Annotated in this window: 58 protein-coding genes (1 of these 58 only partly in view); 50 read left to right on the top strand and 8 right to left on the bottom strand. The window is 64.4% G+C overall.

Going from position 1 to position 55,971, the window contains the following annotated elements:
* The first annotated feature begins 25 nt into the window (after window positions 1–25).
* The 12 genes from LDJ84_RS21565 (at window position 26) to LDJ84_RS21510 (ending at window position 12,598) form a co-directional block, all read left to right on the top strand.
* Entirely contained in the window at window positions 26–877 is an 852-nt protein-coding gene (locus LDJ84_RS21565) for a LysR family transcriptional regulator (protein ID WP_024764912.1), read from the top strand.
* A gap of 220 nt (window positions 878–1,097) precedes the next feature.
* Window positions 1,098–1,505 (top strand): flagellar basal body rod protein FlgB, encoded by a 408-nt coding sequence (gene flgB, locus LDJ84_RS21560; protein WP_024764913.1) that lies wholly within the window; start codon window positions 1,098–1,100, stop codon window positions 1,503–1,505.
* Between the two features lie 2 nt (window positions 1,506–1,507).
* Entirely contained in the window at window positions 1,508–1,954 is a 447-nt protein-coding gene (gene flgC, locus LDJ84_RS21555) for a flagellar basal body rod protein FlgC (protein ID WP_024764914.1), read from the top strand.
* 16 nt (window positions 1,955–1,970) lie between these two features.
* Window positions 1,971–2,669, top strand: a complete 699-nt coding sequence (flgD, locus tag LDJ84_RS21550) for a flagellar hook assembly protein FlgD (RefSeq protein WP_037007206.1) — start codon at window positions 1,971–1,973, stop codon at window positions 2,667–2,669.
* A gap of 27 nt (window positions 2,670–2,696) precedes the next feature.
* The gene (gene flgE, locus LDJ84_RS21545) at window positions 2,697–4,004 is read left to right on the top strand and encodes a flagellar hook protein FlgE (RefSeq protein WP_024764916.1); all 1,308 of its coding nucleotides are present in this window, start codon (window positions 2,697–2,699) and stop codon (window positions 4,002–4,004) included.
* A 221-nt stretch (window positions 4,005–4,225) separates the two neighbouring features.
* Window positions 4,226–4,969 carry a flagellar basal-body rod protein FlgF gene (gene flgF, locus LDJ84_RS21540; RefSeq protein ID WP_226045391.1) on the top strand — a complete coding sequence of 248 codons (744 nt, stop codon included), beginning with the start codon at window positions 4,226–4,228 and terminating at the stop codon, window positions 4,967–4,969.
* Between the two features lie 56 nt (window positions 4,970–5,025).
* Entirely contained in the window at window positions 5,026–5,811 is a 786-nt protein-coding gene (gene flgG / locus LDJ84_RS21535) for a flagellar basal-body rod protein FlgG (RefSeq protein ID WP_024764918.1), read from the top strand.
* 41 nt (window positions 5,812–5,852) lie between these two features.
* A complete protein-coding gene (gene flgH / locus LDJ84_RS21530; protein ID WP_037014602.1) occupies window positions 5,853–6,545 on the top strand; it encodes a flagellar basal body L-ring protein FlgH in 693 nt (230 codons plus the stop codon).
* 101 nt (window positions 6,546–6,646) lie between these two features.
* Window positions 6,647–7,702: a flagellar basal body P-ring protein FlgI gene (locus LDJ84_RS21525; protein WP_235376402.1), complete on the top strand. Its 1,056-nt coding sequence runs from the start codon at window positions 6,647–6,649 to the stop codon at window positions 7,700–7,702.
* 10 nt (window positions 7,703–7,712) lie between these two features.
* Window positions 7,713–8,960 carry a flagellar assembly peptidoglycan hydrolase FlgJ gene (gene flgJ / locus LDJ84_RS21520; RefSeq protein WP_169889538.1) on the top strand — a complete coding sequence of 416 codons (1,248 nt, stop codon included), beginning with the start codon at window positions 7,713–7,715 and terminating at the stop codon, window positions 8,958–8,960.
* A 34-nt stretch (window positions 8,961–8,994) separates the two neighbouring features.
* Complete coding sequence (gene flgK / locus LDJ84_RS21515; RefSeq protein ID WP_037014600.1) at window positions 8,995–10,992, top strand: flagellar hook-associated protein FlgK; 1,998 nt, start codon at window positions 8,995–8,997, stop codon at window positions 10,990–10,992.
* Window positions 10,993–11,002: 10 nt separating this feature from the next.
* The gene (locus tag LDJ84_RS21510) at window positions 11,003–12,598 is read left to right on the top strand and encodes a flagellar hook-associated protein 3 (RefSeq protein ID WP_205346109.1); all 1,596 of its coding nucleotides are present in this window, start codon (window positions 11,003–11,005) and stop codon (window positions 12,596–12,598) included.
* Between the two features lie 72 nt (window positions 12,599–12,670).
* Here LDJ84_RS21510 and LDJ84_RS21505 read toward each other — a convergent pair whose 3' ends face one another.
* Entirely contained in the window at window positions 12,671–14,476 is a 1,806-nt protein-coding gene (locus LDJ84_RS21505) for an FkbM family methyltransferase (protein WP_065086329.1), read from the bottom strand.
* Between the two features lie 82 nt (window positions 14,477–14,558).
* Window positions 14,559–16,190: a tetratricopeptide repeat protein gene (locus tag LDJ84_RS21500; RefSeq protein WP_065086328.1), complete on the bottom strand. Its 1,632-nt coding sequence runs from the start codon at window positions 16,188–16,190 to the stop codon at window positions 14,559–14,561.
* Between the two features lie 224 nt (window positions 16,191–16,414).
* Between LDJ84_RS21500 and LDJ84_RS21495 the strand changes: the two genes are divergently transcribed.
* From LDJ84_RS21495 to LDJ84_RS21370, 26 genes are all read left to right on the top strand, one after another.
* Window positions 16,415–17,575, top strand: coding sequence for a flagellin (locus LDJ84_RS21495; RefSeq protein WP_065086327.1), 1,161 nt, complete (start codon window positions 16,415–16,417; stop codon window positions 17,573–17,575).
* A 78-nt stretch (window positions 17,576–17,653) separates the two neighbouring features.
* Window positions 17,654–17,992: a flagellar protein FlaG gene (locus tag LDJ84_RS21490; RefSeq protein ID WP_065086326.1), complete on the top strand. Its 339-nt coding sequence runs from the start codon at window positions 17,654–17,656 to the stop codon at window positions 17,990–17,992.
* Between the two features lie 101 nt (window positions 17,993–18,093).
* Window positions 18,094–19,500: a flagellar filament capping protein FliD gene (gene fliD, locus LDJ84_RS21485; protein WP_065086325.1), complete on the top strand. Its 1,407-nt coding sequence runs from the start codon at window positions 18,094–18,096 to the stop codon at window positions 19,498–19,500.
* Between the two features lie 137 nt (window positions 19,501–19,637).
* Window positions 19,638–20,018, top strand: coding sequence for a flagellar export chaperone FliS (fliS, locus tag LDJ84_RS21480; RefSeq protein ID WP_065086324.1), 381 nt, complete (start codon window positions 19,638–19,640; stop codon window positions 20,016–20,018).
* Between the two features lie 26 nt (window positions 20,019–20,044).
* Window positions 20,045–20,341, top strand: coding sequence for a flagellar protein FliT (gene fliT, locus LDJ84_RS21475; protein ID WP_024764931.1), 297 nt, complete (start codon window positions 20,045–20,047; stop codon window positions 20,339–20,341).
* Window positions 20,342–20,610: 269 nt separating this feature from the next.
* The gene (locus LDJ84_RS21470; protein ID WP_065086323.1) at window positions 20,611–22,086 is read left to right on the top strand and encodes a sigma-54 dependent transcriptional regulator; all 1,476 of its coding nucleotides are present in this window, start codon (window positions 20,611–20,613) and stop codon (window positions 22,084–22,086) included.
* Between the two features lie 122 nt (window positions 22,087–22,208).
* Window positions 22,209–23,429 carry a sensor histidine kinase gene (locus LDJ84_RS21465; RefSeq protein WP_226045390.1) on the top strand — a complete coding sequence of 407 codons (1,221 nt, stop codon included), beginning with the start codon at window positions 22,209–22,211 and terminating at the stop codon, window positions 23,427–23,429.
* A 5-nt stretch (window positions 23,430–23,434) separates the two neighbouring features.
* A complete protein-coding gene (gene fleR / locus LDJ84_RS21460; protein ID WP_226045389.1) occupies window positions 23,435–24,850 on the top strand; it encodes a sigma-54-dependent response regulator transcription factor FleR in 1,416 nt (471 codons plus the stop codon).
* Between the two features lie 155 nt (window positions 24,851–25,005).
* Window positions 25,006–25,344: an endonuclease domain-containing protein gene (locus LDJ84_RS21455; protein ID WP_226045388.1), complete on the top strand. Its 339-nt coding sequence runs from the start codon at window positions 25,006–25,008 to the stop codon at window positions 25,342–25,344.
* A gap of 342 nt (window positions 25,345–25,686) precedes the next feature.
* Window positions 25,687–26,019 carry a flagellar hook-basal body complex protein FliE gene (gene fliE / locus LDJ84_RS21450; RefSeq protein WP_024764936.1) on the top strand — a complete coding sequence of 111 codons (333 nt, stop codon included), beginning with the start codon at window positions 25,687–25,689 and terminating at the stop codon, window positions 26,017–26,019.
* 19 nt (window positions 26,020–26,038) lie between these two features.
* Window positions 26,039–27,829: a flagellar basal-body MS-ring/collar protein FliF gene (fliF, locus tag LDJ84_RS21445; RefSeq protein WP_065086319.1), complete on the top strand. Its 1,791-nt coding sequence runs from the start codon at window positions 26,039–26,041 to the stop codon at window positions 27,827–27,829.
* Window positions 27,822–28,838, top strand: coding sequence for a flagellar motor switch protein FliG (gene fliG / locus LDJ84_RS21440; protein ID WP_017520274.1), 1,017 nt, complete (start codon window positions 27,822–27,824; stop codon window positions 28,836–28,838). Before fliF ends, fliG begins: the two co-directional genes overlap by 8 nt.
* Before the next feature lies 1 nt (window position 28,839).
* On the top strand, window positions 28,840–29,628 hold the full coding sequence (fliH, locus tag LDJ84_RS21435; protein WP_024764938.1) for a flagellar assembly protein FliH: 789 nt from the start codon (window positions 28,840–28,842) through the stop codon (window positions 29,626–29,628).
* Window positions 29,618–30,973, top strand: coding sequence for a flagellar protein export ATPase FliI (gene fliI / locus LDJ84_RS21430; RefSeq protein WP_024764939.1), 1,356 nt, complete (start codon window positions 29,618–29,620; stop codon window positions 30,971–30,973). The genes fliH and fliI overlap by 11 nt, the downstream gene beginning before the upstream one ends.
* A 136-nt stretch (window positions 30,974–31,109) precedes the next feature.
* Window positions 31,110–31,553 carry a flagellar export protein FliJ gene (gene fliJ, locus LDJ84_RS21425; protein WP_024764940.1) on the top strand — a complete coding sequence of 148 codons (444 nt, stop codon included), beginning with the start codon at window positions 31,110–31,112 and terminating at the stop codon, window positions 31,551–31,553.
* 192 nt (window positions 31,554–31,745) lie between these two features.
* Window positions 31,746–33,083 (top strand): outer membrane beta-barrel protein, encoded by a 1,338-nt coding sequence (locus LDJ84_RS21420; RefSeq protein ID WP_226045387.1) that lies wholly within the window; start codon window positions 31,746–31,748, stop codon window positions 33,081–33,083.
* 272 nt (window positions 33,084–33,355) lie between these two features.
* Window positions 33,356–34,294 (top strand): LysR family transcriptional regulator, encoded by a 939-nt coding sequence (locus tag LDJ84_RS21415; protein ID WP_226045386.1) that lies wholly within the window; start codon window positions 33,356–33,358, stop codon window positions 34,292–34,294.
* A 134-nt stretch (window positions 34,295–34,428) separates the two neighbouring features.
* Window positions 34,429–34,923 carry a hypothetical protein gene (locus LDJ84_RS21410; RefSeq protein ID WP_024764943.1) on the top strand — a complete coding sequence of 165 codons (495 nt, stop codon included), beginning with the start codon at window positions 34,429–34,431 and terminating at the stop codon, window positions 34,921–34,923.
* Between the two features lie 41 nt (window positions 34,924–34,964).
* On the top strand, window positions 34,965–35,984 hold the full coding sequence (locus LDJ84_RS21405; RefSeq protein WP_084357446.1) for a hydroxyquinol 1,2-dioxygenase: 1,020 nt from the start codon (window positions 34,965–34,967) through the stop codon (window positions 35,982–35,984).
* 99 nt (window positions 35,985–36,083) lie between these two features.
* Complete coding sequence (locus LDJ84_RS21400) at window positions 36,084–37,547, top strand: aldehyde dehydrogenase family protein (RefSeq protein WP_226045385.1); 1,464 nt, start codon at window positions 36,084–36,086, stop codon at window positions 37,545–37,547.
* Between the two features lie 8 nt (window positions 37,548–37,555).
* Window positions 37,556–38,623, top strand: coding sequence for a maleylacetate reductase (locus LDJ84_RS21395; RefSeq protein ID WP_226045384.1), 1,068 nt, complete (start codon window positions 37,556–37,558; stop codon window positions 38,621–38,623).
* Between the two features lie 39 nt (window positions 38,624–38,662).
* On the top strand, window positions 38,663–39,535 hold the full coding sequence (locus LDJ84_RS21390; protein WP_226045383.1) for a dioxygenase: 873 nt from the start codon (window positions 38,663–38,665) through the stop codon (window positions 39,533–39,535).
* On the top strand, window positions 39,532–39,846 hold the full coding sequence (locus LDJ84_RS21385; protein ID WP_024764948.1) for a YciI family protein: 315 nt from the start codon (window positions 39,532–39,534) through the stop codon (window positions 39,844–39,846). The genes LDJ84_RS21390 and LDJ84_RS21385 overlap by 4 nt, the downstream gene beginning before the upstream one ends.
* Entirely contained in the window at window positions 39,843–40,178 is a 336-nt protein-coding gene (locus LDJ84_RS21380; protein WP_024764949.1) for a Rieske (2Fe-2S) protein, read from the top strand. Before LDJ84_RS21385 ends, LDJ84_RS21380 begins: the two co-directional genes overlap by 4 nt.
* 46 nt (window positions 40,179–40,224) lie before the next feature.
* Window positions 40,225–41,061, top strand: a complete 837-nt coding sequence (locus LDJ84_RS21375; protein WP_084357445.1) for an aminoglycoside phosphotransferase family protein — start codon at window positions 40,225–40,227, stop codon at window positions 41,059–41,061.
* The gene (locus tag LDJ84_RS21370; RefSeq protein WP_196912671.1) at window positions 41,049–41,702 is read left to right on the top strand and encodes a DUF1345 domain-containing protein; all 654 of its coding nucleotides are present in this window, start codon (window positions 41,049–41,051) and stop codon (window positions 41,700–41,702) included. The genes LDJ84_RS21375 and LDJ84_RS21370 overlap by 13 nt, the downstream gene beginning before the upstream one ends.
* Here LDJ84_RS21370 and LDJ84_RS21365 read toward each other — a convergent pair.
* From LDJ84_RS21365 to LDJ84_RS21355, 3 genes are all read right to left on the bottom strand, one after another.
* Complete coding sequence (locus LDJ84_RS21365) at window positions 41,699–42,319, bottom strand: LysE family translocator (protein ID WP_226045382.1); 621 nt, start codon at window positions 42,317–42,319, stop codon at window positions 41,699–41,701. The genes LDJ84_RS21370 and LDJ84_RS21365 overlap by 4 nt on opposite strands.
* 49 nt (window positions 42,320–42,368) lie before the next feature.
* Entirely contained in the window at window positions 42,369–43,172 is an 804-nt protein-coding gene (locus LDJ84_RS21360) for an AraC family transcriptional regulator (protein WP_226045381.1), read from the bottom strand.
* Window positions 43,173–43,477: 305 nt separating this feature from the next.
* Window positions 43,478–44,194 carry a TorF family putative porin gene (locus tag LDJ84_RS21355; protein ID WP_024764953.1) on the bottom strand — a complete coding sequence of 239 codons (717 nt, stop codon included), beginning with the start codon at window positions 44,192–44,194 and terminating at the stop codon, window positions 43,478–43,480.
* Window positions 44,195–44,443: 249 nt separating this feature from the next.
* On the opposite strand from LDJ84_RS21355, the gene LDJ84_RS21350 reads away from it, so the two are divergent.
* The 12 genes from LDJ84_RS21350 (at window position 44,444) to flhB (ending at window position 54,089) form a co-directional block, all read left to right on the top strand.
* On the top strand, window positions 44,444–44,749 hold the full coding sequence (locus LDJ84_RS21350) for an STAS domain-containing protein (protein WP_024764954.1): 306 nt from the start codon (window positions 44,444–44,446) through the stop codon (window positions 44,747–44,749).
* Between the two features lie 28 nt (window positions 44,750–44,777).
* Entirely contained in the window at window positions 44,778–46,475 is a 1,698-nt protein-coding gene (locus LDJ84_RS21345) for a SpoIIE family protein phosphatase (protein ID WP_065086100.1), read from the top strand.
* Window positions 46,476–46,531: 56 nt separating this feature from the next.
* Window positions 46,532–46,873, top strand: coding sequence for an Hpt domain-containing protein (locus tag LDJ84_RS21340; RefSeq protein WP_065086099.1), 342 nt, complete (start codon window positions 46,532–46,534; stop codon window positions 46,871–46,873).
* 65 nt (window positions 46,874–46,938) lie between these two features.
* Entirely contained in the window at window positions 46,939–48,246 is a 1,308-nt protein-coding gene (locus LDJ84_RS21335; RefSeq protein WP_065086098.1) for a flagellar hook-length control protein FliK, read from the top strand.
* A 368-nt stretch (window positions 48,247–48,614) separates the two neighbouring features.
* Window positions 48,615–49,133 (top strand): flagellar basal body-associated protein FliL, encoded by a 519-nt coding sequence (fliL, locus tag LDJ84_RS21330; RefSeq protein ID WP_024764958.1) that lies wholly within the window; start codon window positions 48,615–48,617, stop codon window positions 49,131–49,133.
* 9 nt (window positions 49,134–49,142) lie between these two features.
* Window positions 49,143–50,114 (top strand): flagellar motor switch protein FliM, encoded by a 972-nt coding sequence (fliM, locus tag LDJ84_RS21325; protein WP_024764959.1) that lies wholly within the window; start codon window positions 49,143–49,145, stop codon window positions 50,112–50,114.
* Window positions 50,115–50,136: 22 nt separating this feature from the next.
* Window positions 50,137–50,604 (top strand): flagellar motor switch protein FliN, encoded by a 468-nt coding sequence (gene fliN / locus LDJ84_RS21320; RefSeq protein WP_024764960.1) that lies wholly within the window; start codon window positions 50,137–50,139, stop codon window positions 50,602–50,604.
* Window position 50,605: 1 nt separating this feature from the next.
* Window positions 50,606–51,085 carry a flagellar biosynthetic protein FliO gene (fliO, locus tag LDJ84_RS21315; RefSeq protein WP_226045380.1) on the top strand — a complete coding sequence of 160 codons (480 nt, stop codon included), beginning with the start codon at window positions 50,606–50,608 and terminating at the stop codon, window positions 51,083–51,085.
* Window positions 51,086–51,105: 20 nt separating this feature from the next.
* Window positions 51,106–51,873: a flagellar type III secretion system pore protein FliP gene (gene fliP / locus LDJ84_RS21310; RefSeq protein ID WP_413247467.1), complete on the top strand. Its 768-nt coding sequence runs from the start codon at window positions 51,106–51,108 to the stop codon at window positions 51,871–51,873.
* A 34-nt stretch (window positions 51,874–51,907) separates the two neighbouring features.
* Window positions 51,908–52,177, top strand: a complete 270-nt coding sequence (gene fliQ, locus LDJ84_RS21305; RefSeq protein WP_024764963.1) for a flagellar biosynthesis protein FliQ — start codon at window positions 51,908–51,910, stop codon at window positions 52,175–52,177.
* The gene (gene fliR / locus LDJ84_RS21300) at window positions 52,177–52,953 is read left to right on the top strand and encodes a flagellar biosynthetic protein FliR (protein ID WP_024764964.1); all 777 of its coding nucleotides are present in this window, start codon (window positions 52,177–52,179) and stop codon (window positions 52,951–52,953) included. Before fliQ ends, fliR begins: the two co-directional genes overlap by 1 nt.
* On the top strand, window positions 52,953–54,089 hold the full coding sequence (gene flhB, locus LDJ84_RS21295; RefSeq protein WP_024764965.1) for a flagellar biosynthesis protein FlhB: 1,137 nt from the start codon (window positions 52,953–52,955) through the stop codon (window positions 54,087–54,089). Before fliR ends, flhB begins: the two co-directional genes overlap by 1 nt.
* 57 nt (window positions 54,090–54,146) lie before the next feature.
* Here the strand turns inward: flhB and hpaI are convergent, their stop codons facing one another.
* The 3 genes in view from hpaI to LDJ84_RS21280 are tightly spaced (at most 11 nt apart) and all read right to left on the bottom strand, a layout consistent with a single transcriptional unit that may run on beyond the window.
* Window positions 54,147–54,950 (bottom strand): 4-hydroxy-2-oxoheptanedioate aldolase, encoded by an 804-nt coding sequence (hpaI, locus tag LDJ84_RS21290; protein WP_226045379.1) that lies wholly within the window; start codon window positions 54,948–54,950, stop codon window positions 54,147–54,149.
* A gap of 10 nt (window positions 54,951–54,960) precedes the next feature.
* The gene (gene hpaH, locus LDJ84_RS21285; RefSeq protein WP_065086096.1) at window positions 54,961–55,764 is read right to left on the bottom strand and encodes a 2-oxo-hept-4-ene-1,7-dioate hydratase; all 804 of its coding nucleotides are present in this window, start codon (window positions 55,762–55,764) and stop codon (window positions 54,961–54,963) included.
* Window positions 55,765–55,775: 11 nt separating this feature from the next.
* Window positions 55,776–55,971, bottom strand: partial view of an MFS transporter gene (locus LDJ84_RS21280; protein WP_065086095.1) — the 3' portion only. 1,112 nt of this gene lie beyond the right edge of the window; only the last 196 of its 1,308 coding nucleotides appear in the window; its start codon lies beyond the right edge, outside the window; its stop codon occupies window positions 55,776–55,778.

Below are 55,971 nucleotides of genomic sequence, written 5' to 3'. Positions count from 1 at the left end.
AATTTTTCGAAGAGGTGGGTCGCCGATGCTCAGCGCTGAACTGAAGGCGTTCCACCGCGTTGCCAAGCTGGGCAGCATTACCCAGGCGGCGAAAAAGCTCGGCCTCAGCCAGCCAACGGTGACTACCCAGATCCGCCACCTGGAAAGCCAGTACGCGGTGGAGCTGTTCTATCGCGGCGGCCGGCGCCTGACCCTGAGCGACGAGGGCGCGCGCCTGCTGCCGATGGTCGAGGCGCTGCTGCAGCAGGAAGCCGACATCGAGTTCTACCTGCGCAACTGCGGGCAGATGCAGGGCGCCCTGCGTATCGGCGCCACCTCTCCTTATTATGTGCTCGGGCTGATAAAGGACTTCCGCGAGCGCTTCCCGCAGATAGAAGTGTCGGTGGAGATCGGCAACTCCCAGCAGGTGCTCGAATCGCTCATCGAATGCCGGGTCGACCTGGCCGCCTCTTCGCAACAGGTGGATGATGCGCGCCTGACCCGCGTGGTGCTGGGCAGCGATCCGCTGGTGCTGGCTGTGCACCGCAGCCATCCGCTGGCGGCCATGCAGTCGGTGAACCTCGGCGAACTGCGCCAGCATTGCCTGCTGATGCGCGAGGCGGGTTCGACCACTCGCCAACTGACCGAGGCAATGTTGCAGCAGGCCGGAGTGGTACCCGCCTCGGTGCTGGAAATCGGCAGCCGTGAATCGATTCGCGAGGCGGTGATCCGCAACCTGGGCGTGAGCATCATTGCCCGCCAGGAAGTACCGGATAACCCCCAGCTGTGTGTACTGGAGATCAAGGGCGCGAGCCTGATCGACGAGTACCTGTATTGCCTGAAGGATCGGCGGCAGGCACGGTTGCCGAGCGCGTTCCTGGCGTTGGCGCAAGCGTAGGAACCTTTCGCTGGAGTGAGCCGGCTTGTTGCCGCGGGATGCGTCGAGCGGCAACGGCGGGAGGCGGGCGGCAAGGAAATCGGTTGCCGCTTTGCCGCCTTTTGCCGCTCCTTGCCGCCCTTGCTGGCTACTCAAGCCATTGAATATCAAGGAAATAGATGTTTGGCACGCACCTTGCTGAAGTGTTGGCAAGCCCACACCGGCAAACAGGTTCGCGACCATGAGCATCAGCTTCGACAAAGCCCTCGGCATCCACCAGCAAGCACTGAGCTTCCGCTCCCAGCGCGCTGAAGTGCTGGCCAACAACCTGGCCAACGCCGACACGCCCAACTACAAGGCGCGTGACCTGGACTTCGCCTCGGTGCTCGCGGCGCAGTCCGACAAGCTGAAGAACGGCACCTTCAGCACCGCCCTGACCAACGCTCGTCACATCGAGGCAGATGGCCTGGCCATGGGTGACGAATCGCTGAAGTACCGCATTCCGAACCAGCCCTCGATCGACCAGAACACCGTGGATGCGCAGATCGAGCAGGCCAACTATGCGGAGAACTCCGTGCAGTTCCAGGCCTCCTTCACCTTCCTCAACAGCAAGTTCAAAGGGCTGATGAACGCCCTGCGCGGAGAGTAATCATGTCCCTCGCCAGTGTCTTCAACATCGCCGGTACCGGCATGAGTGCCCAGACTACCCGTCTGAACACCACCGCTTCGAACCTTGCCAACGCCGAGAGCGTGTCCTCGAGCATCGACCAGACCTACCGTGCCCGCCATCCGGTGTTCTCGGCGATGCTCAACCAGGCGCAGGGCGGCAGCGACCAGGGTTCGCTGTTCGGCGAGACCGACCAGGCGGGTTCGGGCGTGCAGGTGCTGGGCGTGGTCGAGGACCAGAGCCCGCTGGTGCCGCGCTACGAGCCGAACCACCCGGCTGCCGACAAGGACGGTTACGTCTACTACCCGAATGTGAACGTGGTGCAGGAAATGGCCGACATGATCTCCGCCAGCCGTTCCTTCCAGAGCAACGCGGAAATGATGAATACCGCCAAGCAGATGATGCAGAAGGTCCTGACCCTGGGTCAGTAAGCGCAGAGGACGCCCCATGAGCATCAATACCGACAACAGCACGAGCTCGATCCTGTCTTCGCTGAACGCAGGCTCCAAGAACTCGTCGTCCACCACCGAGACCGGCACCAGTGCGCTGGGCAAGGACTCGTTCCTGCAACTGCTGGTCACCCAGCTGAACAACCAGAACCCGCTGGACCCGCAGGACAACACCGAGTTCGTCTCCCAGCTGGCGCAGTTCAGCAGCCTGGAGAGCATGCAGAACCTCGACACCACCCTGGGGACCTTCTACTCCTCGTTCCAGTCCTCGCAGGCCCTGCAGGCCTCGTCGCTGGTCGGCCGCTCGGTGATCGTCAATTCCAGCAAGGTGCAGGTCGACGACCCGTCCGCTGGCGTCAAGGGTTCGCTGGTGATGCCGTCCAAAGGCGATGGCGTGACGCTGAAAATCTATGACGACTCCGGTGATCTGGTGCGTACCGTCGACATGGGCAGCCAGAAGGCCGGCAACATCGACTTCACCTGGGATGGCAAGGACGACGGTGGCGAGCTGGTGGGTGCCGGTACCTACACCGTCAAGGCCACCGCGACCCTGGACGGCACCAGCACCGCCCTGACCACTTACCTGCCGGCCACGGTCAACAGCGTCACGCTGGGCCAGAACGGTGGGGAAATGACCCTGAACCTGGCGGGCATCGGCGCCGTTTCCGCCTCCAGCATTCAGACCATCGGAAAATAACGCCGCGTTTCGGCACAGGAGCAACACATGTCTTTCAACACCGCCCTGAGTGGACTCAACGCCGCGTCGATGGACCTGAACGTCACCGGCAACAACATCGCCAACGTCGGCACCACCGGCTTCAAGTCGTCGCGTACCGAGTTCGCCGACCTCTATGCCTCCTCGATGCTCGGCACCGGCCGCATCGCCGTGGGTAACGGGGTGGTCACCCAGTCCGTCTCGCAGCAGTTCACCCAGGGCAACCTGAGCACCACCGGGCGCAGCCTGGACCTGGCGGTGAGCGGCAACGGCTTCTTCATGACCAGCGACAACGGCAGCCGCGTCTATACCCGCAACGGTACCTTCAACACCGACGCCAGCGGTTATATCGTCGATGGCTCGGGCAACCGCCTGCAGGGCTACGGCGTCAACGCCAACGGCAACATCGTCAATGGCGTGATCACCGACCTGAAGGTCGATACCGCCAACCAGCCGCCGAGCCCGACTTCGAAGATCACCTCGACCCTGAGCCTGAACTCCAACGCCACCACGCCCAAGACCACGCCGTTCGATGCCACCGACTCGGACAGCTACAACTGGTCGACCTCCGTGGACATCTACGACTCCCAGGGCAACTCGCACACCATGACGAACTACTTCGTCAAGGACGCCGCCAACAACTGGAGCATGTACACCCTGGTCGACGGCCGTAACCCGCAGACGCCGACCAGCACTACGCCGCTGAGCAGCGACATCACCTTCAATAGCGCCGGCCAACTGACGGGCATCACCTCCACCGGCATGACCGTCAACGCCGACAAGACCATGACCCTGACGGGCTGGACGCCGGCAGCTGTCACCGACTCCACCACCAGCCCGGTGACCTGGGGCGCCAACGGCGCGGCGGGGGCGACCGGCGGCATCAGCATCGACCTGACCAAGACCACCCAGACCAACGGCTCCTTCGCCGTGACCGCGGTGACCCAGGACGGCTACGCCACCGGCCAGATGTCCGGCCTGTCGTTCGCCGAGGACGGCCAGATGTACGCCACCTACACCAACGGCCAGTCCAAGGTGATCGGCCAGGTGATTCTGGCCAACTTTGCCAACACTCAGGGTCTGACCCCGGTCGGCAATACCGGCTGGAAGCAGTCGCTGGCCTCGGGCGAGGCAGTGATCGGCACGCCGACCTCCGGCACCCTCGGCTCGGTGGGCTCGGGCACGCTGGAGGAATCCAACGTCGACCTGACGGCGCAGCTGGTGAACCTGATCGTCGCCCAGCGCAACTACCAGGCGAACGCCAAGACCGTACAGACCGAGAGCACCATTTCCGACACCATCATCAACCTGCGTTGATGAGGTCTGCCGGCAACAACGCTCTCCGTCGGCAAATCGTCCTTTGCCGCAGGCGGCAGTCCTTCGCCGCCTGACGCTCATCGAGGCTCCTTCGGGAGCCTTTGTTTTTTGATAAATCCTTCTCTGTCAGCGTCTTGCGCTTGTTTTCAGCGTTCTGGCACAACCCTTGCTGAAGTCCCTCCAGCACCGCCGGGAATCCGACCCGGCACTGGAGGAATGCCTTGGACAGAATGCTGTATGTCGCCATGAGCGGAGCGAGCCAGAACACCCTGGCCATGCAGGCTCACGCCAACAACCTGGCGAACATTTCCACGAGCGGTTTTCGTCGCGACTTCGAACAGGCGCGCGCGATGCCGGTCTTCGGTGACAGCTTTCCGGCGCGCGTCTACGCCATGAGCGAGCGCCCGGCCACCGACTTCACCGCCGGCGCCCTGCAGGAAACCGGCCGTGACCTCGATGTCGCCGCCAAGGGCGACGCCTGGATCGCCGTGCAGGCGCCCGACGGCGGCGAAGCCTACGTGCGCACCGGCAGCCTGGAAATCGACGCCCTCGGCCAGCTGCGCACCGGCAATGGCATGCCGGTGATCGGCAATGGCGGGCCGATTGCCGTGCCGCCGGAAGAGAAGATCGAGATAGGCGACGACGGCACCATCACCGTCCGTGGTCTGGGCAACCAGCCCAATGCGCTGGCCACCGTCGACCGCATCAAGCTGGTCACGCCCGATCCCAAGCAGTTGGAGAAGGGCGCCGATGGCCTGATCCGCCTGAAGGCCGGGCAGCCCGCGCCGCAGGCCGATGCCAACGCCAGCCTGCAGTCCGGCGTGCTGGAAGCCAGCAACGTCAACGCCGTCGAAGAGATGACCTCGATCCTGGCGCTGTCCCGCCAGTTCGAGCTGCACGTGAAGATGATGCGCACCGCCGAGAATGACTCCCAGGCCATGGCGCGTGTTTTGCAATTCAGCTGATAACACCTGATTACCCGTTCGAGGCGCCATGAATCCGGCGCCCGAGGAGAGAAAACATGCTTCCGGCACTTTGGGTCAGCAAGACCGGTCTGTCCGCCCAGGACATGAACCTGACGACCATCTCGAACAACCTGGCGAACGTGTCCACCACGGGCTTCAAGCGTGACCGCGCGGAGTTCCAGGACCTGCTCTACCAGATCAAGCGGCAGCCCGGCGCCAACACTACCCAGGACAACCAGCTGCCCTCGGGCCTGCAACTGGGTACCGGTGTGCGCATCGTCGGCACCCAGAAGAACTTCACCGCCGGCAGCCTGCAGACCACCGACAACCCGCTGGACATGGCCATCAACGGCCGTGGCTTCCTGCAGGTGCTGACCCCGGACGGCACCGTCGCCTACACCCGTGACGGCAGCTTCCACCTGAACTCCGACGGGCAGATCGTCACCTCCAACGGCAACGCCCTGGAGCCGGCCATCGTCGTCCCGGCGGAAACCCAGACCTTCACCGTCGGCAACGACGGCACCGTCTCGGTCACCGTCGCCGGCAACGCCACGCCGCAGATCATCGGCAACATCCAGACCGCCGACTTCATCAACCCGGCGGGCCTGCAGGCCACCGGCAACAACCTGTTCCTGGAGACCGCCGCCAGCGGCGCGCCGCAGGTTGGCACTCCCGGCCTGAACGGCCTGGGCACCGTGCTGCAGAACACCCTGGAGAACTCCAACGTCAGCGTGGTGGAGGAGATGGTGAACATGATCACCACCCAGCGCGCCTACGAGATGAACTCCAAGGTGATCTCCACCGCGGACCAGATGCTCTCGTTCGTGACGCAAAACCTGTAAGTCCTGATCCCGTAGTCGCTCTCCCCGAGAGGTAGCTGTAGATGAACCGTTCCCACCTCCTTCCGCTGCTGGCCATCGCCGCGTTGGCAGGGTGCGTGAGCCCGCCGCCCAAGCCGGACGACCCCTATTACGCGCCGGTGCTGCCGCGCACGCCCGCGCCGGCTGCGCAGAACAACGGGTCGATCTACCAGGCCGGGTTCGAGAACAACCTCTACGGCGACCGCAAGGCCTTCCGCGTGGGTGACATCATCACCATCACCCTCAACGAGAAGACCCAGGCGAGCAAGAAGGCCAGTTCGGACATCTCCAAGGACAGCAAGAACAAGCTCGGCCTGACTTCGATGTTCGGCAGCAGCCTGACCACCAACAACCCGGTGGGCAGCGGTGACCTGAGCCTCTCCGCCGAGTATTCGGGCAACCGCGAGAGCAAGGGCGACAGCCAGGCCGGGCAGAGCAACAGCCTGACCGGCTCGATCACCGTTACCGTCGCCGACGTCATGCCCAACGGCATCATCGCCGTGCGCGGCGAAAAGTGGATGACCCTGAACACCGGCAACGAGCTGGTGCGCATCGCCGGCCTGGTCCGCGCCGACGACATCGCCACCGACAACACCGTACCGTCCACCCGCGTGGCCGACGCGCGCATCACCTACTCGGGCACCGGTGCGTTCGCCGATGCGAGCCAGCCGGGCTGGTTCGATCGATTCTTCCTCAGCCCGCTGTTCCCGTTCTGAGGATGATGAGCATGGCCTTCTCTGGAAAAACGCTGGTGGCGATTGCGGGCCGAGTCCGCTCCTACGTCCTGGTGGCGTTCTGTGCGTTGCTGGCGGTGCCGATGGCACAGGCCGAGCGGCTGAAAGACATCGCCACCATCCAGGGCGTGCGCAACAACCAGCTGATCGGCTACGGCCTGGTCGTCGGCCTCAATGGCACGGGCGACCAGACCACCCAGACGCCCTTCACCCTGCAGACCTTCAACAACATGCTGGCGCAGTTCGGCATCAAGGTCCCGGCCGGTTCGGGCAACGTGCAGCTGAAGAACGTCGCGGCGGTGTCCATCCATGCCGACCTACCGCCGTTCGCCAAGCCGGGCCAGGCCATCGACGTCACCGTCTCCTCCATCGGCAACGCCAAGAGCCTGCGTGGCGGCAGCCTGCTGATGACCCAGCTCAAGGGTATCGACGGCCAGACCTACGCGATCGCCCAGGGCAACCTCGTGGTCGGCGGCTTCGATGCCGAGGGCCGCGATGGCTCCAAGATCACCGTCAACGTGCCGTCGGCCGGCCGCATCCCGGCGGGCGCCACGGTGGAACGTGCCGTGCCGAGCGGCTTCGACCAGGGCAACAGCCTGACCCTGAACCTCAACCGCCCGGACTTCACCACCGCCAAGCACATCGTCGACCGCATCAACGAACTGCTCGGCCCGGGCGTCGCCCAGGCAGTGGACGGCGGCTCGGTGCGCGTGAGCGCGCCGCTGGATCCGAACCAGCGTGTGGACTACATGTCGGTGCTGGAAAACCTCGACGTGCAGGCCGGCGAAGCGGTGGCCAAGGTCATCATCAACTCGCGGACCGGCACCATCGTGATCGGCCAGAACGTGCGCGTGTCGCCGGCTGCCGTGACCCACGGCAGCCTGACCGTGACCATCACCGAAGACCCCATCGTCAGCCAGCCCGGCCCGTTCTCCAACGGCCAGACCGCCGTGGTCCCGCGTTCGCGGGTGAACGCCGACCAGGAAGCCAAGCCGATGTTCAAGTTCGGCCCGGGCACCACGCTGGATGAAATCGTCCGCGCCGTTAACCAGGTGGGCGCCGCGCCCAGCGACCTGATGGCGATCCTCGAAGCCCTGAAACAGGCCGGCGCACTGCAAGCCGACCTGATCGTGATCTGAGGACGCCGACGTGGATGCCAGACTGCTTTCCTCCAGCACTTCCAGCACCGACAGCGGGTCCTACACCGACCTCAATCGCCTGTCGGCGATGAAGACCGGTTCGGCCCGCGACAGCGCCGGCAACATCCGCAAGGTCGCCCAGGAATTCGAATCGCTGTTCATGAACGAGATGCTCAAGTCCATGCGCTCGGCCAACGAGGTGTTCGCCAAGGACAACCCGATGAACAGCGAGGCCTCCAAACAGTACCAGGACATGTACGACCACCAGCTGTCGGTGTCGCTGGCCACCCAGGGCCATGGCATCGGCCTGGCCGACGTGCTGGTCAAGCAGATGGAAAAGATGCGGGGCGTGCGCCACACCGGCAACAACCCGTTCGCCCAGGCAGGTGCCCAGGCCGCTGCCGACGCGACGCCGAGCGCGACGGCCACTGCAGCCGCCTCCGACCGCCAGAAAGCCCGCAGCCTGTGGTCGTCCAACGGCAAGGACCTGCCCCAGCCCGAAGCCGGCCGCGATGATCGCCAGGCCCTGAATTCGCGTCGCCTGGCCCTGCCGGGCAAGCTCGCCCAGCGCATCGCCGCCGGTATCGTGCCGGGCGCCGACAGCGGCAACGCCGTGGCTTCCAGCGCCGGCCAGCCGGCGCAGCTGGCCAGCAACGACTGGCGTGGCAACCGCGCCTACACGCAGCAGATCGACACCCGCGTGCCGGTCGCAGACGTCGACACCTCGGCCATCTCCACCAAGCCGGGCAAGTCGATGTTCGCCTCCGCCGACGACTTCATCAGCACCATGCTGCCCATGGCCGAGCGCGCCGCCAAGCGCATTGGCGTCGACCCGCGCTATCTGGTGGCCCAGGCCGCGCTGGAAACCGGCTGGGGCAAGAAGATGATCGCCCAGCGCGACGGCAGCAGCAGCCACAACCTGTTCGGCATCAAGAGCGGCTCCAGCTGGAAGGGCGATTCCGCCCGCGCCACCACGACCGAATTCGAGAACGGCAAGCAGGTCCGGGAGGTGGCGTCGTTCCGCGCCTACAACTCCTTCGAGCAGAGCTTCCAGGATTACGTGAGCTTCCTGCAGAACAACGACCGCTACCAGGGCGCGCTGGATTCCGCCGCGCGCCCGGATCAATTCATGAAGGAGTTGCAACGCGCCGGCTACGCCACCGACCCGCAGTACGCACGGAAGGTGAATCAGATCGCCAAGCAGATGCAGGTCTACCAGACCGTGGCGATGGCCGACGCCCCGACCCGCGCCCTTTGATGCCCACCTCAAGGGAACGCTCTAAGGAAAGCCCATGAGCCTACTATCCATCGGACTGTCCGGACTCAATGCCTCGCAAGCGGCACTGAGCACCACCGGCAACAACATCACCAACGTCAACACGGCCGGCTACACCCGCCAGTCGACGTCGCAGGTGACCTCTGCCGAGCAGTTCGCCGGGCAGTACTACGTCGGCACCGGCACCACGGTGCAGGACGTGCGCCGGATGTACAGCGAGTTCCTGGCCAACCAGTTGCGCGGCGCCACCTCGGTGGACAGCGATGCGCAGACCTACCTGTCCCAGGTCAACCAGATCGACTCGCTGCTGTCCGACAGCACCACCGGCCTGTCCAAGGTCATGCAGAATTTCTTCGCCTCGCTGCAGACCGCCTCGGCCACGCCGACCGACGCCGCCTCGCGCCAGCTGGTGTTGACCCAGGCCAACAACCTGGCGCAGCGCTTCAATTCGATTTCCACCCAGCTGGGCACCCAGAACAGCTACGTCAACACCCAGATGGACAGCCTGGCCGGGCAGGTCACCGACCTGGCCAAGACCATCGCCCAGTACAACCAGGCGATCATTGCCGCCGAGGCCGGCGGCGCCAGCGCCAACGACCTGCAGGACAAGCGCGACCAGGCGGTGCTGCAGCTCTCGGGCATGATCGGCGTCAGCGTGGTCAAGCAGGGCAGCAGCCTCAACCTTTACCTGGGCTCCGGGCAGCCGCTGGTGGTGGGCGCCAACTCCTCCACCCTGACTGCCGGGCCGAGCGCCAACAACCCGTCGCAGTTCAGCCTGAGCCTGAGCTCCGGCAGCTCGACCATGGACGTCACCTCGGTGGTCACCGGCGGCCAGATGGGCGGCCTGCTGCGCTACCGCAGCGATGTGCTCGACACGACCCAGAACGAACTCGGGCGCATGGCCATCGTCCTCGCCGACACCTTCAACAGCCAGCTGGCCCAGGGCCTGGACCTGAACGGCAATTTCGGCGCGCAGCTGTTCAAGGACATCAATGACGCCAGCGTGATCGGCAACCGTAGCCTGGCCAACACCCATAACACCGGTACCGGCAACCTCAACGTCAACATCACCGACAGCGGCGCGCTGACCACCAGTGACTACGAGGTGACCTTCACCTCTGCCACCGGCTACACCATCAAGCGTTCCTCCGATGGCACGGTGCTGGGCAGCGGTGACCTGACCGACAACCCGCCGAAGGAATTCGACGGCTTCAGCATCAGCCAGCAGAGCGTCGGCACGGTGCAGGCCGGCGACCGCTTCACCGTGATCCCGACCCGCACCGCCGCAGCGGACATCTCGGTCACCATGACCGACTCCAACCGCCTGGCCTTCGCCTCGGCGGTGACCGCCAGCACCACCACCGGCAACATCGGCAGCGGCACCATCAGCGGCACCAGCCTAACCTCGCAGCTGGACTCGACCAACAGCGCGGCCATGTCGGCGGCAATCAAGGCTGGCCTGCCGGTCAAGCTGGTGTTCGACGCCGCCAGCGGCGGCACCCAGGGCTATACCATCTACGACTCGGCCGGCAATCCGCTGGGCACCGGCAACATCGTGCCGGGGCAGAGCAACGACCTCAGCATTACCGTGCCGGGCACGCCGTCGTTCACCTTCGAGACCACCATCGCCGGCTATCCGGGGCAGGGCGACAGCTTCTCCGTGGCCTTCAACAGCGACGGCGACGCCGACAACACCAACGCGCAGAAGCTGATCGACTTGCAGAGTGCCAAGACCGTTGGCAGCGGCACCGGCAGTGGTAGCGGCATGAGCCTGACCGGCGCATACAGCAGCCTGACGGAGACCGTCGGCGCCACCGCCAACCAGGCCAAGCTCGACGCCACCGCCACCGAGGCGGTGCTGACCCAGGCACAAGGCACGCGCGATTCGCTGTCGGCGGTGAACCTCGATGAGGAAGCGGCCAACCTGGTCAAGTTCCAGCAGTACTACACGGCCTCCGCGCAGGTCATCAAGACCGCGCAGACGCTCTTCGACACTTTGATCAACAACATCTGAGGAGGCCGAAATGGTAGTGCGAATTTCCACCCCGCAGATCTTCAACTCCAACATCGACAACTACAACCGCGGCTACGCGACCCTGTCCAAGCTGCAGGAGCAGATCTCCAGCGGCACGCGCATCCAGACGCCCGCCGACGACCCCGTCGGCGCCGCGCGTCTGCTGCAACTGGAACAGCAGCAGGCGCTGCTGACCCAGTACAGCGGCAACATGACCAGCGCGACCAACAGCCTGAACCAGGAACAGAGCGTCCTCGACTCCATCACCACTGCCTTGCAGCGCGCCCGTGAACTGACGCTGCGCGCCGGCGACGGCTCGATGACCGACGAAGACCGCGGCGCCATCAGCGATGAACTGGGCGCCATCCAGAACCAGCTGCTGACCCTGATGAACAGCAAGGACGCCGGCGGCAATTACCTGTTCTCCGGCAGCAAGAGCACCGTGCAGCCCTTCGTGCAGAATGCCGACGGCAGCTTCAGCTACCAGGGCGACCAGAGCACCCTCAAGCTGCAGATCTCCGACAACCTGACGATGTCGACCAACGACAACGGCTGGAGCATCTTCGAGATGGCGGCCAACGCCAGCCGCACCACCAGCTCCCTGACCAGCAATCCCAATGCCGATGGAGTGCAGCGTGCGTTTCTGTCCCAGGGCACGGTGACCAGCGACAGCAGCTACAGCGCGAGCTTCCGCGACGGCGCGCCCTACACGCTGAACGTGCTCAGCGGTACGCAGTACCAGATCCTCGACAAGGACGGCAACGACGTCACCAGCGATGCCACCACCAATGGCACCTATGACGCGACCTCCACTGACAGCAATGCCATCAACTTCCGCGGCGCGCAGTTCCAGCTCGACGTGTCGCTGCAGAAGACCGATGACGCCAGCACCATGGACAGCCTGGTGAGCGGCTACAGCTTCAGCTTCGGCGCGGCGACCGACACCCTGTCGGTCAAACGCAGCGCCACCAATACGTCGACCGCGCAGATCACCTCTGCGACAGTGAGCAACAACACCAGCTACACCACGCAGTTCCCCAGCGGTGGCGTGCAGCTCAAGTTCACCAGCGCCACCGCCTACGAGGTCTACGCGCTACCCACCAGCCAGGGCGCGATGCCGTTGTCCACCGGGACGGTGGGGGCGACTTTCCCGCAGACGGTGACCGTGGCCGGCGTGGACATGACCATCAGCGCCGCCCCAGCGACCGGTGACCAGTTCTCCGTCACCGCCAGCTCGCCGGAGCGGCAGAACATCCTCAACACCATCGGCGACCTGCGCAAGGCGCTGGACACCTCCACCGCCAACAACCCGCAGGCGCAGTTGACCATCCGCAACATGGTGGCCAGCGCGATCACCAACCTGGACAAGGCCAGCGACCAGGTACTGGCGACCCAGTCGTCGATTGGTGCGCGGCTCAATACCATCGATGTGCTCGACCAGGAAAACCAGAGCCTGGCGCTGACCAACACCACCACGCAGTCGTCGATCCGCGACACCGACATGGCCGCGGCGACCTCGCAGCTGGTGCTGCAGCAGACCATGCTCGAAGCCGCCCAGGCGGCGTTCGCGCGGATCAGTCAGCTGAGTCTGTTCAACAAACTCTGAGGGGCAAGCAGCGAGGCCAAATAAAAAGGGGGATGTCTATGGACATCCCCTTTTGATTTGTCGCTCCGTGGCTTAAGCGTGTTTGAGATGAAGGAAAGTGAGGCGGCTGTCCAGTTGTTCGTGGGCACCAGAGGCTGCTTTGTGCGGCAGCTTCTGGTAACGGTGGAGTTGGAAACCATGCTGGTTAGCCTGGGTCAGGTACCACTCGGCATCCCGATAGCGATGGCTTTCGTTGAAGGCGTTGTTCCAGCGAGAGTCCATCAGGTCCAACAATAGGACATCGCCTTGGTGGTGCTTCAAACCTTTGAGGATCATGCTGAATTGCTCTGCGCTCAGAGTACCGAGCAGCTCACCCAGGAAAATACTCTTTCCTGCAAATCTCTGGCTCAGGTCAGCAAGGGCGTTGTCACCAAGGGTGTACTCCTGACGATTGGTGATGTCTTTTGCTGCGAGCCGGCCTTCGGTCAGGATCAACTCAAGTGTCGGCTGCGTTCCGATTGACGACACGAGATAGTCCTGGATCGACCAGCCGCATGGCGGCTGCTCTTTGGCCAGAGGCATGCGCGAGGTCCATTCGCGAGTGGCAGCGACTCCTCCGTCATAGAAGCCCGGCCGAGTGGCTTGGGGCAATAGGAGATAGTTGGAGGCATTTACCAGTTCGAATGCACGATGAATCCGGTAGTCATGGGCTCCCGCCCAGGCGAGAAAATGTCCTTTGTTTGCATTGGCAACTTCGATCAGGATGGCCGGTCGTGAGCGTTCAATCAGGGCTTGCGCACCTTGCAATACATCCAGTTCCATGCCCTCCACATCGATTTTCAGCAGGTCGGGAATGGTTTCAGGGTAGAGGTTGTCGAGTGAGTCGATGACTATCTCGCCTGAGTCGTCGCACTTGATGCTGGTGGCCCCGAGGTTGGTGGACTCCAGATGGTCGAAGCTGGCTTTGCCGGCTTTTGCACCTATGCCGATGCGATGAATTTTTGCACTGGATGGGGAGATGCCGTTCAGTGCGAAGTTCTCCTCGAGCAGGTCGGCGGCCGCATCGGTGGGTTCGAAGCAGTGAGTCTCCGCGGCCTGACCGATGCATGCGAAGAACAGGGCATGGTTGCCGATGTTCGCGCCTACATCGAATACGATCGGATTGCGCGGCAACACCAGCAGTGTTTCGCTGAGCTCATTGGTTTCGAAGAACTGTTCGCGGGCCAGTTGATTCTGAATGAGGTCCAGGGTGTTACTCAGTCGGAACCTGACCTGTTTATCGGCGAATGGAACGCTGGCGATAACTTCATTTTCGCTGCAGAAATTTGCGAAAACGCGCGGCATCGCTTCGTTCCAGTCTTTGCCCGTTGCTGCGCGCGGACCGGTCGAATGCTGGCCTCGAACATTGAGGAACAGAGGCTTTTCGATCTTGATGCAGCGTGCATCGCGCCAGACGCGCAGGTAGTACTCGAAGTCTTCTCCGCAGTCCATTTCCGTATTGAAGGGGTGAGCTTCGGCAACTTCTTGGCGGACAAAATGGCCGTTGTGCAGCGTCAGGAAGGGGTGGTTGATCAGAACCTGCTCAAGAGTGGTGATAGGCGCCACGTCATTGGCTCGACGGCTGGCTTGCTGGGTGGCGAGGTTGGCCTCGTAGATCGCCCCCCAGATCGCGTCGTGATCCGCCAGCAGGTGCTCCACATCGGCGAAGGCAGTGGGCGCCATCAGCTCATCAGCGTCGATGAAGAAAATCCAGTCCGCCCCTCGCTGGCCAGCTTCGGCGACGCCGAGGTTCCTGGCCCGAGAACGACCCAGTCCAAGAGTATCGTCCTGAGGCAGGATCTCAACTTCGCTGAAGCCGCCGGTACCATGGGCTATGGCCTGTTCAATGGTGCCGATCACGCGTTGTGACAGCTCCTTGTGCCCAGGTCCTACCGGAATGATTACGCAACACTTCATGATTCTTGTCCTGAAAGTCGAGAGGTCAGAGTTGGCCAGCAGTGCGCAGGGCCGCAATGGCTTTGTCCAGGGCAGGGGCCCACGTACTGATCTGATGATTGCGAATCAGATGAACACTTGGGTACCAGTAACTAGGGCCTTCCTGCAGGCCCCACCGCCAGTTGGGATTGAGCTGGAGCAAGGCAAGAGTGGGAGTGCCCAAGGAGCCAGCCAGGTGAACGGTGGTGTTATCCACGCTAATCACTGCATCGAGGGCTGCAATCTGCGCAGCCTGGGCATCGATGTCGCGCAATGGGTCGATTCGCGCATCGTTATGGATGTGGAGACCGAGTGCGGCCGCTTCCGCGATCTCAGCGACGGTGTCGCCGTACTGCAGATTGATCAACTGGACGTCCGACAAAGCATTGAGCTTGACGAGTTCGGACATGCCGATGCGACGGTTCTGCTTCTGGTTGCCGACGCTGTTCCCGCCTCGCCAGGAAACACCTACCAGTCGCTTGTGGGGATACAGTTGCTGATACTCTTGACGCAATTGCTTGCTGTGCTCCGGGTCCGCCAGCAGGAAACCCGCCTGGTTGGGGAAGCTTTCCAGGGACGGGCGCAATTGCAGCCCAAGGCTGCCCATTGGAATCTGATAGTCGGTCGCCGGCCAGGCCAGTTTTGATACCTCCTGGCCATTTTCCTCGATGCTCATGGGGCTACGCTGGACCAGTTCAACGTCGGGAAAACTGCGTTGGAACAGAGGGACCAGTCGGCTTTCGACTTCGTACTTTAGTGCACCACCGCGCTCCAGCAGTGAGGGCAGCATGCTGGAGAACATGATCTGGTCGCCGATACCCTGTTCACGCCAGACCAGCAGCGAGTGCCCTGCCAGCGGTTCCCCCTGCCAGCGGGGTAGGGGGAAGTCCACATGCTGATCCTTCAGTGCGCTGCCCCAGCGCCATTCGTAATGGCGCCAGCCGCTCTCGAATTCCCCGAGGCGCAGCATGAGGTGCGACAGGTTGTTGTGGGTCTCGTTGTTCTGCGGGTCCAGTTGCAGGACACGGTTGTAGCCCTGGAATGCCTCCTGGTAACGGCCGATCATTTCTTGGGCTACTGCGAGATTGAAGATCAATGGTTCACAGGTCGGGTCGATTTCCAGGCCGGCCTGGCAGGCAGCGACGCTGTCGTGGGTCCTGCCGGTATAGAGATAGACTTGGGCCATCATGTGCAGGGTCAGCAACTGGCCTTCCCGGGGTAACTCTCCGCCCAGTAGGTTCAGCAGCAGAGTTTCGGCTTCTTCGAAACGTTCGGCCTGATTGAGGCTCTCGAAGTACAGACGAAGGCGCCACAGATTTGGCTTGGTGTTGTACCAGGCGCGCGCACGATCCAGGTTGCCGGTGTACAGCCGAGATTTGGCCATGCGTCCGAAGAGCAGGCTGTCAATGTGATCGGTCTGTGGCAAAGCCAGAGCCTGATCGAAATGGTTTCGGGCGCGCTCCTCGTCCCCTTTGTCCCAATAGAGAACGCCGAGCTGCGCCTGGCCCAGAGCTAGGTCGGGCTTTTCCTTGACCAACTCTTCGTAGAGGGCGATTTGCTGAGCGATGTCCTGCCGGTCCTCGGCAATCTTTAGGGCATCGACGATTCGCTGGAGTTTCTGGCGAGTTGCGTTGTGCATAGTGAGACGGGGCCTGTAGCAAGTGGTGGCGCAAATTTGACGACGTGGTAGCTACCAGCAAGAACGGGGCCAGCCGGGAAATTTCGGGGAGATGAAAAGAAATTTGAAAAAAGGGCTAAAGCGATTGACGAAGACGACGATAACCCTAACGAAGGTTCTCCACGCCATTTCGGATCTGATAGCGGCAAGGAGAGGCCACCTAGCCCTAATACGAGGAATCCGTCATGGCTCTTACCGTTAATACCAACATCGCCTCGCTGTCGGTTCAAAAGAACCTGACCAAGGCCTCCAACTCCCTGACCACTTCGATGACCCGTCTGTCCACCGGCCTGCGTATCAACAGCGCCAAGGACGACGCCGCCGGCTCGCAGATATCCAACCGTCTGACCAGCCAGGTCAAAGGCCTCGATGTGGCTGTGAAGAACGCCCAGGACGCCAACTCCATCGCCCAGGCCGCCGAAGGCGCCCTGCAGGAGTCCACCAACATCCTGCAGCGTATGCGTGAACTGTCCCTGCAGTCCGCCAACGGCTCCAACAGCACCGAAGACCAGGCGTCGCTGAACCAGGAGTTCAAGTCGCTGACCGCTGAACTGACCCGTATTTCCCAGACCACCACCTTCGGTGGCGGTACCTCCGGCATCAAGCTGCTCGACGGCACCGCTGGCGGCACTGGTACCCTGACCTTCCAGGTCGGCGCCAACGCCAACGAAACCGTGAGCTTCACCCTGGGCGACATGAGCGCCTCGGCCCTGAAGGGCACCTCGGTCCTGGCCAGCGAAACCGGTGGCAACGCCATCACCGCCGACACCAACGGCAGTGGCGGTACCGTATCTGCTGCCGGCTCCCTGACCATTAACGGCACCACTGTCAGCATCGCCAAGGGCGCCAGTGCCAACGATATCGCCGCAGCGATCAACACCAACGTCACCGGCGTGTCTGCAAACGTTAACGCCTCCGGCAAGCTGATCCTGACCTCCGGCAAGGACATCGACGTCACTACTGGCGCTGCAACCAGTGGTGACCTCGCCAGTACCCTGGGTCTGGCTGCCGCGACTGCCATCACCTCCTACAGCAGCGTCGACAAACTGGACATCTCCGACTCGACCAACTCGCAGAAGGCCACCCAGGTCATCGACGCCGCGCTGAAGCAGATCGATACCCAGCGTTCCGCACTGGGCGCCATCCAGAACCGTCTGGACAGCACCATCTCCAACCTGCAGAACGTCTCCGAGAACGCCACTGCCGCACGCAGCACCATCCAGGACGTGGACTTCGCTTCGGAAACGGCGCAGATGACCAAGCAGCAGACCCTGCAACAGGCCGCCACCGCGGTACTGGCCCAGGCCAACCAGCTGCCGTCCGCAGTCCTGAAGCTGCTCCAGTAAGGGATTGCCGAAAGGCTATAAATGGAAGGAAGGGCGCCCAGCGCCCTTTCTTGCTTTGCGTGTGGAGGGGGAAACCTGATGGATACCAGCCTCGGAATCAACACCCTGCGACCGGCCGACAACGCCGCCGCGGGCAGCAAGCCGGCCAGCGGCAACAGCTTGCCGCAGAGCGCCAAGGAGTCGCCGGCCAATAACCGCCGAAGCCTGAACGAAGCCGTCAGCCGGCTGCGTGAACAGGCCCAGTCGGTACAGCGCAACCTGGAATTCTCGGTCGATGATGCCAGTGGCGAAACCGTCGTAAAGGTTGTGGCCGCGGATACTGGCGAGGTTATTCGGCAGATTCCTTCGGAAGTTGCACTCAAGTTGGCAGAAAGCCTGAAAGAAGCGGGTAATCTGCTGTTCAGCGAACGCGCCTGATCCCAGATTTCGAGAGATCTGGCGCGATTCTTGAATGGGGCGTTGGTAGACGCAGGCGGTAAAGTCAATTCCGCCAGAAATTTGGACAGGAGGGTAGGCAAATGGCCGGGACTTCGATCAATGGTGTGGGGTCGGGATACGACATCGACTCCATCGTGACTTCGCTGGTGAACGCGCAGAAGGCGCCGAAACAGAGTCAGATCACCAATCAGAAGACCGCGACCAATACCACGCTCTCCGGTATCGGTTCGCTCAAGAGCGCCCTGTCGACTTTCCAGACAGCGCTGAGCAAGCTCAACGACTCCAGCTCCAACTCCTTTGCCGGTCTGGCGGTGAAAAGCTCGAACGCCGATGCGCTGACTGCCACCCTGGGCACCGGGGCTGCAGCGGGCACATACAAGATCGAGGTGAAGAACCTGGCCACTAGCTCCAAGGTGGCAACGCAGTACATCGACAAGGCGGCCACCTTCGGCGCGGGCACCCTGAGCATCTCCCAGGGCAGCAGCACCTATAAGGTCAGCGTCGCTGCCGGCGCGAGCCTGTCGGACATCCGCGACAGCATCAACAGTCAGCTCAAGTCCAGCGGCATCACCGCGAACATCATCACCGACTCCAACGGCCCCCGCCTGGTGCTGGGTTCCAGCGTCACCGGCGCTGGCAGCGACATCAGCATCGCCACCACCGGGGATTCCAGTCTCGGTGTGCTCAAGATCGACGGCGCCGGCACCAAGGCCAGCGCCACGACCGGCGGTTATGTCGACGAGCCGGCGAAGAACGCCAGCTACACCATCGACGGCCTGGAGATGAGCAGCTCGGTGAACAAGATCACCAGCGCCATCAGTGGCGTCGAGTTCGATCTGGTCGATGTGGGCAAGTCCACCGTCACGGTGGATACCAACACCGATGGCCTGAAGACCTCGGTCCAGTCTTTCGTCGATGCCTATAACGCGTTGATGACCTCGATCAACTCGCTGACCAAGATCACCAACACCATGGACGCCGACGGCAATCCGACCACCTCGGCGGCATCGCTGGCCAGTGACGCCATGACGCGCACGCTGCTCAATACCATGCGCAGCGAGCTGGTCGGCTCCTCTACCGAAGGCGGCAGCATCAAGCTGCTGTCGCAGTTGGGTATTTCGACCAAGACCGACGGTACCCTGGCGGTAGACAGCGACAAGCTGGACAAGGCGCTGGAGCAGAATTTCGCCTCGGTGCAGGGGTTCTTCACCGGCTCCGGCGGCCTGCTCTCGCGCATGAGCGGCAACCTCGACGCCTATACCAAGACCAATGGCCTGCTCGATCAACGCACTTCGGCGCTGAACGGCACCCTCAGCGACCTGGCGGATCAGCAGACCAAGCTGACCGATCGCATGGACAAGCTGACGACCACGCTGATGGCCAAGTACAACGCCATGGACTCCCTGGTCGCCCAGCTCAACGCCACCAAGTCCAGTGTGCTGACCACGCTCAACGCGCTGAACAAGACCAGCAGTTCCGACAGCTGATTCCTGAGCGGCCCGCCGCTCTGTGGCGGGTTGCGGGGCCGTACGCCCGTGCTGATTTTTGCCTAAAGGTTTTCCCGCCTGCGCCGATACTTTGAATATCGACGATTTGATCGTTCAGCGAATCAAGGGGAAATCAGATGAACGCTTCGGCAGCGCTGCGCCAGTACCAGAATGTGAACAACCAGTCGCAGGTGCACGACGCCTCTCCCCATCGTCTTATCCAGATGCTGATGGAAGGTGGCCTGAGCCGCATCGCCCAGGCGCGCGGCTCGATGGAGCGCGAGCAGTTCGCTCAGAAGGGCATGCTGATCGCCAAGGCCACCGCGATCATCGCCGGCCTGCGCGAAGCGCTGAACTTCGAGGCGGGTGGCGAGGTGGCGGAAAACTATGCCAACCTTTACGACTACATGAGCCGTCGCCTGGGCGACGCCAACCGCAGCAACGAAGTGCAGGTGCTCGACGAAGTCTCGGGTCTGCTGCGCACCCTCAAGGAAGGCTGGGACGCTATCGCTCCGTGATTGCGGCCTGCCAGGAGATACCGAACATGACTCTCGCCGTCCAGCAGATCGAACAGACCCGCCTCGCTCTCGGGGCCGCACTGGCCCAGGAAGACTGGGAAGCGGTCGCCCAGCTCGACCTTCAGTGTCGCGAGCACGTCGATGCCGCGATGGTCGAGCCGATGGACGATGACAGCGAACTCAAGCGCAGCCTGGAAGGATTGCTGGTGCTCTACCGCGAATTGGTCCAGGCTGTCACTCGGCAGCGCGAAGAGGTGGCAGGCGAAATCGTCCGCGTCAATCGCTCCCACCAGGGCGCCAAGGTTTACCAGATGTTCGGCTGATCCATTCGGATCGGCTCTCTTCGGGCGGTGATCGGTCAGGTACCGTTGGCCGCCTTCCGCGCTTCGAACTACCCTCCAGTTCGATTGCCATGACAAGGATCAACACCCTTCGTCGGGCTTCATCAAAAAAAACACGCCATAAATTTGACTCTAGCCACAATTTTGACTTAACTAGTGGCCAAATGCTGGCTAGCATGAGGAATTTGTGCTGTGGCCAGATCGTGTCAGCCGCCGTAGTACGGCCTTCAAGCCCGGGATGACAAGCTAAGATGTGGCGCGAAACCAAAATCCTCGTGATCGATGACAACCAGGACCGTTGCCGGGACCTCTCGGTGATCATCAGCTTCCTGGGTGAAGACCAGCTCTCCTGCAACAGCCGCGACTGGCGGCAGATCGTCGACCCGCTGCCCAATGGCAGCCGCGACGTGCTCTGCGTGCTGGTCGGCGCTGTGGAAAGCAAGGGCGGGGCGCTTGAGCTGCTCAAGCAGCTCGCTGCCTGGGACGAATACCTGCCCGTGCTGCTGATGGGCGAGCCGGTGCCCAACGAATGGCCCGAGGAACTGCGCCGCCGCGTGCTGGCCAGCCTCGAGATGCCGCCCAGCTACAACAAGCTGCTCGACTCCCTGCACCGCGCCCAGGTCTACCGTGAGATGTACGACCAGGCCCGTGAGCGTGGCCGCCAGCGCGAACCCAACCTGTTCCGCAGCCTGGTGGGCACCAGCCGTGCCATCCAGCAGGTGCGGCAGATGATGCAGCAGGTCGCCGATACCGATGCCAGCGTGCTGATTCTCGGCGAATCCGGCACCGGCAAGGAGGTGGTGGCGCGCAACCTGCACTACCACTCCAAGCGCCGCGATGCGCCATTCGTGCCGGTCAACTGCGGCGCGATTCCGGCGGAGTTGCTGGAAAGCGAACTGTTCGGCCACGAGAAGGGCGCGTTCACCGGTGCCATCACCACGCGTGCGGGCCGCTTCGAGCTGGCCAACGGCGGCACGCTGTTCCTCGACGAGATCGGCGACATGCCGCTGCCGATGCAGGTCAAGCTGCTGCGCGTGCTGCAGGAGCGCACCTTCGAGCGCGTGGGCAGCAACAAGACGCAGAACGTCGACGTGCGCATCATCGCCGCGACCCACAAGAACCTCGAGAAGATGATCGAGGACGGTAGTTTCCGCGAGGACCTGTACTACCGCCTCAACGTCTTCCCCATCGAGATGGCCCCGCTGCGCGAGCGCGTCGAGGACATCCCGCTGCTGATGAACGAACTCATCTCGCGCATGGAGCACGAGAAGCGCGGTTCGATCCGCTTCAACTCGGCCGCCATCATGTCGCTCTGCCGTCACGACTGGCCGGGCAACGTGCGCGAGCTGGCCAACCTCGTCGAGCGTCTGGCGATCATGCATCCCTACGGCGTGATCGGAGTGGGCGAGCTGCCGAAGAAATTCCGTCACGTCGACGACGAGGACGAGCAACTGGCGACCAGCCTGCGCGAGGAACTGGAAGAGCGCGCGGCGATCACCGCCGGCCTGCCGGGCCTGGACTCGCCGGCCATGCTGCCGGCCGAGGGCATCGACCTGAAGGATTACCTGGCCAACCTGGAGCAGGGGTTGATCCAGCAGGCGCTGGACGACGCCAGTGGTGTCGTCGCCCGAGCCGCCGAACGCCTGCGCATCCGCCGGACCACCCTGGTGGAGAAAATGCGCAAGTACGGCATGAGCCGCCGCGAAGAGGAAATGGCGGAGGATTGACGCCTCCGTCACACTCGTTTTTTCAAGTCATTGAAATATAACGAGTAATTTTTAGGCACGCGGTTTGCTAAGACTCATCCGACCGACAGATTCACGCCGTCGGACGGATGAGGAAAAACCGCATGATGCCCGCCACCCATCGCCAGACTGAACTCGCTTCCCGGCCCTCCGAGCAGGTGCCGGTGGAGCAGCAGAGCCGCGCCCATCTGGAGCAGACCTTCGAGCTGTTCAGCCAGATGTCCAGCCAGCTCAACCAGTCCTACAGCCTGCTGGAAGCCCGCGTCACCGAGCTCAAGGGCGAACTGGCCCTGGTCAGCGCGCAGCGCATGCAGGAGCTGGCGGAGAAGGAGCGCCAGGCCAACCGCCTGCAGAGCCTGCTCGACGTATTGCCCGGCGGCGTCATCATGATCGACGGCCAGGGCGTGGTACGCGACGCCAATCCGGTGGCGGTCGCCCTGCTCGGCAAGCCGCTGGTGGGCATGCTCTGGCGCGAGGTCATCTCCCGTAGCTTCGCCCCGCGTGCCGACGACGGCCACGAAGTTTCCCTGCGCGATGGTCGCCGTGTGTCCATCGCCATCCGCCCGCTGAACGGCGAACCCGGCCAGCTCATCCTGCTCAACGACCTGACGGAAACCCGTCGTCTGCAGGACCAGCTTGCCCGCCATGAGCGCCTGTCCGCCCTCGGCCGCATGGTCGCTTCCCTGGCTCACCAGATCCGTACCCCGCTGTCCGCCGCCATGCTTTACGCCGGCCACCTGAGCGAAGGCGAGCTGCCGGTCGAGCAGCAGCAACGCTTTGCCGGCCGCATCAAGGAGCGCCTGCACGAGCTGGAAAGCCAGGTGCGCGACATGCTGGTATTCGCCCGCGGCGAGCTGCCATTGCCGGACCGCCTCGCCCCCAACCAACTGTTCAGCAGCCTTCGCGCGGCGGCCGAATCCCACGTCGTTGGACTCAATCTGCGTTGGCAGTGCGATGCTCGCGTGGGCGAGTTGTTGTGCAACCGCGACACGCTGGTCGGCACCGTACTCAACCTGGTGGAGAACGCCATCCAGGCCGCTGGCCGCGAAGTGCGCCTGAAGGTGCACCTCTACCAGCACGGCAACAGCCTGCGCCTGAGCGTCAGCGACAACGGTCCGGGGATGAGCGCCGAAACCCTGGCGCGTCTCGGCGAACCCTTCTTCACCACCAAGACCACCGGCACCGGCCTCGGCCTCGCGGTGGTGAAAGCTGTCGCCAAGGCTCACCAGGGTGAACTGCTTCTGCGCTCGCGGCCGGGTCTCGGTACCTGCGCCACCCTGGTCCTGCCGCTGATCCTGGCTCAATCCGCCGTCCACGAGGAGTGATTTCCATGGCCGCCAAAGTCCTGCTGGTCGAAGACGACCGCGCCCTTCGTGAAGCCCTCTGCGACACCCTGTCGCTCGGCGGGCACGACTTCATTGCCGTCGATTGCGCCGAAGCGGCGCTGCCAGCGCTGGAGAAGGACGCCTTCAGCCTGGTGATCAGCGACGTCAACATGCCGGGCATGGACGGGCACCAGTTGCTCGGCCTGATCCGCAAGCGCCATCCGCAATTGCCGGTGCTGCTGATGACCGCCTATGGCGCCGTCGACCGCGCCGTGGATGCCATGCGCCAGGGCGCTGCCGACTACCTGGTCAAACCGTTCGAGCCGCGTGCGCTGCTGGAGCTGGTGGCCCGCCACGCGCTCGGGGCCGTATCGGCCAGTGCCGGCGAAGGCCCGGTAGCCCTGGAGCCCGCCAGCCAGCAATTGCTGGAGCTGGCTGCCCGTGTCGCACGGAGCGATTCCACCGTGCTGATCTCCGGCGAGTCGGGTACCGGCAAGGAGGTGCTGGCGCAGTACATCCACCAGCAGTCGCCCCGCGTCGGCAAGCCGTTCGTTGCAATCAACTGCGCGGCGATTCCGGACAACATGCTCGAGGCCACCCTGTTCGGCCACGAGAAGGGGGCCTTCACCGGGGCCATCGCTGCCCAGCCGGGCAAGTTCGAACTGGCTGACGGGGGCACCATCCTGCTCGACGAAATTTCCGAGATGCCGTTGGCCTTGCAAGCCAAGCTGCTGCGCGTGCTGCAGGAGCGCGAGGTGGAGCGTGTCGGCGCGCGCAAGCCGATCAGCCTGGATATCCGCGTGCTCGCCACCACCAACCGCGACCTGCTCGGCGAGGTGGCTGCCGGGCGTTTCCGCGAGGACCTCTACTATCGACTGTCGGTATTCCCGTTGGCGTGGCGCCCGCTGCGCGAGCGTCCCGCCGATATCCTGCCGCTGGCCGAACGCTTGCTGGCCAAGTACGCGCGCAAGATGAACCACGCACCCGTCACCCTGGCCGATTGCGCCCGCGCCGCTTTGCTGACGCATCCCTGGCCGGGCAACGTGCGCGAACTGGACAACGCCATCCAGCGCTCGCTGATCCTGCAGCAGGGCGGCCAGGTGCTGGCCGCTGATCTGTGCCTGACCTCGCCCATCGGCCTGGCGCCGCGCCCGGTGTTGTCGGCAGTGCCGGCATCGGCGCCGCCGCCGGTTTCTGCCTGCGTCGACATTCCGTCAGTCGCCTCCACCGAGGCCGGGCAGCTGGGCGAAGACCTCAAGCGCCGCGAGTTCCAGATGATCATCGACACCCTGCGCAGCGAGCGCGGCCGCCGCAAGGAAGCCGCCGAGCGCCTGGGCATCAGCCCGCGCACCCTGCGCTACAAGCTCGCGCAGATGCGCGACGCCGGCATGGATGTGGAGGCTTATCTCTACGCCAGTTGAATGGCGAATGGACAACCCCTCTTGGCCCGCATTCGTGCGGGCCTTTTCTTGGTTGGGCTCGGTGGTTTCTGTGGAGCGCTGGTGTTCTCGTCTGGCTGCCTCCTGCATGGGAATGTCGGACCTTTCTCCCAGGTCGATCGACCTGGGAGCGAACCATGGACGAGGTGGCATTTGCGCGGCAGCTACGGCGGCGGCAAACCGACGTTGAGCGGAGCTTGTGGGCAGCGTTAAGAGATAGGCGTTTTCTTGGCCTGAAGTTTCGCCGGCAGGTGCCGTGCGGGCGCAATGTGCTGGATTTCTATTGCCATGCGCTGCGGCTGGCGGTGGAACTGGATGGTGGGCAGCATCTGGAGTCTGCGCATGATCGAGAGCGTGACGTCTGGCTGGCAGGGCAGGGGATTCGCGTTTTGCGCTATTGGAATCACGATGTCTTGGTGGGGGCTGATGCTGTGCTGGAAGCGCTTCGATTGGCGGTCGAATCCGGTGCGGGATGATTACCCTCACCCCCAACCCTCTCCCAGAGGGAGAGGGGGATGTCCTCTGCCGGTTGGAAAATTGGCGTCCGTTCTGCTGTAGCGCAATGTCCGGCTGAATGCCTGCCCACCGGCCACGCCGACCTGCCCCCCTCTCCCTCTGGGAGAGGGCTGGGGTGAGGGGCCCTTGACCGTACGCCAGTACCTCTGCCCGCAACACCCGGTCACTCAGCCTGCAGTCCCCATTCCAGAGCCATCTCTCGCATTTTTCCTACGCCCCGAAAACCTGGCACCCAAGTTGCAATCACCTCTGCAAAGCGCCGCGCAGTGTCAAAAAACCGCGGCCGGTCGGAGGGGTAAGTGATGAGTCAGGGTATCGAGTTCAATCGTCTGCTGCTGGAAATGCGCTCCATGCAAATGGAGGCCATGGCCAAGGCGAAGACGACGCAGGCGGCGCCGGTCGAAGCGGGGGCGCCGAGCTTCTCGCAGATGCTCGGCCAGGCCGTGGACAAGGTGAACGGTACCCAGCAGGCCGCCTCCGACATGGCCTCCGCCTTCGAGATGGGGCAGAAAGGGGTCGATCTCACCGACGTGATGATCGCCTCGCAGAAGGCCAGTGTTTCTTTCCAGGCGATGACCCAGGTACGCAACAAGCTCGTGCAGGCGTACCAGGACATCATGCAGATGCCGGTTTGATCGGCGAGGATCGTAGGTAATGTCCCAAGCCTCCGTTGTTGATAGCCAGATTCCGGCCAAGGTCGGCGCCGACGCGCCGAAAAAGCCGCTGCTGGGCCTGGCCTTCCTCGAGAACCTCGCGGACATGCCGGTGTTGCGCCAGGTCGGTCTGCTGGTCGGCCTGGCCGCGAGCATCGCCGTCGGCTTCGGCATGGTCCTGTGGTCGCAGCAGCCGGACTACAAGCCGCTCTACGGCAGCCTCAATGGCGTCGACGCGAACAAGGTGGTCGAGGCGCTGTCCGCCGCCGATATCGGCTACAAGATCGAGCCCAACTCCGGCGCGCTGCTGGTGAAAGCCGATGACCTCGGCCGTGCGCGCATGAAAGTGGCTGGCGCGGGCCTGGCGCCGACAGACAGCAACGTCGGCTTCGAGATCCTCGACAAGGAGCAGGCGCTGGGCACCAGCCAGTTCATGGAAGCGACCAACTACCGTCGCGGCCTGGAAGGTGAGCTGGCGCGCACCGTCGCCAGCCTGAACAACGTCAAGGGTGCCCGCGTGCACCTGGCGATCCCGAAGAGCTCGGTGTTCGTCCGTGACGACCGCAAGCCCAGCGCCTCGGTGCTGGTCGAGCTGTACCCGGGCCGCAGCCTGGAGCCAAGCCAGGTGCTGGCCATCGTCAACCTGGTCGCCACCAGCGTGCCGGAACTGGACAAGTCCCAGGTCACCGTGGTCGACCAGAAGGGCAATCTGCTTTCCGACCAGCAGGAGCTCTCCGAGCTGACCATGGCCGGCAAGCAGTTCGACTTCACCCGCCGTATGGAAAGCAACTTCACCCAGCGCGTGCACAGCATCCTCGCGCCGGTCCTGGGCAATGGCCGCTACAAGGCCGAGGTGTCCGCCGACGTCGACTTCAGCGCGGTGGAATCCACCTCCGAGTCGTTCAACCCGGACCAGCCGGCCCTGCGCAGCGAACAGGTGAACAACGAGGAACGGCAGAACAGCAACGGCCCGCAGGGCGTGCCGGGTGCGCTGTCGAACCAGCCGCCGAACCCGGCCAGCGCGCCGCAGACCACCGGTCAGAACGCCGGCGCGGATTTCGTCGCTCCGGGTCAACCGCTCAAGGACGCCAACGGCCAGACGATCATCGATCCGAAGACCGGCAAGCCGGAGCTGGCCCCGTACCCGACCGACAAGCGCCAGCAGAACACCCGCAACTACGAGCTGGATCGCTCGGTGAGCTACACCAAGCAGCAGCAGGGTCGCCTGCGCCGGCTTTCCGTCGCGGTGGTGCTGGATGACCGCGTGATCGCCGATCCGAAGACCGGCGAAGTCAGCCACCAGCCATGGACCGCCGACGAACTGGGGCGCTTCACCCGTCTGGTGCAGGACGCGGTAGGCTACGACGCCAGCCGTGGCGACAGCGTCAGCGTGATCAACGCGCCGTTCGCCCCGGAACTGGGTGATGAAATCGCCTCGCCGCCGTTCTACTCGCAGCCCTGGTTCTGGGATGTGGTCAAGCAGGTGCTGGGCATCGTCTTCATCCTGGTGCTGGTGCTGGGCGTGCTGCGCCCGGTGCTGAACAACCTGTCGGGCAACAAGAGCAAGGCTCTGGTGGCCGGCGGCGCAGGCGAAGGCGGCCTGGGCGAGCTGGGTGGTCTGGAGGGCGAGTTGTCCGAAGACCGCGTGAGCCTCGGCGGCCCGGCCAGCATCCTGCTGCCGAGCCCCTCCGAGGGGTACGATGCACAATTGAATGCGATCAAGAGTCTGGTCGCCCAGGACCCGGGGCGCGTAGCCCAGGTAGTGAAGGACTGGATCAATTCCGATGAGTGAAGCCCGCATGAGCGCCAAACTGAACAAGGTCGACAAGGCTGCCATCCTCCTGCTCTCCCTGGGTGAGACCGATGCCGCGCAGGTGCTGCGCCACATGGGCCCGAAGGAAGTGCAGAAGGTCGGCGTGGCCATGGCGCAGATGCGCAATGTGCACCGCGAGCAGGTCGAGCAGGTGATGGGCGAGTTCGTCGAGATCGTCGGCGACCAGACCAGCCTGGGCGTGGGCGCCGACAGCTACATCCGCAAGATGCTCACCCAGGCCCTGGGCGAGGACAAGGCGAACAACCTCATCGACCGCATCCTGCTGGGCGGCAATACCAGCGGCCTGGACAGCCTGAAGTGGATGGAGCCGCGCGCCGTGGCCGACGTGATCCGCTATGAGCACCCGCAGATCCAGGCCATCGTGGTCGCCTACCTCGACCCGGACCAGGCCGGCGAAGTGCTCAGCCACTTCGACCACAAGGTGCGCCTGGACATCATCCTGCGCGTGTCCTCGCTCAACACCGTGCAGCCGTCCGCGCTCAAGGAACTGAACCTGATCCTGGAGAAACAGTTCGCCGGCAACGCCAACTCCACCCGCACCACCATGGGCGGCGTGAAGCGCGCGGCAGACATCATGAACTACCTCGACAGCTCGGTCGAAGGCGCGCTGATGGACGCCATCCGCGAAGTCGACGAGGACCTGTCGGGCCAGATCGAAGACCTGATGTTCGTCTTCGACAACCTCGCCGACGTCGACGACCGCGGCATCCAGGCGCTGCTGCGCGAGGTCTCCTCGGACGTGCTGGTGTTGGCCCTCAAGGGCTCGGACGAGGCGATCCGCGAGAAGATCTTCCGCAACATGTCCAAGCGTGCCGCCGAGCTGCTGCGCGACGACCTGGAGGCCAAGGGCCCGGTGCGCGTCAGCGAAGTGGAAGGCGCGCAGAAGGAAATCCTCACCATTGCCCGGCGTATGGCCGAGTCCGGCGAGATCGTGCTCGGCGGCAAGGGCGGCGAGGAGATGATCTAAGTTGGTCAAGGACGAGGACAAGCTCAGCGAGCTGATCCGGGCCCGCGATACCGTGGGGTTCGATCGTTGGTCGCTGCCCAGTTTCGACCCGGCCCGGCCGGCCCCGGAACCCGAGCCCGAACCCGAGCCGGTGCTCGACGAACAACCGCAGATCGAAGAGGTGCCGGAGGAAGAGGTCAAGCCACTGACGCTGGACGAGCTCGAGGCGATTCGCCAGGAGGCGTACAACGAGGGCTTTTCCACCGGCGAGAAGGACGGCTTCCACGCCGGCCAGCTGAAGGCGCGCCAGGAAGCCGACGCGGCTCTGCAACCGCGCCTGCAGAATCTCGAAACCCTGATGTCGCACCTGCTCGAGCCCATCGCCGAGCAGGACCAGATGCTCGAACAAGGCATGCTCAACCTGGTGACCCACGTGGTGCGCCAGGTAGTGCAGCGCGAACTGGCCACCGATTCCAGCCAGATCCGCCTGGTGCTGCGCGAGGCACTCAAGCTGCTGCCCATGGGCGCCAGCAACATCCGTATCCAGGTCAACCCGCAGGACTTCGAACTGGTGAAAGCGCTACGCGATCGCCACGAGGAAAGCTGGAAGATCATCGAGGACGACGGCCTGCTGCCCGGCGGTTGTCGTATCGAGACCGAACATTCGCGCATCGACGCCTCTGTCGAGACGCGCCTGGCCCAGGCCGTGAAGCAACTCTTCGAGCAGCAGCGCGACCAGGCGACCCACGCGCTGGAGCCTGACCTGCATGTGGACCTCGACGCTGGCCAGGGCGACCTCGATGCGCCTTGATCGCGTCAGCTTCGCCCGCCGCCTGCAAGGCTACAGCGATGCCGTGAGCCTGCCGACCCAGCCGGTGGTGGAGGGCCGCCTGCTGCGCATGGTCGGCCTGACGCTGGAGGCCGAAGGCCTGCAGGCCGCCGTTGGCAGCCGCTGCCAGGTGATCAACGACGGCGGCTATCATCCCGTGCAGGTGGAGGCCGAAGTCATGGGCTTTGCCGGCAGCAAGATCTACCTGATGCCGGTGGGCAGCCTCGTCGGCATCGCCCCCGGCGCCCGCGTGGTGCCGCTGCCGGATTCCGGCCGTCTGCCCATGGGCATGTCGATGCTCGGCCGCGTGCTCGACGGCGTCGGCCGTGCGCTGGACGGCAAGGGCGGCATGCGCGCCGAGGACTGGGTGCCGATGGATGGCCCGATCATCAACCCGCTGGCGCGCGACCCGATCCACGAGCCGATGGACGTCGGCATCCGTTCGATCAACTCGCTGCTTACTGTCGGCCGCGGCCAGCGCCTGGGCCTGTTCGCCGGTACCGGCGTCGGTAAATCCGTGCTGCTGGGCATGATGACCAAGTTCACCAAGGCCGACATCATCGTGGTCGGGCTGATCGGTGAACGGGGCCGCGAGGTGAAGGAGTTCATCGAGCACATCCTCGGCGAGGAAGGCCTCAAGCGTTCCGTGGTCGTCGCCTCGCCGGCGGACGATGCGCCGCTGATGCGCCTGCGCGCCGCGCAGTATTGCACCCGTATCGCCGAGTACTTCCGCGACAAGGGCAAGAACGTCCTGTTGCTGATGGATTCCCTGACCCGTTACGCCCAGGCCCAGCGCGAGATCGCCCTGGCCATCGGCGAGCCGCCGGCGACCAAGGGCTATCCGCCGTCGGTGTTCGCCAAGCTGCCGCGTCTCGTTGAGCGCGCCGGCAATGGTGAAAAGGGCGGCGGTTCGATCACCGCGTTCTACACCGTGCTCAGCGAAGGCGACGACCAGCAGGATCCGATCGCCGACGCCGCGCGGGGTGTGCTCGACGGCCACTTCGTGCTGTCGCGCCGGCTGGCCGAGGAAGGCCATTACCCGGCCATCGACATCGAAGCCTCCATCAGCCGGGTGATGCCGCAGGTCACCTCGCCGGAGCACCTGCGCGATGCCCAGCGCTTCAAGCAACTGTGGTCGCGCTACCAGCAGAGCCGCGACCTGATCAGCGTTGGCGCCTACGTGGCCGGTGGCGATCCGGAAACCGACCTGGCGATCCAGCGCTTCCCGATCATGCGCCAGTTCCTCCGCCAGGGGCTGGACGAAAGCCAGAACCTCGACGACAGCCGCCTGCTGCTGGACGCCGTGGTCAGCGGCAAGGCCGGCTGATGCCCGGTCTCCACGAAGCTGTTGGTAGGATGGGGGGAGCTTGCGATACCCATCGTCTTTCAGCTTGCGGCGAATCGCAGCATGGGTATCGCTGCTCTGCACCCATCCCACGGAAAACGCAGCGGGAGAAGCGCTTGTGAACCGCCGCGCCGAACGCCTGGCTCCGGTGGTCGAGATGGCGCTCAAGGCCGAGCGCGAAGCCGCGCGCCAGCTCGGTCTGGTGCAGGGTCAGCTACAGCAGGCGCAGCGCAAACTTGCCGAGCTGGAACGCTACCGCTTCGACTACCAGCAGCAGTGGATCCGCAATGGCCAGCAGGGCGTCAGTGGCCAGTGGCTGATCAACTACCAGCGCTTCCTCTCCCAGCTCGAAGGCGCGGTGGAGCAGCAGAACCGCTCCGTCAGCTGGCACCAGGACACCGCCGACAAGGCGCGGGCCGTCTGGCAGGAGAAGTACGCGCGCCTGGAAGGCCTGCGCAAACTGGTGGAGCGCTACCGCGAGGAAGCGCGCCTGGCCGCCGACAAATACGAGCAGAAGCAACTCGATGAGTTCGCCCAGCGTTTGCGACCTCCTACTCCCTAGCCCGTCGCTTAACGCATTGTTCTGCATGCACGAACACTGAAGTCGCTTAAATGGCGATTGTTGCAACAATTCCCGCTGCGTAACGTCCACCCCCGCCGGGCACGCCGCTGTGTGTGTCGAGGCGGGAGAGGGAATGTTTCGCTTTTCCGCCGTCGGTTCAACGCCATCCAATAACAATAAAAGGACTGCGGCATGAACCTTCGTCCATTGCTGTTCTGCACCTCGCTGTTGGCGCCCCTGTCCGTTGTGCCGCTGGCAGGCAATGCCGCCGACGGCCCCATTGGCTCGCTGGCGCGGAACCTGTTCGGCCCGCAACTGGAGGATGACTACGGCATCCGTGTCGGCGGCTGGGCGCAAGCCGGGCTGATGTATAACGACAACGGCAGCCGCGATGTCGCCGGCCAGGGCTTCTTCAACTCCCGCGAGGGCTTCAACCTCAATCAGTTCGCCCTGGCGGTGGAGCGCCAGCCCGGGAGCAACGTGATCGGCCGGGTCGGCCCCTTCCCTGGAACGATGCCGCAGGAGGCCGACTGGGGCTTCAACGTCACCGCGCTCTATGGCAAGGATGCGCGCTTCTTCAAGACCTACGGCTGGGACGAGGACCTGGGCGTCAACCGCGCCGCCGGCCCCGAGGGCGAGAACTTCAACATTGCGCAGGCTTACCTGGACTTCTACTTCCCGGTGCTGGGCGGTTCCGACCTGATGCTGGGGATCTTCCACACGCCGCTGGAGAACGAGATCGGCTTCCCCTTGCCGACGCCCGCTCCGGCGGACTTCTACACCCATACCTATTCGTTCATGCACGGTCCGGCCAAGCATGCCGGCGCGCTCTATTCGTTCAAGCTGCCCAGCGCCAAGGACGATTCCATGCTCGGCTTCGAGCTGGGGCTGGTGCAAGGCTGGAACAACCTGCAGTCGGAAAACCACGATCCGCACCTGATCGCCAACCTGCGCTGGCGCTCGGCGGATTTCCGCACCTGGGTGGACTGGGAAAACATCTATGGCAACGGCGCGGACGACAGCTTCGCCGAATGCGCCTGCGGCTCGCCGATCCCGACCACGGGCAACGCGCACGACCGGCAGATGCGCTATGAAACCTACCTGACCGTTTCCCATGCGCTGAACGGCGACAACCGTCTGGCTCTGGAAACCGGTTGGGGACGGCAGAAGGATGCGGCGCTGGCCGGATTCGCCGGCAAGCAGGACGGCACCTGGTACGGCAGCAACCTCAACTGGTACCACCGCCTGGGCGAGAAGCTGATGTGGAACAGCCGCGCCGAATGGTTCTACACCGACGCGCCGGTCCACGTGGTGATGGCGTACATCGACCCGGCCACCGGCATTCCCGATCCCAGTTGGGGCAGCTTCTACGGCTTCACCACCAACCTGGTCTATACGCCGGTGGCCAACGTGCGCTTGCGTCCGGAACTGCGCTACGACATCCATGACGGCGATGGCCGCAAGGCCTATGGCGACGGTCGTTCTGAGCGCCAGTTGCTGACCTCGGTCGACGTCACCTTCTACTTCTGACCCCCGTTTGCCCGTCCGCGCCACCGCGCCACCGCGCTCCGCAGAGCGGCGGCGGGAGCGTTCGGGCTGGAGCAAGCCATGAACGAGAAAAAGCACAGTGGCCCGGCCGCTACAGGACTCTCTCTGTAGCGTCGCAGTTCACGGCGCCCAGGAACTCCGGGACACGACCACGCTGGGAATGGCATGTTGGCGCCTGGTCTGGGTACCTTGAGTGTGGCTGGCGAGTGCCCCTCGCCGTAATGGGCGAGCGATGCCGACTATGAGGAGCCGTGATGGACCGTCTATTGAGCCTTGAAGCCTTCGTCCGGGTCGCCGAGACCGGCAACTTCTCAAAGGCTTCGCAGCAATTGGGGGGGACGCGCTCGGTCATCACTCACCGGATACAGCAACTGGAAGAGCTGATCCGCGCGCCGCTGTTCCACCGCAGCACCCGTCATGTCCGCCTGTCCGAGGTCGGCGAGACCTATTACAAGGAATGCGCGGAGATGGTGGCCAGCTTCCATGCGCTGACCGAGCAGATGCAGGACATGCGCACCCAGCCCACCGGCAAGCTGCGGATGCAGATGTTGCCTGGTTTCGCCATCGGTCATTTCGGCGCCTTGCTGGCGGACTTCACCCATCGCTACCCGGACATCGAGATTGACGTGGTGGTCAACGACCGCGTGGTCGATCCGATCGAGGAAGGCTTCGACGTGGCCTTCCAGATGTTTCCGCCGCAGGCGGAGACGCTGATCGAGAGACGTCTGTTCCGAGTGCGGCGATTGTTCTGCGCGGCCCCCGGCTACCTGGAGCGCCATGGCATGCCGGAACATCCGCGGGACCTTTTGCAGCACAAGATTGGCCTCTATGAAGGCTATCCCTCGCGCAATCGCTGGCAGTTCCACGGCGAAGACGAACTGATGGAGCTCAGCCTGCATGGCCAGTTGCGTTCGAACTCTGTGCATTTGCTGCGCGACTACGCCCTGGATGCCGGCGGCGTGGTCTGCCTGCCAACCCTGGTTTCCAGCGACGACCTGCTGGCGGGGCGGCTGGTGCCGGTGCTGACCGACTATGCGTTGTCGTCGTTCGACTTTTCCGCGGTCTATCCCGCTACCCAGCGGCAGGCGTTGAAGGTGCGCACACTGGTGGATTTTCTGCTCGACGGCATCGGTGGCGAACCGGTATGGGATCGGCCATTGTTCGAAAAGGGTTGGCTAAAGCTGGCTGATTAGCTGATTTTCAAGACAAGTGTTCGTGTTCCGCGAACACTGTTGTCGGCCGATGTTGGATTGTGGCGACCCCGAATGGGCTCGTAACGTGTGCCTCACCCACTCGCACAACAACAATCAGACAACGGTGATCGGCAATGACTTCAACTGCTTTCAAGACCGTCTTCGGTTCGTTGGACAACTATCAGAAAGGCTCGGTCGAAATCGTCAAGGGCAAGGCCAGCCATTACGTGTTCTCCAACGTATTCGAGGTCGCCGAGCGTTCGGCGCCCTATGAGAAGGTGGTAGTCGGCAAGAATCTCGACTACGTCATCGAAACCCTCCGCGCCGAAGGGCGCTCCCCCTGGTTCACCTGTGCCCACGACGAGTTCGCCATCTCCATGGACGGCGACATCCGCGTCGATTTCCTCAAGCTCGATACACCGCTGGTAGAAGGCGAGGGCACCCGCCTGGCCGGTGAGTCGCCCAAGGGCAAGCCGATGGGTTACGTGCTGCTCAAGCGTGGCCACCAGTGCCTGTTGCCGGTTGGCTGTGCCTATCGCTTCGAAAGCGCCAAGCCCGGTGTGCTGTTGCTGCAGACCATCCTCGGCCCGCTGTCGGTACAGAAGTGGGCGGACATTTGCCTGAAGTAACCCATTCGACCCGCGTTCGAGCATTTTCGAGGATTTCGACCATGGCCATGACTCAAGAAAAAACCAAGCCCGCCAGCTTCGCCGCCGACCTTGTCCAGGCCAGCGACAAGGACCCCATCACCGGTTATCGCCGCTTCACGCTGGGCGCCTTCAGCTTCAGCCGCGACGAGTATTTCGCCAAGATTTCCTGGCCCGCCAAGGGCGAGACCCACTCCCACCTGATGTCGGCCGATGCCTTCCTGCGCGCGCTGATGCGCGATGTGGCCTGGGGGTTCTTCTACGGCTGGGTGAACTTCGACACGGTGATCGGCACGCAGAACCACTACGGCAGCGTCGACCTGTACGCCGGCACCTTCAACGGCGTGCTCAAGGCTTCGGGCGTCAACTACACCGAGCGCTTCGAAACGCCGCTGATCATGGCGACCTTCAAGGCCATCCTGGCCGACTGGACCAACGCCGAGTTCGACCCCTTTGCCGCGCCCCAGGAAACCGGCAGCGCCTTCGGCCGCAAGGCCGGTGACAACATCGAGGCGATCGACCGCTACCGGGTTGGCACCGACCGCATGCCGGGCATCCCCGGTGACTCGCCGCTGCGCGACGACCTGCCGGTGAACCGTCACTTCGCCGATGTGTCGCAGGACGAGCCGATGGTGCATGCCGAGCCGGGCTTCGAAGGGCAACTGCATGCGTTCAACCTGTTCAAGTATCTGTCTCGTTCGGACGTCACCTGGAATCCGTCGGTGACCTCGGTGTGCAAGGGCAGCCTGTTCTGCCCGACCACCGAGGAGTACATCCTGCCGATCTTCCACGGTAACGACCGGGTCGAGTGGTTCCTCCAGCTTTCCGACCAGATCGACTGGGAGATCGCCAACAAGGACACCGGCGAACCCATGGCGCGCGTGGTGATGAAGGCGGGCGATATCGCGGCGATGCCGGCCGACATCCAGCACCAGGGCTATTCGACCAAACGCTCGATGCTGCTGGTGTGGGAGAACGCCACGCCGGACCTGCCGCAGCGCTACGCCCGTGGCGAGCTGGCGCCCTATCCGGTCGAGTTCTGACACCTGACCGGTCCTCCGGTGGTTTGCGCCACCGGGGCCGGTACTTCCGCACCGCTTTCCGTTCTGTCATGGCGCCACAGCGCCGTGAGGAGTACCCCTATGCAAAATCAGCTGTTCATCGATGGCCGTTTCGTTCCGGCGATCAACGGAGGCACCCTGGATGTCCTGTCCCCCCACGATGGCTCACTGATCACCTCGATCGCCGCCGCCGAGGCGGCGGATGTCGACCTCGCCGTAGCCGCCGCGCACCGAGCCTTTCCTGCCTGGGCTGCGCTGGGGGCCGCGGAGCGGGGGCGCCTGCTGCTGAAGCTGGCCGATCGCATCGAGGCCGTCGCCGACGAACTGGCTCAGCTGGAGTCGCTGGATACCGGGCACCCGATCCGCGATTGTCGTGGCCTGGATGTCCCGCGTACTGCCGCCTGTTTCCGCTACTTCGGCGGCATGGCGGACAAGATCGAGGGCTCGGTAATCCCGGTGGAGGCCGGCTTCCTCAACTACGTGCAGCGCAAGCCCATCGGCGTGGTCGGGCAGATCGTGCCGTGGAACTTCCCGCTGATGTTCACCAGCTGGAAAATGGGCCCGGCACTGGCCGCCGGCAATACCGTGGTGATCAAGCCGTCGGAGATCACGCCGCTGTCGACCCTGCGCATTGCCGAGCTGATGCACGAGGTCGGTTTCCCTGCTGGGGTGGTCAACGTGGTGCCCGGCTATGGCCACACCGCCGGCCAGCGCCTGGCCGAGCATCCCGATGTGGGCAAGATCGCCTTCACCGGCTCCACCGCCATTGGCCGGCGCATCGTCGAAGCGTCCCAGGGCAACCTCAAGCGCGTACAACTGGAACTGGGTGGCAAGGGCGCCAATATCGTCTTCGCCGATGCTGACCTGGAAGCCGCCATCAACGGGGCGGCCTGGGCCATCTTCCACAACCAGGGGCAGGCCTGCATCGCCGGTTCGCGCCTGGTGCTGCACGAGGACATCGCCGATGCCTTCCTCGAGCGTTTCATTGCGTTGGCGCGCTCCATCCGCCTGGGCAATCCGAGCGACCCGCAGACCGAGATGGGCCCCCTGACCTCGGCGCTGCACCGTGACCGCGTGCTGGCCTACGTCGATATTGCTCGCCAGCAGGGCGGCAGGGTGCTGACCGGCGGCAAGGCACCCAGTGCGCCGAGCCTAGCCAACGGATACTACGTCGAACCAACCGTGGTCGAGGCCAAGGTGGACGACCGCGTGGCCCAGGAGGAGGTCTTCGGTCCCTTCGTCACCGTGCTGCGCTTCCGTACCGACGAAGAGGCGCTGGCGATTGCCAATGCCACGCCCTACGGCCTGGGCAGCGGCCTGTGGACGCGCGACCTGCAGCGGGCGCACCGCATGGCCGCAGGCATCCGCGCCGGCATGTGCTGGATCAACTGCTACAAGCGGGTCAGCCCCGGCAGCCCCTTCGGTGGCGTTGGCCAGTCGGGCTACGGCCGCGAAATGGGCTTCGAGGCGATCCACGATTACACCGAGGCGCATTCGGTGTGGGTCAACGTCGATGCTCGCATTCCCCCGCATTTCAAACGTTGAGGCGCACCATGGATGCTTTCGTTTACCAGAGCCTGCCGATCCGCGTGATCTTTGGCTGGAACAGGATTGATGCGCTGGCCGAAGAGATCGAGCGGCTGGGCGCAAGACGCGCGCTGATCCTCACCACGCCGGAGCAGCGCGAGCTGGGCGAACGGATCGCCGGGCTGCTGGGTGAGCGTTCGGCGGGCGTCTATCCGCAGGCAGTGATGCATGTACCGGTGGAGGTTGCCCAGGCGGCCTGCGAGGAAGCCAAGCGGCTGGGCGCGGATTGCTGCGTGGCGGTCGGCGGCGGCTCGACCATCGGCCTGGGCAAGGCCATCGCGCTGGAGTTCGGCCTGCCGATTCTGGCGATTCCGACCACTTATGCCGGCTCCGAGATGACGCCGATCTACGGCCTTACCGAGAATCGCTTGAAGAGGACCGGACGCGATGTCCGCGTGCTGCCCAGGACGGTGATCTACGATCCGCAGTTCAGCCTCAGCCTGCCCGCGGACATCTCCGCCTGCTCGGGGATGAACGCCATGGCCCACGCCATCGAGGCGCTCTATGCCGAAGACGCCAACCCCATCGTCAGCCTGATGGCTGAAGACTCGATCCGTGCGCTGGCCGAGGCCTTGCCGACGATCGTCGACGATCCTCAGGATCGCCAGGCCCGTGGCCGTGCGCTGTATGGCGCCTGGTTGGCGGGTATCTGCCTGGGATCGGTAGGCATGGCCATCCATCACAAGCTCTGCCACACGCTGGGCGGCACCTTCAACCTGCCGCATGCGCAAAGCCATGCGGTACTGCTGCCGTACTCGGTGAACTACAACCGCGACGCGGCACGGCCGGCACTGGAACGGGCCGCGCGAGCGCTGGGCGGCAGTCAGGCGGAGGAAGTCGGCGGCCTGCTGTATGCGCTGAACCGGCGGATCGGCGTTCCAACGTCCCTCGCCGAGATCGGCTTCCCACCCGAAGGGCCGGCGGAGACCGCGCGCATCGCTTGCTCCAATCCGTACTACAACCCGTGTCCCTTCGAGGCCGACGCCATCCAAGCGCTGCTCGAGCGCGCCCGCGCCGGCATGCCGCCGGCCTGAGTGCCGGCAAACCAAAACAAGAATCCATGAGGTGCGCCAATGAACAGTCATAGCGACATCGACGAAGCGACGATCACCGGGCAGGTGCTACACAGCCTTGAGGCCACACCCGATCGGCGCCTGCGACACCTGGTGCAGGCGCTGGTGCGGCACATGCACGCGTTCGTCAGCGAGGTCGAGCTGAGCGAGGAGGAGTGGTTCGAAGGTATTCGTTTCCTCACCGAGACGGGACAGAAGTGCGATGGGCGAATCCGTCAGGAGTTCATCCTGCTGTCCGACGTGCTGGGTGTGTCGATGCTGGTGGATGCGATCAACCACCGATACTCCCAGGAGGCCACTGCGACCACGGTGTTCGGCCCTTTCTACATCGCCGGCATGCCGGAGCGGGCCTACGGCGAAAACATGGCACTGACATCCGGTGAACCCATACTGGTGCGGGGGAAGGTGTTCGATACGCTGGGGCGGCCGCTGGTCGGTGCCTGCCTGGATGTCTGGCAGTGCGCCGCCAATGGCATGTATTCGGGGCAGGATATCGGACAGGCCGAGGGCAACCTGCGCGGTCGCTATCACACCGACGAACAGGGGTGTTATGCCATTCGCTCGACGTTGCCGGTGAGCTATCCGATTCCCACCGATGGGCCGGTGGGGCGGCTGCTGAACGCTACCGCTCGCCATCCGTGGCGTCCCGCGCACCTGCACTTCATGATCGATGCGCCGGGCCATCGGCGGCTGGTCACGCACCTGTTCAATGAGGGGGATCCGTATCTGGATTCGGATGCGGTATTCGGTGTCAAGGACGCCCTGCGCGTAGCTTACCGATTCTGCGCCGCGGACGATCCACTGGCGGCCCGGTTTGGCTTCGACACGGCCTTCCGCATGGCGGACTATGACTTCGTCCTGGAGCCGGCATGAGCTATTTCGTCGTGTTCGCTACCGACCGGCCCGGCATGGACGAAAGGCGCGAGCGCCTGCGTCCGGCCCATCGCGAGTATCTGCGTTGCCCGCAGCCGCATGGTGTGCGGGTATGCCTCGGTGGTCCGACGCTGGATAGCGAGGGTCAGCGGATGAACGGCACCTTGCTGGTGGTACAGGCGGCGTCCCGGACCGAGGTGGAGGCGTTCCTTCAGGATGATCCGTACATTCGCAATGATCTGTTTGCCCACCTGGAAGTGCGCCCCTGGCTGTGGGGCCTGGGCCAGCCTGTGCAGGAGGCGGCATCATGAGCGAATTGCAGCTGTGCCGGCTGGGCGATCTGGTGGACGGTGGCGGACGGGGGTTCGAGGTGGAGCTCGATGGCAAGCCCCTGGCCGTGGTAGCGGTACGCAGGGGCGACCGGGTCTGGTTGTACCGTAACCGCTGCCCGCATTTTTCCGTGAAGCTCGATGTCTATCCGGGGACCTTCAGCACCTACCGCGGCGAGGTGCTGATGTGCGCGCACCACAGTGCCATGTTCCGCTTCGACGACGGTGTTTGCGTCGAAGGGCCGTGCAAGGGGCGGCAATTGGAGGCGCTGGCGATGCGCATGGAAGCGGGCGGGGTCTATCTACAGGGCTGATATCGCGTGCTAGCCTCCAGGCAGCCCCCACCAGTGGAATCTCTCCATGCCGTTGCCTGCGCCTGTGCCTGTGGATTTCGACCGTGTCCTGGACCTGTGGCAGCTCACTCCCGAAGGTGAGCCCATTATCACGCCCAGCAGCCACCTGTTGCCGGTGCGCTGGCGCGGCCGGGCAGCGATGGTCAAGCGTGCGCTGGACATCGACGAGCAGGTCGGCGCGCAGGTGATGAACTGGTGGAATGGCGAGGGCGCCGCGCTGGTCTACGCCTTTGACGGTGACACCCTCCTGATGGAGCGAGCCGAGGGCACTCGATCGCTGATGCACATGGCGCTCAACGGCGAGGACGACCAGGCCAGCCGCATCGTTTGTGATGTCGTGCGCCGCCTGCACTGGCCGCAGGAACAACCGCTGCCGCCACTGCTGGGGCTGCGCGAATGGTTCCGTGACCTCGCGCCGGCGGCGGCGCGTTACGGCGGCCTGTTCCCGCGCTGCCTGGAAACCGCCGAAGCGTTGCTCGCCAGCGAGCATGATCGGGGCGTGCTGCACGGCGACGTCCATCACGACAACATCCTGGATTTCGGCGAGCGCGGCTGGCGCGCCATCGATCCCAAGCGTCTGTATGGCGAGCATCTGTTCGACTACGCCAACCTGCTGTGCAACCCGGACCTGCCCACCTCTCGCGAGCGTGCGCGCTTTCTCCGCCAGCTGGATGTGATCGTCGAGCACGCCCGTGTCGATCGGCGGCGCCTGCTGGAGTGGGTGCTGGCTTTCGCCGGTCTTTCCGCCGCCTGGTTCCTCGACGACGGCATGGCCGCAGAGAGCGATCTCACCGTCGCGCAACTGGCGGCCGCCGAACTGGACCGCAGCGCATGCTGCGCGTGAATCGCACGTTGTTGCGAGCGCATCCACGCCTGCTGGGGGCCGGGTTGTTCGGCGTTCTGGCGGGGCTGGCCTGCTACTGGCTGTCACCCATGACGCGGGTGCTGGTGGGGTGGAACGGCATGGCCTGGTTGTACGTGCTGCTGATCGGCTGGCTGGCCTGGCGCGCCGATGCCGCGCAGGTGAAGCGCGTGGCGAGCATCGAGGACGAGAACGCCGAAGCAGTGCTGGTGTTGATCATCGTGGCGGCGCTGGCGAGCCTGGGGGCGATCATCGTCGAACTGGCCACCGCATCCCACGCCGGTGACCGCGAGAAGCTGGTGCGTTATGCCTTCACGGCCAGCACCGTGCTCGGTTCCTGGTTCCTCATCGGCACCATGTTCAGCATGCATTACGCGCGGATGTTCTATGCCGCCCACGAGAGCAAGCCGGTGCTGCGCTTTCCCGAAGGCGAACAGCATCCGGACCTGTGGGACTTCCTCTACTTCTCCTTCACCCTCAGCGTGGCGGTGCAGACCTCCGATGTGGAAGTCGCCTCGCGTTCGATGCGCAAGGTGGTGCTGGCGCACTCGGTGATCGGCTTCCTGTTCAATACCGCGATCCTGGGGCTGGCGATCAACATGGGCGCCGGCTTGGTCGGCTAGGCAGGCGGCAGCGTCTCGGCGGCCAGGCGCAGCGCAAGCACGACGAAGGCCAGCGAGAAGCCCCAGCGAATCCCTTGCATCACGGCGGGTCGGCCGATCACGTGGTCGCGCACCCGGGCAGCCAGCAGCCCATAGCCGATGAAGACGAGGAAGGTCATCAGTGCGAATGCCAGGCCGAGCACCAGGAACAGGGCCTTGGCGTCCGCGCTGCCGGCCGGCACGAACTGCGGCAGGAAGGCCAGGAAGAACAGCCCGAGCTTGGGGTTGAGCAGGTTGAGCCAGAGCCCGGTGCCCACCAGTTGGGTGGTGCTGCGCGGGCTGCCGGCCGAGTCCAGCGCCAGGGCGCCGTTGCCGCGCAATACCTGCCAGGCGATGAACAGCAGGTAGGCGGTGCCCAGCCATCTGAGGATCTGGAAGCTGGTCGCGCTGGCCTGCAGGATCAGCGACAGGCCGAAGGTCGCGAGCAGCAATTGCGGGACCATGCCCAGTGTGCAGCCCAGTGCCGCAAGGGTGGCCGCGCGGGCACCGAGTCCGAGGCCGACGGCCAGCGTGTAGAGCACACCGGTGCCGGGCAGCAAAACGACGACGAACGCCGTCAGCAGGAATTCTGCGTTCATTCCCGTGGGTTTCCTGTCTGCAAGAAGTGAGGCCGTGAGGCCGGCGAACTCAGGGTGCTGGTAGTGGTGCCCTGAGCGAGGAGCGCCATTGTCCTGGCGTCGGCCCGAGCTGGCGGGCGAAGGCGCGGGTCATGTGGGACTGGTCGGCGAACCCGGCGAGCAGGCTCGCTTCGGCCAGCGAGCTGCCCTCGCCGATGGCCTTGTGGGCCACTCGCACGCGGTACTGCAGCAGGTACGCGTGGGGCGTGGTGCCCAGTTCGCGGCGGAAGCGGCGCAGGGCCGCAAAGGGTGTCAGCCCGGCCAGGCCGGCGAGCTCGGCCAGTGTGGGAGCGTGGCGTGGGTCATCATGAATCCGTTCGAGCATGCGCGCCACGCTCCGGGAGGGCAGGGCGGCCGCTGTCGCGGCGATACGCCGGTCGAGCAGATCGCCGAACAGGTCGAGCAGGCCTTCGCTGGCTTCATCAGCGCAAGCGTCCGGCAGGCGCTGCAACAGGCTGGCGATGCGTCGGGCGAGTCGCGGGTCGGCCAGCGTCGGCAGGGGAAACTCCCGGCCTGCCATCTCTCGGCCGGCCAGTCGTGCAATCAGCGTCGGCTCGACGTACAGCATCCACCAGCGGCGGGGCGCACTGCGCAGGGGAATGCCGTCGTGCAGTTCATTGGGGCTCACGGTGATGATGTCGCTCGGCCCGGCCTCGACCTGGCCGCGGCCGCTCCACGAACGATGGCCGCCCTCCAGCATCACGCCGATGCCGTACTCGTCGTGGGCATGATGCGGGAAGCTGCGCTGGGTGAGGATCTCGACGGTGCGCAGGCCGGGCAGGGCAGTGGAGGTGCAGTTCACTCGGTGCAGCATGGGTCAGAGCCTGCGGGCGTGGGGTGGTGACTGGCAGAGTAGCCCCTTGTGCAGCGGTGCTCTTGAATGAAATTGACTCTTTCGCCGCTGCCGACCATCGGTACTCGGTTTGCCCCTCACCCCCACCCTCTCCCGAGGGAGAGAGGGCCGTTCGGTGTAGGCGGGTGGGCCGGTCTCAGCGGGAAGCGATGGCGCAGGAAAAACGGTGGATTCAGCCCTGCCACGGACTACCCCCTCTGCCTCAGGAGCGGGGCGCGCAGCCAGGGCTGGGGTGAGGGGGCTCCGGGGACTGAGAATGTCCAGGCTCAGAAGAACGGCCGCGACGCCTTGAACATGAATGCCGAGTCGCAATAGGCGTTGTGCCCGGAGTAGGCACTGCAGTCGCCGCCGGTGAGGCTGCTGCCGCTGTAGGAGAAGTTCAGGTCGATGCCTTTCCACGGTCGGCTGAAGTTCAACGACCAGTCGCCGTACTCGCTGACGCTGCCGCCGCTGCTCAGGCTCACGGGGGAGGCGAGGCTGTAGGCGGAGTACTTGAAGGTCACGTCGAAGCCGAGGTCGGACTGTACGCCCAGGTCGGTGAACAGCGTCGCGGTGCTGCGCCCGGCCTGGGCACTGTAGGCCGCGCCGAGGCGGCTGCCGAACACCGAGAGGCCACCGTAGAGCGCCTGGCTGTCGTAGTCGGGTTGCTCCGGGCGGCTGTAGCGCAGGGTGCCTACTTCGTAGCCCAGCTTGCCATCACCCAGCGGATGCTTGAAGCCGGCGTAGCTGTCGATCTCCAGGGGCTTCTCCTGCTCCAGGTTCGATGTCCAGCTGCCCACATACCACCCACTGTCGTGGGTGATGTCGAGGCCACCCTGGGCGCTGCTGGCCTGGCCCGGCTGGACCAGCCCCTGGGCCATGCTGCGCGTCGGCGAGTTGGCGAACTTGAGTTCGAAGTCACCCAGCTCGCGCTGCATCACCTGGGCGGCTGCATACGGCGCTGCACACAACATGCAGGCCGCGATGAGAATGGACTTGGTCATACTCCCCCCTTCTTGCGGCTGCGAGCCTTACATGGCTTCTTGCGAGCCTTCACCCCGCGTCGCACGCGTAAAAGGGTAAAGGCATTCGCCATGCCTGTGTCGACCGGTGGTCCATTAATCGACTGGCGCGGCGAGGGCCAGACGGGCCTGGCCCGGCGGTTTCCCATCGCTCGCCGAGGTTGCCGCTGTCATCGCTAACTGCTACATCTTCAAGCTCGTGCGCGACCATCGATCGATAAGGAGAATCCCATGGCCATCACTTCCGTTCCCTCCGCTGACGGGCAGGAGCTCACCATCGTGGTCCAGGGGCGTTTCGATTTCGGCGCACACCAGGAGTTCCGCAACGCCTACGAGCGCGTCGAGACCACTCCCAAGCGCTACGTGGTGGACCTGAAGGGCGCCACCTATCTGGACAGCTCGGCGCTGGGGATGCTCCTGCTGCTGCGCGACCATGCCGGTGGCGAGAGCGCGCAGGTCAGCCTGGTACACTGCAACCCCGATGTGCGCAAGGTGCTGGCCATTTCCAACTTCGAGCAGCTGTTCAAGATCAGCTGACGCGGCCCGGTCCGCAGTGGCAACGGCCATGTCCGAACTCCTCACGGTACTGATCGCCGACGACAACGCCGCCGACCGCCTGCTGCTGTCGACCATCGTCAGCCGCCAGGGTCATCGCGTGCTCACCGCCGCCAACGGGCTGGAAGCCCTGGCGCTGTTCGCCCAGGAGCGCCCGCAGCTGGTGCTGATGGATGCACTGATGCCGGTGATGGACGGCTTCGAGGCGGCGCGGCGGATTCGCCGGCAGGCCGGCGAAGAGCTGGTGCCGATCATCTTCCTCACCTCGCTGAGCGAGCCCGAGGCGCTGGTGCAGAGCCTGGAGGCGGGCGGCGACGACTTCCTCTCCAAGCCCTACAACCGCATCATCCTCGAAGCCAAGATCCGCGCCATGGGGCGCCTGCATCACCTGCAGCGGATGGTGCTGGAGCAGCGCGACCTGATCGCCCGGCACAACGAACACCTGCTCAACGAGCAGCGGGTGGCCAAGGCGGTGTTCGACAAGGTGGCGCATTCGGGGTGCCTGAATGCGGCGAATATCCGCTATCTGCAATCACCCTTTGCCTTGTTCAACGGCGACCTGCTGCTGGCGGCCTTCAAGCCTTCCGGCGGCATGCACGTGCTGCTCGGTGACTTCACCGGCCATGGCTTGCCCGCGGCCATCGGTGCCATGCCGCTGGCCGAGGTGTTCTACGGCATGACCGCCAAGGGCTACCCGATGGCGGACATCCTTCGGGAGATGAATGCCAAGCTCAAGCGCATCCTCCCGGTAGGGGTGTTCTGCTGCGCCGCGGTGCTCAACCTGAGTTTCCAGCGCGGCCTGGTGGAGGTGTGGAACGGCGGCCTGCCCAATGGCTACCTGCTGCGCCAGCAGCCGCGCGAGATCGTTCCGCTGGTTTCGCGGCACTTGCCGTTGGGGATACTCGAGGCGTCTGCCTTCAGCGACCACTGCGAGGTCTACGCCATGGAGGAGGGCGACCGAGTGTTTCTCTTCTCCGACGGGGTGCTGGAAGCGCGCAATGCCGCCGGCGAAGTGTTCGGGGAGCAGCGCCTGCGCGAGGTCTACGACAGCGAGCCAAGCTCCGCGCGCCTGTTCGATGGTATCCAGGCCGCCCTGGCGCGCTTCCGCGGCGAGGCCCAGGATGACGTCAGCATGCTGGAGGTCGCGCTGGTCCCCGAGGACTCGCTGCAGCGCCCGCCGCTGGCGTTCTCCGACAATGGCCTGAGCAGCCCGCTGGACTGGTCCGCCAGTTTCGAGTTCCGCGCGCCGACCCTGCGCAATTTCAATCCCCTGCCTTTCCTGCTGCAGTTGCTGATGGAAGTGCACGACCTGCGCCCGCGCGGCGGCGCGCTCTACACCGTACTCGCCGAGCTGTACTCCAACGCCCTGGAGCACGGCGTCATGGGCCTGGACTCAACGCTCAAGTGCGATGCCGCCGGCTTCGCCCGCTATTACCAGGAGCGCAGCCAGCGTCTCCACGAGCTGCACGACGGCTTCGTGCGTTTCCACCTCGACCTCGCGCCCCACGGCGATGGCGGGCGGTTGCTGATGCGGGTGGAGGACAGCGGCGAGGGTTTCGACGTCGGCGCGGTGCTCGCTTCGCAGCAGGCTGCCGGCAGTCTCTGCGGGCGCGGCCTCACGCTGGTCCGGCAACTGGCCGACCGCTGCCAGTGGTCGAGTGATGGCAAGACCGTGGCCGTGGAGTTCTTCTGGTCGGCTCAGGCATAATCGGGGCCTTCTTGTCCCCCCCGCAGGGTGGCGAGCCGTCCTCCAGGGAGTGCCCCATGTCCGAGCCGCATCTCGATGGCGCCGTGCTGAGCAATTTGCTGTCGATCATGGAAGACGAGTACCCGCTCCTGGTGGAGACCTTCCTCAGCGACTCCGAAGAGCGCCTGCGCAGCATCCGCGAGGCATCCGCCGTCAGCGATGCGCCAGCCCTGCGCCACGCTGCGCACAGCTTCAAGGGCAGCTGCGGCAACATGGGCGCTTCCGTACTGAGCAGCCTGTGCAAGCGCCTGGAAGAGGCCGCACGGCAGAATGACCTGGCCAGCGCCCAGAGCCTGATCGGCAAGGTCGAGCACGAATTCTCCATCGTCCGTACCCTGCTGGTGCCCGGTCGCCCCTGAGTTTTCCGAGTTGGCCCGCGCCTTGCTATCTCCGTGTTGGATATTCACATCAACGGAGAACTCCGATGGCTGTCGCCCCGGATATGTTATTGACGTCGACGCCTGACACCAGGCCCAAGGCGGCGCTCTCCAAGTCTGCCCAGAATTCGTCGAACAGCAGCAACGACAAGGGTTCCAGCTTCGCCGACGTCTATGCCAAGGAGCAGCGTCCGGCGGCCAGCGAGCGCCCGGACAAGCCCGTCAAGGCGAAGACCGACAAGCCTCGGGACACTGCCGACAAGGGCACCGCGAGCAAGGATTCTGCAGCGCCGGCTGCCGCCGACCAGCCAAAGGTTGCCGAGGACGGCAAGGCCTTGCCGGCCGATGGCGCCAGCAAGGCGCAGGACAGCACGGCAGCCGATACCGAAGCCAAGACCGATGCGACCCTCGACCCGCTGCTGATGCTGGGCATGACCGGGCAACTGCCGGAGCCCGAGGCGCCACCGTTGGTGGTCAGCAGCGGGGCCAGCCAGCTGACGGATGCCAGCAGCGATGGCGACTTGCAGAAGCTCAACGAGATCCCTGGCGTGAGCCTGGCCCTGGGGTTGGGTGGCGAGGATCAGGCACCACAGGTTCAGCAGACGCAGCTGGCCGGCCACCTGGTAGCCAAGGCCGACGGCAAGGCGAACGTCGACGCGAAGAACGACTTGTCCGCTGCCCTGGCCGCGCTGAACCCTGATTCGGCCGCCAAGGGCGGTGAAGCGAAGCTCGCCGAAGGCGCGCTGAAGGATGCTCCCGACCTGACCCAGCAATTGGCGGATGTGCAGACCGACGCCAAGCCGGAGATGCCGCGCAACGAGACCTTCGCTGCGCGTCTGGAGTCCCTGACCCAGGCGCTGAACACGCCACAGGCCATGACCACTCGCCCGGTGAACCCGCTGGTGCCCGGCCAGGCGGTGTCGATGCAGCAGAATGGCTGGACCGACCAGGTGGTGGACCGGGTGATGTGGATGTCCTCGCAGAACCTCAAGTCCGCCGAGATTCAGATGGACCCGGCCGACCTCGGTCGCCTGGAGGTGCGCATCCACATGACCGCCGACCAGACCCAGGTGAACTTCGTCAGCGCCAACGCCGGCGTGCGTGAAGCGCTGGACAGCCAGCAGCACCGCTTGCGCGAAATGTTCAGCCAGCAGGGCATGGGCCAGCTGGACGTCAACGTCTCGGACCAGTCCGCCCGTGGCTGGCAGCAGCAACAGCAGGGTGATGAGCGCGGCGGTTCGCGGCGCGTGGCCGGTTCCGACAGTGGCGACGACGAGCCGATGATCAGTGGCGTATCGGAGATTCGCCCGGCATCGACGGCGCAGGGCAGGGGATTGGTGGATTACTACGCGTGATTCCTGTGCGGCTTGCGGGGCAGCGCGGCGCGCCTGAGAGCGCCCTCACCCTCTCCCAAGGGGAGAGGGGACTGTCCTGAGGGTTGGGCAGTCCGCAGCCATCCGGCAAGCACCTTCGCTGTTAAAGGTACGGGAGGCCCCCTCTCCCTCTGGGAGAGGGCTGGGGTGAGGGAATTGCCCGAGCAGTGAGTTTCCCTGTTAGTCGCCCCAACGCCTGATCGTCATGGTGCACAGGAAAATTCTTACGCTCCCCGTGACATCCTCCGTCTAGCCTGTAATATCCGCGGCGGCGCCAGTCGAACTGGCACAGCCCTTGCTGATACCCCCTGTATCAGCGCATTGCGCCGGAATAGTGACGGATATTTGGCATGGCCAAGAAAGAACAGCCTCCGCTTCCCGATGGACAAGCTCCCGCCAAGGGCAAGCTGAAACTCATCATCATTATCGTACTGGCCTTTCTGTTGGCGGTCGGTGCTTCGGTGGGCGGCACCTGGTTCTTCCTGCACAAGAGCGCCAAGCCCGAGGAAGCCGAAGCCAAGAGCGCCGAGCACGCGGAGCCGACCAAGAAGCAGGCGGTCTACGAGATTCTCGCGCCGGCCTTCGTGGTCAACTTCAATCAGAACGGTCGCCAGCGCTATCTGCAGGTGGCCGTCGCCCTGATGGGCCGCGATCAGGCGCAGATGGACGCGCTGCGCGAGCAGATGCCGCTGGTGCGCAACCAGTTGGTGATGCTGTTCTCCAGTCAGAATTTCGACACGCTGGTGACGCCGGTGGGCAAGGAAATGCTGCGTCAGCAGGCGACTTCCAGTCTTCAGGAACTGGCGAAGAAGGCGACCGGTCAGTTGACCGTGGAGCAAGTGCTTTTCACCAACTTCGTATTGCAGTAGGTACCCGCCATGGCCATGCAGGATCTACTTTCCCAGGACGAGATCGACGCGCTGTTGCACGGCGTGGACGATGGCCTGGTGGAAACCGAGTCCGACGTCGAGCCGGGGGCGATCAAGTCCTACGACCTGACTAGTCAGGACCGCATCGTCCGGGGCCGCATGCCGACCCTGGAGATGATCAACGAGCGGTTCGCCCGCTACACCCGCATCAGCATGTTCAACCTGCTGCGCCGCTCGGCGGACGTCGCCGTGGGCGGCGTGCAGGTGATGAAATTCGGCGAGTACGTGCATTCGCTGTACGTGCCCACCAGCCTCAACCTGGTGAAGATGAAACCCCTGCGCGGCACCGCGCTGTTCATCCTCGACGCCAAGCTGGTGTTCAAGCTGGTGGACAACTTCTTCGGCGGCGACGGGCGCCACGCCAAGATCGAGGGCCGCGAGTTCACCCCCACCGAGCTGCGCGTGGTGCGGATGGTCATCGAGCAGGCCTTCGTCGATCTCGCCGAAGCCTGGCAAGCGGTGATGCCGATCACCTTCGAGTACGTGAACTCCGAGGTGAACCCGGCGATGGCCAACATCGTCAGCCCCAGCGAAGTGGTGGTGGTCTCCACCTTCCACATCGAACTGGACGGCGGCGGCGGCGACCTGCACATCACTTTGCCGTACGCAATGATCGAGCCGATCCGCGAGATGCTCGACGCCGGCTTCCAGTCCGACGTGGACGACCAGGACGAGCGCTGGATCAACGCCCTGCGCGAGGACATCCTCGACGTCAACGTGCCGCTGGGCGCCACCGTCGTGCGCCGCCAGCTCAAGCTGCGGGACATCCTGCACATGCAGCCGGGTGATGTGATCCCGGTGGAACTGCCCGAGCACATGATCATGCGCGCCAACGGCGTGCCTTCCTTCAAGGTCAAGCTGGGTTCGCACAAGGGCAACCTGGCCTTGCAGATTCTCGATCCGCTCGTGCGCCCGCGCTGAGTGAATCCCAAGAGGACCCACCATGTCAGACGAAGAAAACGTGACTCCCGAAGAACAGGCACTGGCCGACGAATGGGCTGCGGCGCTCTCCGAATCGGGTGACGCCAACCAGGACGACATCGATGCGATGATGGCCGGCGCCGCCGCTCCGGCCGTGCCCGCCGCGCCGCGCGCGCCGATGGAAGAGTTCGGCATGGCGCCCAAGGCGCCGACCATTGCCGGCCTCGAAGGCCCCAACCTGGATGTGATCCTGGATATTCCGGTGACCATTTCCATGGAGGTCGGCCACACCGACATCAGCATCCGCAACCTGCTGCAGCTCAACCAGGGCTCGGTGATCGAACTCGATCGCCTGGCCGGCGAGCCGCTGGACGTGCTGGTCAACGGCACGCTGATCGCCCACGGCGAAGTGGTGGTGGTGAACGAGAAGTTCGGCATCCGCCTCACCGACGTGATCAGCCCCAGCGAACGCATCAAGAAGCTGCGCTGACATGGCCCGCCTGCTCGCGAAACTGTCCGTCCTGCCGCTGGCGGGGCTGTCCCTCCTGGCGATGGCCGACGAGGCCGCCAAGGTTCCGGCATCCAACCCGGCCATTGTCCACGCCAGCTCCACGCCGAGCCTGATCACCGGCAGCGCCGGCGCGCAGCTGATGCAGCTGTTGCTGGGCCTGGTGCTGGTGGTCGGCCTGATCTTCCTGCTCGCCTGGCTGGTGCGCCGCGTGCAGCAGGTGGTGCCGCGCGGCAATCAGTCGATCCGCCTGATTTCCAGCCAGGCGCTCGGCCCGCGCGATCGCCTGGTGCTGGTGCAGGTGGGCGAGGAGCAGGTGCTGCTGGGCCTGACGCCGGGCCGCATTACTGCGCTGCACGTCATGCGCCAGCCGGTGCATGCCGCCGAGACGGAGCCCGCGCAGCCGGAATTCGCCCAGCGCCTGCTGGAATTGCTGAACAAGGACAAGGGCCGCCCGCAGTGACCCGTTCGCCGACTTCTTCCGTGCTGATCGGCGCGCTCAAGCGTTTCGTGCCGCTGCTCCTGGCCCTGCTGGCGCTGGCCGCGCCCCAAGCCTTCGCCGCTGATCCGACGCAACTGACGGCGATCACCGTGACCACCAACCCGCAGGGGCAGCAGGAGTATTCGGTCAGCCTGCAGATCCTGCTGATCATGACGGCGCTGAGCTTCATCCCGGCGTTCGTCATGCTGATGACCAGCTTTACGCGGATCATCATCGTCTTCTCCATCCTGCGCCAGGCGCTGGGCCTGCAGAGCACGCCGTCGAACCAGGTGCTGATCGGCCTGGCCATGTTCCTGACGCTGTTCGTGATGGCGCCGGTGTTCGACAAGATCAACAGCACCGCGCTGCAGCCCTATCTGAACGAGCAGATCCCGGCACAGGAAGCGATCACCCGCGCCGAGGTGCCGCTCAAGGCCTTCATGCTGGCGCAGACCCGGCAATCGGATCTGGAGCTGTTCGTGCGGCTGTCCAAGCGCACCGACATCGCCAGCGCCGACGCCACGCCCCTGACCATCCTGGTGCCGGCGTTCGTCACTTCGGAGTTGAAGACGGCCTTCCAGATCGGTTTCATGATCTTCATTCCGTTCCTGATCATCGACCTAGTGGTGTCCAGCGTACTGATGGCGATGGGCATGATGATGCTCTCGCCGCTGATCATCTCGTTGCCGTTCAAGATCATGCTGTTCGTCCTGGTGGACGGCTGGGCACTGATCATCGGTACGCTCGCCGGCAGTTTCGGGACGGTCTAGCGATGAACCTCTCTGCTGAACGACAGGAGCAGCCATGACCCCCGAAGTCGCCGTCGACCTGTTCCGTGAAGCGCTCTGGCTGACCGCCGTGATCGTCGGCGTTCTGGTGTTGCCCAGTCTGCTGGTGGGCCTGATCGTGGCGATGTTCCAGGCCGCCACTCAGATCAACGAGCAGACCCTGAGCTTCCTGCCGCGCCTGCTGGTGGTATTGATGACCCTGATCGTGCTGGGGCCCTGGCTGCTGCGGCAGCTGATGGAGTACACCCAGTCGCTGATCACCAGCATCCCGACGCTGATCGGCTGATGCTCGAGCTCAGCAACGCGCAGATCGGCGGCTGGATCGGGGCCTTCCTGTTCCCGCTGTTCCGCATCGCAGCGATGTTGATGGTGATGCCGATCATCGGCACCCAGCTGGTGCCCACCCGTGTGCGCCTCTACCTGTCCGTGGCGATCGCCGTGGCCCTGGTGCCGAACCTGCCGCCGATGCCGCAGGTGGACGCGCTGAGCCTCAAGGCGATGGTCTACATCGCCCAGGAAATCCTCGTCGGCGCCATGCTCGGCTTCGTCCTGCAGTTGATGTTCCATGCCTTCGTCATCTCCGGGCAGATCATCTCCATGCAGATGGGCCTGGGTTTCGCCTCCATGGTCGACCCCACCAACGGCATTTCCGTGCCGGTGCTGGGGCAGTTCTTCACCATGCTGGTGACGCTGCTGTTCCTCTCCATGAACGGCCACCTGGTGGTGTTCGAGGTGCTGGCGGAAAGCTTCAACACGCTGCCGGTGGGCGAGGGGCTGTCGAGCAACCATTTCATCACCGTGGCCGGGAAGCTCGGCTGGGTCCTGGGGGCCGGGCTGATGATCGCCTTGCCGGCGATCACCGCGCTGCTGGTGGTCAACCTCGCGTTCGGCGCCATGACGCGCGCCGCGCCGCAGCTGAATATCTTCTCCATCGGTTTCCCCCTGACCCTGGTCATGGGGTTCGTCATTGTCTGGATTGGCAGTGCCGACATTCTGACTCAGTACCAGGCACTGGCCAGTGAAGGCCTGCGCCTGCTTCGCGAACTCGTGGGGGCCCGCTGATGGCCGAGAACGACAGTAGCGAAGACAAGACAGAGGAACCTACAGAGAAGCGGCGCCGCGACGCGCGCGAGAAAGGGCAGCTACCCAGGTCCAAGGAGCTGAACACCCTGGCCGTGCTGCTCGCCGGCGCCGGTGGTCTGCTGATGTTCGGCGCCAGCCTCGCCGATGCGCTGCTGCGCCTGATGCGCGGCAGCTTCGAGTTCGACCGCGCCACGGCGATGAACAGCGAGAGCATGCTCAACCTGCTGATCGCGGGTGCGAAGATCGGCGCCGACGGCGTCTGGCCGATCCTCGCCGTGTTGCTGGTGGCTGCGCTGATCGGGCCGGTGGCCCTGGGCGGCTGGCTGTTTTCCGCCGAGGCGCTGGCGCCCAAGTTCAGCCGGATGAACCCGCTGGCGGGACTCAAGCGCATGTTCTCCTTGCGCTCGCTGACCGAGTTGCTCAAGGCGCTGGCCAAGTTCGTGCTGGTGCTGATCGTGGCGATACTGGTGCTCAAGTCCGACCAGGACGACCTGCTGGCGATGTCCCACGAGCCGCTGGAGCAGGCCATGGTGCACAGCGCCAAGGTCGTGGGCTGGAGCGCCTTCTGGCTGGCCTGCAGCATCATCTTCATCGCCGCCGCGGACGTTCCGTTCCAGCTCTGGGACAACCGCAAGAAGCTGATGATGACCAAGCAGGAGGTCAAGGACGAGTACAAGGACTCCGAGGGCAAGCCGGAGGTCAAGGCCAAGGTCCGCCAGATGCAGCGCGAGATGGCCAACCGACGCATGATGCAGGCGGTGCCCCAGGCCGACGTGGTGATCACCAACCCGACCCACTTCGCCGTGGCCCTGCAGTACGACGCCGAGAAGGGCGGCGCACCGCGCCTGCTGGCCAAGGGCAACGACTTCATGGCCCTGAAGATTCGCGAGATCGCCCAGGAGCACAAGGTCACCGTGCTCGAATCCCCGGCGCTGGCGCGGGCGGTGTACTACTCCACCGAACTCGATCACGAGATTCCCGCCGGCCTCTACCTGGCGGTCGCCCAGGTGCTGGCCTATGTCTACCAGCTCAAGCAGTACCGCGCCGGCAAGGGCAAACGCCCGGGGCCGATGCCGGACCTGCCGATTCCGCCGGATCTGCGCCGCGACGAGTGAGGGTGAAGTGCTGCAACAGTGAAGTGCAGCAGTCTCGTGAGGCGCCGCTTGCCATTCTCAATACACGGCAGAGGTGCTTGGGGCCGCTAACGGTTGCCCCTTGAAGCGCCCGGCGAGTTCACGCAGCGAGCGCATCAGCAGGCTGGTATCGACGCCGACGGCGACGAAGTTGCAGCCCAACTCCAGGTAGCGCCGGGCGAGCCGCTCATCGGCGCTGAGGATGCCGGCGGCCTTGCCGGCTCGCCGGATACATGTGATGGCATCCTCGATGGCGGCCTGGACTTCCGGGTGCCCGGGGTTGCCGCGATGGCCCATGGCTGCGCTGAGGTCCGCTGGGCCGATGAATACACCATCGACACCGTCCACGGCGGCGATGGTGTCGAGGTTGGCCAGACCCTCGAGGTTTTCCACCTGTACCAGCAGGCACATCTGCGCGTCGGCTTCGTCCAGATAGGCAGGGATATTGTTCCAGCGCGAGGCGCGGGCCAGGGCGCTGCCAACACCCCGTACGCCAAAGGGTGGATAACGCATGGCGCGCACCAGTTCGCCCGCTTGCTCGGCGGAGTCGACCATGGGGACCAGAAGGGTTTGCGCTCCGATGTCGAGCAACTGCTTGATCAATGCCGTATCACCGAGTACCGGACGAATGATCGGCTGTACCGGGTAGGGCGCCACCGCTTGCAGTTGGCCGAGCAGACTGCGCAGGTCGTTGGGGGCGTGTTCGCCGTCGATCAACAGCCAATCGAAGCCGGCGTTGGCCGACAGCTCCGCGCAATAGGGGTCGGCCAGGCCAAGCCACAGGCCGATCTGTGGCTCACCGGATTGCAGGCGTTGTTTGAAGACATTGATGGGCGTGTGCATGGGCCTCACCTCACACAAAGCGGCAAGAGATGCTGCCGAGCTGGTCGTAATCGACATGGAAGGTGTCCCCTGGCGCCGCGGCCACCGGGCGGGTGAAGGAGCCGCCAAGAATCACCTGGCCGGGCAGCAGGGTGACGTCGTAGGGCGACAGTTTGTTGGCCAGCCAGGCCACGCCCTTGGCCGGATGATTGAGCACGGCGGCCGAGACTCCGGATTCCTCTATTACGCCGTTGCGGTAGAGGATCGCAGGTACCCGGCGCAGGTCGATATCGCTGGGCCGCACCGCACGGCCGCCCATCACTACACCGGCGTTGGCGGCGTTGTCGGAAATGGTGTCGAAAACCTTGCGTGTGGCTTGGGTGTCAGGGTCCACTTGTTGGATGCGTGCGTCGATGATCTCCAGTGCGGGGATCACCCACTCGGTGGCGTCTAGGACGTCGAACAAGGTGACGTTCGGACCTTTCAGCGGCTTGCCGAGTATGAATGCCAGCTCCACTTCCACGCGCGGCACGATGAAGCGGGTGAAGGGGATGTCACTGCCTTCGTCGAAGAACATATCGTCGAGCAGCACGCCGTAATCGGGTTCGCTGATGTTCGATGAGACCTGCATGGCGCGTGATGTCAGGCCGATCTTGTGCCCTTTGAGCACGCGGCCGTCAGCGATCTTGCGTTCAACCCACATGCGCTGGATGGCATAGGCGTCGTCGAGGCTGATGTCGGGGTAGTCGAGGGAGAATTGCCGTACCTGCTGGCGCGAGCGCTCGGCGGCATCGAGGCGGGCGGCGGCTTTCTGAATGAGTGTGGCGTCGAGCATGGTGGGGTTTCTCAGCGAGGGTTGACCACGGCGGCCGGGGCCCGCAGGACCAGGGCGGCGCCGATGGCGATAAGGCTGGCCAGGACGAACAGGGCCAGGCTGGAACTGTGGGTGGTGTCGCGCATCCAGCCGATGAAATAGGGGGCACCGAAGGACGCGATACTGCCGAAGGAGCTGATCAGGGCGATGCCGGCCGCCTGGGTGCGG

Source organism: Pseudomonas sp. HS-18, assembly GCF_020401845.1.
GTDB classification, from domain to species: domain Bacteria; phylum Pseudomonadota; class Gammaproteobacteria; order Pseudomonadales; family Pseudomonadaceae; genus Pseudomonas; species Pseudomonas nitroreducens.
Note: the sequence above shows the minus strand (reverse complement) of the source record. Positions and strands in the feature narration are given on the sequence as shown.

Bases quoted from the DNA above. Each gene is read 5' to 3' on its own strand.
- LDJ84_RS21565 (WP_024764912.1), top strand. From the start codon at position 26: ATGCTCAGCGCTGAACTGAAGGCGTTCCACCGCGTTGCCAAGCTGGGC.
- flgB (WP_024764913.1), top strand. From the start codon at position 1,098: ATGAGCATCAGCTTCGACAAAGCCCTCGGCATCCACCAGCAAGCACTG.
- flgC (WP_024764914.1), top strand. From the start codon at position 1,508: ATGTCCCTCGCCAGTGTCTTCAACATCGCCGGTACCGGCATGAGTGCC.
- flgD (WP_037007206.1), top strand. From the start codon at position 1,971: ATGAGCATCAATACCGACAACAGCACGAGCTCGATCCTGTCTTCGCTG.
- flgE (WP_024764916.1), top strand. From the start codon at position 2,697: ATGTCTTTCAACACCGCCCTGAGTGGACTCAACGCCGCGTCGATGGAC.
- flgG (WP_024764918.1), top strand. From the start codon at position 5,026: ATGCTTCCGGCACTTTGGGTCAGCAAGACCGGTCTGTCCGCCCAGGAC.
- flgH (WP_037014602.1), top strand. From the start codon at position 5,853: ATGAACCGTTCCCACCTCCTTCCGCTGCTGGCCATCGCCGCGTTGGCA.
- LDJ84_RS21525 (WP_235376402.1), top strand. From the start codon at position 6,647: ATGGCACAGGCCGAGCGGCTGAAAGACATCGCCACCATCCAGGGCGTG.
- flgK (WP_037014600.1), top strand. From the start codon at position 8,995: ATGAGCCTACTATCCATCGGACTGTCCGGACTCAATGCCTCGCAAGCG.
- LDJ84_RS21510 (WP_205346109.1), top strand. From the start codon at position 11,003: ATGGTAGTGCGAATTTCCACCCCGCAGATCTTCAACTCCAACATCGAC.
- LDJ84_RS21500 (WP_065086328.1), bottom strand. From the start codon at position 16,190: ATGCACAACGCAACTCGCCAGAAACTCCAGCGAATCGTCGATGCCCTA.
- LDJ84_RS21495 (WP_065086327.1), top strand. From the start codon at position 16,415: ATGGCTCTTACCGTTAATACCAACATCGCCTCGCTGTCGGTTCAAAAG.
- LDJ84_RS21490 (WP_065086326.1), top strand. From the start codon at position 17,654: ATGGATACCAGCCTCGGAATCAACACCCTGCGACCGGCCGACAACGCC.
- fliD (WP_065086325.1), top strand. From the start codon at position 18,094: ATGGCCGGGACTTCGATCAATGGTGTGGGGTCGGGATACGACATCGAC.
- fliS (WP_065086324.1), top strand. From the start codon at position 19,638: ATGAACGCTTCGGCAGCGCTGCGCCAGTACCAGAATGTGAACAACCAG.
- fliT (WP_024764931.1), top strand. From the start codon at position 20,045: ATGACTCTCGCCGTCCAGCAGATCGAACAGACCCGCCTCGCTCTCGGG.
- LDJ84_RS21470 (WP_065086323.1), top strand. From the start codon at position 20,611: ATGTGGCGCGAAACCAAAATCCTCGTGATCGATGACAACCAGGACCGT.
- LDJ84_RS21465 (WP_226045390.1), top strand. From the start codon at position 22,209: ATGATGCCCGCCACCCATCGCCAGACTGAACTCGCTTCCCGGCCCTCC.
- fleR (WP_226045389.1), top strand. From the start codon at position 23,435: ATGGCCGCCAAAGTCCTGCTGGTCGAAGACGACCGCGCCCTTCGTGAA.
- LDJ84_RS21455 (WP_226045388.1), top strand. From the start codon at position 25,006: ATGGACGAGGTGGCATTTGCGCGGCAGCTACGGCGGCGGCAAACCGAC.
- fliE (WP_024764936.1), top strand. From the start codon at position 25,687: ATGAGTCAGGGTATCGAGTTCAATCGTCTGCTGCTGGAAATGCGCTCC.
- fliF (WP_065086319.1), top strand. From the start codon at position 26,039: ATGTCCCAAGCCTCCGTTGTTGATAGCCAGATTCCGGCCAAGGTCGGC.
- fliG (WP_017520274.1), top strand. From the start codon at position 27,822: ATGAGTGAAGCCCGCATGAGCGCCAAACTGAACAAGGTCGACAAGGCT.
- fliI (WP_024764939.1), top strand. From the start codon at position 29,618: ATGCGCCTTGATCGCGTCAGCTTCGCCCGCCGCCTGCAAGGCTACAGC.
- LDJ84_RS21420 (WP_226045387.1), top strand. From the start codon at position 31,746: ATGAACCTTCGTCCATTGCTGTTCTGCACCTCGCTGTTGGCGCCCCTG.
- LDJ84_RS21415 (WP_226045386.1), top strand. From the start codon at position 33,356: ATGGACCGTCTATTGAGCCTTGAAGCCTTCGTCCGGGTCGCCGAGACC.
- LDJ84_RS21410 (WP_024764943.1), top strand. From the start codon at position 34,429: ATGACTTCAACTGCTTTCAAGACCGTCTTCGGTTCGTTGGACAACTAT.
- LDJ84_RS21405 (WP_084357446.1), top strand. From the start codon at position 34,965: ATGGCCATGACTCAAGAAAAAACCAAGCCCGCCAGCTTCGCCGCCGAC.
- LDJ84_RS21400 (WP_226045385.1), top strand. From the start codon at position 36,084: ATGCAAAATCAGCTGTTCATCGATGGCCGTTTCGTTCCGGCGATCAAC.
- LDJ84_RS21395 (WP_226045384.1), top strand. From the start codon at position 37,556: ATGGATGCTTTCGTTTACCAGAGCCTGCCGATCCGCGTGATCTTTGGC.
- LDJ84_RS21390 (WP_226045383.1), top strand. From the start codon at position 38,663: ATGAACAGTCATAGCGACATCGACGAAGCGACGATCACCGGGCAGGTG.
- LDJ84_RS21385 (WP_024764948.1), top strand. From the start codon at position 39,532: ATGAGCTATTTCGTCGTGTTCGCTACCGACCGGCCCGGCATGGACGAA.
- LDJ84_RS21380 (WP_024764949.1), top strand. From the start codon at position 39,843: ATGAGCGAATTGCAGCTGTGCCGGCTGGGCGATCTGGTGGACGGTGGC.
- LDJ84_RS21375 (WP_084357445.1), top strand. From the start codon at position 40,225: ATGCCGTTGCCTGCGCCTGTGCCTGTGGATTTCGACCGTGTCCTGGAC.
- LDJ84_RS21370 (WP_196912671.1), top strand. From the start codon at position 41,049: ATGCTGCGCGTGAATCGCACGTTGTTGCGAGCGCATCCACGCCTGCTG.
- LDJ84_RS21365 (WP_226045382.1), bottom strand. From the start codon at position 42,319: ATGAACGCAGAATTCCTGCTGACGGCGTTCGTCGTCGTTTTGCTGCCC.
- LDJ84_RS21360 (WP_226045381.1), bottom strand. From the start codon at position 43,172: ATGCTGCACCGAGTGAACTGCACCTCCACTGCCCTGCCCGGCCTGCGC.
- LDJ84_RS21355 (WP_024764953.1), bottom strand. From the start codon at position 44,194: ATGACCAAGTCCATTCTCATCGCGGCCTGCATGTTGTGTGCAGCGCCG.
- LDJ84_RS21350 (WP_024764954.1), top strand. From the start codon at position 44,444: ATGGCCATCACTTCCGTTCCCTCCGCTGACGGGCAGGAGCTCACCATC.
- LDJ84_RS21345 (WP_065086100.1), top strand. From the start codon at position 44,778: ATGTCCGAACTCCTCACGGTACTGATCGCCGACGACAACGCCGCCGAC.
- LDJ84_RS21340 (WP_065086099.1), top strand. From the start codon at position 46,532: ATGTCCGAGCCGCATCTCGATGGCGCCGTGCTGAGCAATTTGCTGTCG.
- LDJ84_RS21335 (WP_065086098.1), top strand. From the start codon at position 46,939: ATGGCTGTCGCCCCGGATATGTTATTGACGTCGACGCCTGACACCAGG.
- fliL (WP_024764958.1), top strand. From the start codon at position 48,615: ATGGCCAAGAAAGAACAGCCTCCGCTTCCCGATGGACAAGCTCCCGCC.
- fliM (WP_024764959.1), top strand. From the start codon at position 49,143: ATGGCCATGCAGGATCTACTTTCCCAGGACGAGATCGACGCGCTGTTG.
- fliN (WP_024764960.1), top strand. From the start codon at position 50,137: ATGTCAGACGAAGAAAACGTGACTCCCGAAGAACAGGCACTGGCCGAC.
- fliO (WP_226045380.1), top strand. From the start codon at position 50,606: ATGGCCCGCCTGCTCGCGAAACTGTCCGTCCTGCCGCTGGCGGGGCTG.
- fliQ (WP_024764963.1), top strand. From the start codon at position 51,908: ATGACCCCCGAAGTCGCCGTCGACCTGTTCCGTGAAGCGCTCTGGCTG.
- fliR (WP_024764964.1), top strand. From the start codon at position 52,177: ATGCTCGAGCTCAGCAACGCGCAGATCGGCGGCTGGATCGGGGCCTTC.
- flhB (WP_024764965.1), top strand. From the start codon at position 52,953: ATGGCCGAGAACGACAGTAGCGAAGACAAGACAGAGGAACCTACAGAG.
- hpaI (WP_226045379.1), bottom strand. From the start codon at position 54,950: ATGCACACGCCCATCAATGTCTTCAAACAACGCCTGCAATCCGGTGAG.
- hpaH (WP_065086096.1), bottom strand. From the start codon at position 55,764: ATGCTCGACGCCACACTCATTCAGAAAGCCGCCGCCCGCCTCGATGCC.